Genomic DNA, 54988 nt, shown 5'->3' with positions numbered 1-54988 from the left:
GGACCGACTCGCCCTCGCGCCGCTCCGGCTCCTGCGGCAGGTGGCCGATGTTCGCGCCCGCCGGGCTGAGCCGCAGCGAGCCGCCCTCGGGGGGGCCGCCGCGGTCGTACGCCGGTCCCGCGGTGTTCAGTTGGCGCCGGCGGGGATGGTGCCGAGGCGGCCGGCCTGGAAGTCCTCCATGGCCTGCTGGAGCTCGCGGTGGCTGTTCATCACGAACGGGCCGTAGTGGGCGACCGGCTCCCGGATCGGCTGCCCGCCGAGCAGGACGACCTCGAAGCCCTCGCTCCGGGAGTCCTGGGTGTCGTCGGCCCGGATGGTGAGGGAGTCGCCCTCGCCGAAGACGACGGCCTGGCCCACGTGGAACGGGCGCCGCTCGGTGCCCGCCGAACCGCTGCCGGCGAGGCCGTAGGCCAGGCCGTTGAAGTCGGCCCGCCAGGGCAGGGTGACCTGGGCGCCGGGGTTCACGGTCAGGTGGATCATCGTGATGGGCGTGTGGGTGGCGCCGGGGCCCTGGTGGCCCGCGATGTCACCGGCGATGAGGCGGACCAGCGCGCCGCCGTCCTCCGAGGCGAGCAGCTTCACGCTGCCGCCGCGGATGTCCTGGTACTTCGGCGCGATCATCTTGTCCGCGGCGGGCAGGTTCACCCAGAGCTGCAGCCCGTGGAAGAGTCCGCCGGACATCACCAGCGACTCCGGCGGGGTCTCGATGTGCAGCAGGCCGGAGCCGGCCGTCATCCACTGGGTGTCGCCGTCGGTGATGACGCCGCCGCCGCCGTGCGAGTCCTGGTGGATGAAGGTCCCGTCGATGATGTACGTGACCGTCTCGAAACCGCGGTGCGGGTGCCAGGGGGTTCCCTTGGGCTCGCCGGCGGCGTAGTCCACCTCACCCATCTGGTCCATCATGATGAACGGGTCCAGGTACTTCTGGTTGATCTTCGCGAAGGCGCGGCGGACCGGGAAGCCCTCGCCCTCGAAGCCGCTGGGGGCGGTCGACACGGCCAGCACGGGACGCGGCCGGGAGTCGGCGGCGGGCGCCGCGATACGCGGCAGAACGAGCGGGTTTTCGACGGTCACGGCTGGCATGTCGGCCTCCTTCGGGGGGTTCCTCTTGCCTACGTCCACGAGATTAGTTCAATTCTCAACAAGAAGCAAGTTGAAGATTGAACTATGTCGCGACGGGAGGGCCGGGGCCCGTTGCGCGGGGCCCGTCGGCCGCGGCGGTGGACCGGCGGCCGGGCGGGCCGTCAGCCGTACATGCGGCGCATGGTGAAGTCGACCATCTGCTCGACCGCCTTGGCGTCGAACACCATCCGGTGCTCGCCCTCCATGTCCAGCGCGAAGCCGTAGCCGGTCGGCAGCAGGTCGAGCACCTCGGCACCGGTGACGGTGAAGTGCTTCGAGTCCTTGCCGGCGTAGCGGCGCAGCTCCTTCAGCGAGCTGAACATCGGGATCACCGGGGTCGGCGTGTTGTGCAGCGCCAGGAATCCGGGGCGTTCGCCGCGCGGGCAGTGCACCTTGGAGGTGATGAAGATGGCCTGGAAGTCCTCCACCGCCATCGAGCCGGTGGTGAAGGCCCGGACCGCGTCCGCCAGTGACGGCGGGGACGGCTCGGGGTAGAGGGACTGCTGCTGCGCCGCCTGCGGCTGCTCGCCGTACGGGCCGGGGCCGGCGCCGGGCATGCCGTTCATGCCCGGCTGCGGTCCCGCCTGCTGCTGGTAGGGATCACCCGGGTATGCGTTCTGGTCATAGCCGTACACACGGACAGGCTAGCGGGAGCGCACCCGCCCGTGCGGGCGTCGATCCTGACAAGGAGTGGCCGTCCCGCCTTGTGGGACGTGACCACGTTCATAGCGGATTCACGGTCAGGGGCTTGAAACATGTTACCGCTGGGTAGCATCATGATGCCTACTGGTGGGTACGGGGCGCCCGAACGCGGCGGTCTCCCGGAAGCGACGAACCGGAGAAAACGGCGATGGGTCACTACAAGTCCAACCTGCGGGACGTGGAGTTCAACCTCTTCGAGGTGTTCGGCCGCGAGCAGGTCTACGGCACCGGACCGTTCGCGGACATGGACGTCGAGACCGCGAAGAACATCCTGAGCGAGATCACGCGCCTTGCCGAGAACGACCTCGCCGCCTCCTACACCGACACCGACCGCAACCCGCCGGTCTTCGACCCGGAGACGAACACCGCGCCGATCCCGGACACGTTCAAGAAGAGCTACCAGGCCTTCATGGACGCCGAGTGGTGGCGCCTGGGCATCCCGGAGTCCATCGGCGGCCAGGTCACCCCGTCCTCGCTGATCTGGGGCTTCGCCGAGCAGATCCTCGGCTCGAACCCGGCCATCTGGATGTACTCCTCCGGCCCGGCCTTCGCCGGCGTCATCGCCGACGAGGGCACCGAGGAGCAGCTGGAGGTCGCCAAGCGGATGACCGACCGCCTCTGGGGCTCCACCATGGTGCTGACCGAGCCGGACGCCGGTTCGGACGTCGGCGCCGGCCGCACCAAGGCGGTCAAGCAGGAGGACGGCTCCTGGCACATCGAGGGTGTGAAGCGCTTCATCACCTCGGGCGAGCACGACATGTCCGAGAACATCATCCACATGGTGCTGGCCCGCCCCGAGGGCGGCAAGCCGGGCACCAAGGGCCTCGGCCTCTTCATCGTGCCGAAGTACGACTTCGACTGGGAGACCGGCGAGCTCGGCGAGCGCAACGGCGTCTACGCGACCAACGTCGAGCACAAGATGGGCCTCAAGGCCTCGAACACCTGCGAGATGACCTTCGGCGCCAAGCACCCGGCCAAGGGCTGGCTGCTGGGCGAGAAGGTCGACGGCATCCGCCAGATGTTCAAGATCATCGAGTTCGCCCGGATGATGGTCGGCACGAAGGCCATCGCCACCCTCTCCACCGGCTACCTGAACGCGCTGGAGTACGCCAAGGAGCGCGTGCAGGGCGCCGACATCTCGCAGTTCCTGGACAAGACCGCCCCGCGCGTCACCATCACGCACCACCCGGACGTGCGCCGCTCGCTGATGACCCAGAAGGCGTACGCCGAGGGCATGCGCGCGCTGGTCCTGCTCACCGCCTCCACCCAGGACGACGTGCTCGCCGCCCGCCTGCGCGGCGAGAGCGACGAGGCCGCCGAGCGCCTGAACGACCTGCTGCTGCCGATCGTCAAGGGCTACGGCTCGGAGAAGTCCTACGAGCAGCTCGCCCAGTCCCTGCAGACCTTCGGTGGCTCCGGCTACCTGCAGGAGTACCCGATCGAGCAGTACATCCGGGACGCCAAGATCGACACCCTCTACGAGGGCACCACCGCGATCCAGGGCCAGGACTTCTTCTTCCGCAAGATCGTCAAGGACGGCGGCCAGGCGCTCACCGCGCTCTCCGAGCAGATCCAGAAGTTCCTCGGCTCGGCCGCGGGCGGCGACGCCCTGGCCGCCGAGCGCGAGCTGCTCGCCAAGGCCGCCGGCGACCTGGAGGCGATCGTCGGCAAGCTGCTGGCGGACCTCTCCTCGGTCGAGCAGGACGTCAAGAACATGTACAAGGTGGGCCTCAACACCACCCGCCTGCTGATGGTCTCCGGCGACGTCGTGGTCGGCTGGCTGCTGCTGCGCCAGGCCGCGGTGGCCCTGGCCAAGCTGGAGGCCGGCGCCTCGGAGAAGGACGTCGCCTTCTACCAGGGCAAGGTCGCGGCGGCCCGCTTCTTCGCCAAGAACATCCTGCCGACCGTCGGCTCGCAGCGTCTGATCGCCGAGGGCGTCGACAACGAGATCATGGACCTGGCGGAGGAGGCGTTCTGACGCCCGCACCCCCGATGACCGCCTGACCCCACCCTCACGCCGAAGGGCCCGGTTCCTCGACCGGGCCCTTCGGTGTGCCCGGGCCCGGCCGCCCCGGCGGGCCGCGGTCCCGGTCACGGGCCCCGGATGACGGTCCGCTACCGGGCGCGGCCGCAGGGTGCGCGGGGCCCGGCGCGGCGTCAGTTCACGTTTCTGTCCGCGTTCTGCATCCGTTGGGGGGATCCGAGTGTCCTGTCCGTGTACGGGCATATGCTCAAGGGGCGAAGCCGACCCCCCATCCGGCTTCAGCCCTCCCTCGACTCAGGAGCAGCATGTCGACCGCCGCCCGTCAGGCTTTCTTCGACCGGACGCACACCGATGATCTGATTGCCTTCCTCGGTACCTCACCGTCGCCCTACCACGCGGTCGCCAGCGCCGCCGAGCGGCTGGAGAAGGCGGGATTCCGGCAGGTGGCCGAGACGGACGCCTGGGACGCGACGGCCGGGGGCCGCTACGTGATCCGGGGCGGCGCGCTGATCGCCTGGTACGTGCCGCAGGGCGCCGGTCCGCAGACGCCGTTCCGCGTCGTGGGCACCCACACCGACTCCCCGAACCTGCGGGTGAAGCCGGTGCCGGACACCGGGTCGGCGGGCTGGCGACAGGTCGCGGTGGAGATCTACGGCGGCGTGCCGCTGAACACCTGGCTCGACCGGGACCTCGGCCTCTCCGGGCGCCTGGCGCTGCGGGACGGCAGCTCGCGGCTGGTGCAGCTGGACGAGCCGCTGCTGCGCGTGCCGCAGCTGGCGATCCACCTGGACCGCCAGGTCAACGAGGGGATGAAGCTCGACAAGCAGCGCCACCTGACCCCGATCTGGGGCCTCGGCCCGGTCGACGAGGGTTCGCTGATCGACTACGTCGCCCAGCGCGCCGGGGTGGACGCCGCCGAGGTGGCCGGCTGGGACCTCATGACGCACGACGTGCAGCCCGCCAGCTACCTGGGCCGGGACCGCGAGCTGCTGGCCGGCCCGCGCCTGGACAACCTGCTCTCGGTGCACGCGGCCACCGCCGCGCTGGCCGCCGTGGCCGGCGACGACCTGCCGTACATCCCGGTGCTGGCCGCCTTCGACCACGAGGAGACCGGCAGCGAGTCGGACACCGGCGCGCAGAGCCCGCTGCTCGGCAACGTGCTGGAGCGCAGCGTCTACGCGCGCGGCGGCAGCCCGGAGGACCGCGCCCGGGCGCTGGCCGGAACCGTCTGCCTCTCCTCCGACATGGGCCACGCCGTCCACCCGAACTACAGCGAGCGGCACGAGCCGGGGCACCACCCGATGCCCAACGGCGGACCGATCCTGAAGGTCAACGTCAACAACCGGTACGCGACCGACGGTATCGGCCGGGCGGTCTTCGCGGCGGCCTGCGAGAAGGCCGGCGTGCCGTGGCAGACCTTCGTCTCCAACAACGCCATGCCCTGCGGTACGACGATCGGACCGATCACCGCGGCGCGGCTCGGGATCAGCACGGTGGACTGCGGCATCGCGGCCCTGTCCATGCACTCGGCGCGCGAGCTGTGCGGGGCGGACGACCCGTTCCTGCTGGCGTCCGCGATCAAGGCCTTCCTGGAGGGCTGAGCACGCCCCGGGGGTCCACGAGCCCCCGACGCCGAAGGGCCCGGCCACCCGGCCGGGCCCTTCGGCCTTCCCGGCGTCGCCCGGAACGCGGCTACTCCATCCCGGCGAGCACCAGGGGCAGCCGGCGCGTGCCGTCCGCCGTCAGCTTCACCGGCACGCCCCAGTCCTGCTGGTGGACGTGGCAGGACGGGAACTCGATCTCCGGGTCGTCGTCGCAGGAGGCGGCCATCGCCGAGACGTGCAGCACGCCCTCGGCCACCTGGTCGGAGAGCACCAGCTCGCGGGAGAGCGCGGAGTCCGCGCCCGCGCCGGAGACCAGCAGCTCGGGCGGGGTGGAGCTGACCAGCAGCCGGGTGGACGGGCCGTAGCGCTCGTCCAGCTTCTGGCCGGTGGGCGCCGAGAAGACCACGTCCAGCTGGAACGCGCCAGCGGCGACCTCGGTGGCGGCCCGCTGGGTGCGGTGCGCCACCGACTCGACCCGGACGGCCTCCTCGGGCAGCCGCAGCCGGGTGAGCCGGTGCCGGGCGGACTCGATCACCACGATGTCGTCGTCGACCAGCACCGCGCCGGAGGGCTCGCGCAGGTCGGTGGCGAGCGTGGTCACCTCGCCACTGGCCGGGTCGAAGCGGCGCAGCGCGTGGTTGTAGGTGTCGCTGACGGCCACCGAGCCGTCGGGCAGCACGGTGACGCCCAGCGGGTGCTGGAGCAGCGCCTGCCCCGCCTCGCCGTCGCGGTGCCCGAAGTCGAAGAGGCCGGTGCCGACGGCGGTCTCGACCGCCTTCGTTTCACGTGAAACCGAACGCAGCGCCGAGGTCTCCGAGTCGGCCACCCAGAGCCGCTCGCCGTCCGCCGAGACCGCCAGGCCGGACGGCTGGGCGAACCAGGCCTCGGCGGCGGGGCCGTCGACCAGGCCCTCGTTGGTGGTGCCGGCCGCGACCCGGACGGTGCCGGCCGCCGGGTCGTACGCCCAGAGCTGGTGGACGCCGGCCATGGCGATCCAGACCTCGCCGTCGAACCAGGCGACGTCCCACGGCGAGGAGAGGTCGACCTCGCGGGCCGGGCCCTCGGTGGCCGAGCCCTGCCACCACTGCCGGCCGGTGCCGGCCAGGGTGTCGACGCTGCCGTCGGCCAGCCGGACGCCGCGCAGCGCGTGGTTCACGGTGTCGGCCACGATCACGTCGTAGGCCGAGCCCTCGGGGAGCAGGGCGAGGCCCTGCGGCTCGCTGAACCGGGGGGAGGTGCCGTCGACCAGGCCGCGCACGCCGTCCCCGATCCGGCGGACGACGCTCTCGCCGTCCTCGGCCAGCTCGACCAGCGAGTGGTGCCCGGAGTCGGCGACCAGGAAGTGCCCGTTCGGCAGCCGGACGGCCTTGCCGGGGAACTTGAGGTCCCCCGCGGTGGGCTCCGGCGCCACGTACGGGCCGTCGCCGCGGCGCAGCGTGCCCTTGGCGGCGTGCTCCGCCTCCAGCTCCTCCACCAGCCGGGCGATGGCGTGCGCGTGCCCCTCACCGGCGTGCTGGGCGACCACGTACCCCTCGGGGTCGATCACCACCAGCGTCGGCCAGGCGCGCACCGCGTACTGCTTCCAGGTGGCGAGCGCCGGGTCGTCCAGCACCGGGTGGTGCACCTCGTACCGGGCGACGGCGTCGACCACGGCCTGGTGGTCGGCCTCGTGCACGAACTTGGGCGAGTGCACGCCGACGATCACCACGGTGTCGCGGTGCTTCTCCTCCAACTCACGGAGCTCGTCCAGGACGTGCAGACAGTTGATGCAGCAGAAGGTCCAGAAGTCCAGGACGGTGATCTTGCCCCGGAAGTCGGCGAGGGTGAGGTCCTTGCCGCCGGTGTTCAGCCAACCGCCTGCCCCGACCAGCTCGGGGGCGCGTACACGTGCACGAGATGCCATACCCCCATCAAACCGCACGTGGGGTGCTCCTCATTCCTGCGGTCGGCGGGGGAGCGCGCCCGGGGGCCGGGGGCTTCCGGCGGGTGGTCACTCCGGGCGGGGGCTGCCGGCGAGGGCGGGGGTGGCCGGGGGGTCGACGGTGGTGTCGGGGGCGACGGCCGGGGCGGGCACGGTGGGGCGGGCCCGTCGGGAGACGGTGTCGCACCAGGTGATCAGACGGCGGCCGGCCTCGATCATCGGTGTCTCCAGGCGGCGGTGCAGCAGGTCGGCGGCGGCCAGCGCGACCAGGCAGACGGCGGCGGCGAACGCCGGGGTGCCGCCGGGCAGCCACGGGGCCAGGGCGGCGGTGAGGCTGACGGCCGAGGCCTGGAGCAGGTAGAGGCCGTAGGAGCGCTCGCCGACGAAGACCAGCGGGCGCAGCGAGAGCAGCAGGCGGCCCGGGCCGGGGCCGAGCAGGGTGGGCAGCAGGAGGGCGACGCCGAGGCCGAAGAGGAAGATGGTGGGCTGCTCGCTGCCGAAGTGGTCGGTCAGGTCCGGCAGGTGGGCGTGCAGGACGAGGAAGCCGGCCCCGGCCACCGCGCCGACCACCGGGTGGGTCAGCGGGCTGAGCAGGGCGAAGCCGCGGCGGCTGTGCAGCACGACGGCGAGCAGCGCGCCGATCAGCAGCACCGAGTAGTGCAGGCCCATGCCCTTCCAGGTCTCGTTGTACGGCACCAGGACGAGGGCGATCGCGGCCACGGCGAGCGGGATGCGGAGCCGGTCGGAGATCAGGCCGACCAGGATCAGCGCGAGCGGCCAGACCAGGTAGAACTTCTGCTCGATGCCGATGGTCCAGGTGTGCAGGTACGGGGTGTCGCCGGCGAGGTGGTACTCGTTCATGAAGCCGAGGTAGTTCGGCAGGTGGTCCATCAGCACCGCCCAGCCGTGGCCGGAGCGGTAGACGGCGACCATGGTGATCAGCAGGCCCAGGTAGTACAGCGGCACGATCCGGAACACCCGCCGGATGTAGAAGTTCCGCAGCGATATGCGCCCGGTCCGGTCCCGTTCCCGGAGCATCAGGGTGGTGATGAGGAAGCCGGAGAGGACGAAGAAGGCGTGCACCCCGATCCAGCCGGAGAGGAACCGGGACTGCGGGCCGCCGTAGTGGAAGAAGACCACGATCACGGCGGCGACGGCGCGCAGCCCGTCCAGCGCGTCGAACCGCCGCATCGCGAGGAATTCGGCATGGGTCAGTCGGCGCATGGGGAGTCTCCGGGCGGGCGGGGCGTCGTCGCCGGGGCACCCGTGCGGGCACCCGCGGTCAGGGCAGCGACATCATGGCCGACCGTGGCCGTTCTTGACCATCCGGTGGTGGAGTGTGACGGTTCCGTGTGCCCGGAGTCGGCTCGGGACGGGACCGCGCTCGGGAGTGGATCCGCTCAGGACCGGGCCGCGCTCAGGACCGGGCCGCGCTCAGGACCGCGGCGCCGAGCGCCAGCGGACCTCGCCGTCCTGCCGCTCGTCAGTGGGGCGCAGGCCGAGCGCCCGGGCGACGGCGGCGGAGGCCCGGTGGTCGGGGTGGACGTGGGCGAGGACGGTGGTGACGCCGGACGCGCGGAGGTGGTCGAGCAGGGCGCGCGCCGCCTCGGTGGCGAGGCCGCGCCCCTGCCAGGGGGTGCCCAGGACCCAGGCGATCTCGGCGGCGTCCGGGCCGATGGTGGCCTGGACGTAGCCGGTCAGCCGGCCGTCGGCGCGCAGCCGGAGCACCCAGTTGCCCCAGGCCTCGGCGGGATCGGGAGAGCCTGCCGCGAGCCGGGCGTAGCGGGCCCGCAGGGCGTCGGCGGTGGCCGGTCCGCCGCCGGTGAAGGTGTAGAGGTCCGGGTCGGCGAGGGCGGCGGCCATCTCCTCGGCGTGCTCGGGGTTGATCGGCAGCAGGTCCAGGCGCTCGGTACGCAGGACGGCGGCGGTGACGTCGGCGGTGTCGTCGGCGGCGGCGGTGTCGTCGGTAACGACGGTTTCGTCGTCGACGGCTGCGGCAGCGGTGGCGTCGGACGGATCGGATTGGTCCACGGGCCCATTCAACTCCGTCGTGTGGCGGTGCTTCGTACGGGGAGGCCGATCGGGTCGAATGGATCGCACGTCCACGCGAAGGAGGCGGTATGCGGTACCTGGTCAGGGAGAAGCTGTTCGCGATCGGTGACGACTACTGGATCGAGGACGATCAGGGGCACAAGGCGTTCCTGGTGGACGGCAAGGTGCTGCGGTTGCGCGACACCTTCGAGCTGAAGGACGCCGACGGCCGGGTGGTCGCGGTGGTGAAGGAGAAGGCGTTCACCGTCCGGGACGCGATGAGGATCGAGGACGCCGACGGCGAGGTGGTGGCGACCGTCCGGGAGAAGCTGTTCACGCCGTTCCGCGACAAGTACCTGGTGGAGCTGGCCGGTGGCGGCGAGCTGAAGGTCCACGGGGACCTGATCGACAAGGACTACCGGATCGAGGACGAGCACGGCGGCGAGCTCGCCCGGATCTCCCGCAAGTGGTTCCGGATCCGTGACACCTACGGCGTGGAGGTGGCCGACGGCGCGGACGTCGGGCTGCTGCTGGCCGTCGCCGCCTGCGTGGACCACCTGACGGCGCAGGACTGACCCGGGTGGTCCGCGGCGGGTGCGGGACCGGCCGTCCCGCACCCGCACCCCTCACGGGCCGGTCAGACGATGACGTGCGGCAGGAAGCGGGCGCCCTGGTGGGTGATCGGGCTGTCGTCCGTCTCGCGGATGCCGAGGCCCGCCGCCTCGCCGTCGATCACCCAGGTGCCGAGCACCGGGCGGTTGCCGTCGAAGTCGGGCAGCGGGTGGTACTGCTGGTAGCAGTGGCCCTCGGCGCCGTAGCGGTCCGGGTCGCCGGCCCAGTCGGCGAGCCGGGTCTCGGCGCCGTCCGGCCCGACGATCCGGATGCCGGCGCCCTCCCGGCCGAGCAGCGGCTTGGCCGCGTACCCGGGGCCGCCCGGGTCGGCGAGTTCACGCGGGCCGTCCAGGTAGGCGGGCAGCAGGTTGGGGTGGCCCGGGTAGAGCTCCCAGAGCACCGCCAGCAGCGCCTTGTTGGAGAGCAGCATCTTCCAGGCCGGCTCGATCCAGAGGGTGGAGCCGGTGCCGCCGCCGTGGTCGATGACGTCCAGCAGCTGCTCGCCGAACTCGTCCTCGGCCAGCCACTCCCACGGGTAGAGCTTGAACGCCGAGCGGATGAAGCGGTGTTCGAGGTCGACGAACCGGCCGGAGAGGCCGTCCCAGCCGATGTCCTCCATCGCGATGCCGACCGTCTCGATGCCGGCCTGTTCGGCGCACTCCTGGAGGTAGAGGGTGGTCATCCAGTCCTCGCCCTCGGTGTCGCCGCGCGAGTGGGCGAAGTGGACCGGGCCGGACGGCAGCAGGTGCTTCTGCCGGGCCCAGGACGCGACCAGCCGCTCGTGCAGCGAGTTCCACTGGTCGGCGGCGGGGAAGCGCTCCTCCATCCAGAACCACTGCGGGCCGGCCGCCTCGATCAGCGAGGTCGGGGTGTCGGCGTTGTACTCGAACAGCTTGGCCGGTCCGGTGCCGTCGTACGCGAGGTCGAAGCGCCCGTAGAGGGCCGGCTGTTCGGCGCGCCGCCGCCAGGACTCGGCGACGGTCGCGGCGAGGCGGGGGTCGGTGATCCCGTAGTCCGCGAACCGGCCGGTGCGGACCACGTGGTCGGCGGCCGCCAGGCACATCAGGTGCAGTTCCTCGACCACCTCCTCCAGCGCCTCCACCTCGGGCAGCGAGAACTCGTAGTACCCGCTCTCGTCCCAGTAGGCGTGCGGGCCGCCCTGGTTGCAGGGGTCGGAGCACATGGCGTAGATCAGGCCCTGGCCCTCGACGGTGGCCAGCCAGTCGGGGCGCGGGGCGATGGTTCTGCGGCGCACCGCGGTCAGCCCCCGCCCGAGCCGCTGGAGCCGGCGGGGCAGCCGAACCCGCCGCGCTTGGTGGCGGCCTTGTCGAAGGTGCCGCCGAGCGCGGTGGTGCCGCCGGAGCCGCAGTAGTACCAGCGGCCGGCGGCGGCGGTGGTGCCGCCCGCGCACGCGTGGCTGTCGAGCACCTTGAGCGTCGTCGGGTCGACGCAGCGGCTCGGCGGGGTGCCGCCGCCGGAGGAGCAGCCGGAGAGCGCCAGGGCGAGGGTGCCGACCATGCCGAGGGTGACGAAGCCCGAGCGGCGCCGGGCGTCCGGCCCCGGGCTGCCGGTGCCGGTGGCTGTGGTGGGGGACTGGGACGGCGTCATGGCGCCCGATGGTACGCGTGGGCCGGCATGGTACGGGAGGGGCCCCGGATTCCTGTTCCGGCCACGCCCGATGGGATATGTTTTGCCGATCCTTGACGGTCGGACCGGGCCGAGCCGGACCGGGCGGCCTCCAGTGAGCGGACACGGGGGACGAACACCCATGAACGACATCCTGCACGGCCTCGGTGCGGCGGCCGCCTTCGGCGCCGTCGGCGTGGTGCTGCTGCTCCTCGGCGTCGGCCTGGTCGACGTCCTGACGCCCGGCAAGCTGGGCCACCAGATCTGGGTGGAGCGCAACCGCAACGCCGCCGCGGTGCTCAGCTCCGCGCTGCTCGGCATCGGCGGCATCGTCTTCACGGCGATCATGTACACCTACGAGGACTTCGGCAAGGGCCTCGTCTCCACGGCCTGCTTCGGCCTGCTGGGCCTGGTGCTGATGGCCGTCGCGTTCTGGGCGGTGGACGTCCTGACGCCCGGCAAGCTCGGCGCGATCCTGGTCGACCCCGAGCCGCACCCGGCGGTCTGGGTCACCGCCAGCTGCAACATCGCGGTGGCGGCGATCGTGGCGGCCGCGATCGCCTGAGCCGCCGTCGGAGGCCCGGGCGCCCGCCCCCGGGGCGCCCGCTCCCGGCGGGTACGGCCCGCGTCGTACGGGCCCGCGCCGTCCGGGCCCTACGCGGCTCCCCCGCCGGGGTGCGGGGCCCCGCCGAGGACGTGCTCGCGGCCCCAGGCCCCCAGCGGTGCCAGCGCGGCGTTGAGCCGCGCCCCGACCGGCGTCAGCGAGTACTCGACGCGCGGCGGCACCTCGTCGTACGCCTCGCGGCGCACGATGCCGTCGGCCTCCAGCTCGCGCAGATGGGCGGCGAGCACCTTCTCGGTGATCCCCGGCACCAGGCGGCGCAGCTCGCCGAAGCGGCGGTTCGGCCGCTCGTCCAGCGCCCAGAGGATCAGTACCTTCCACTTGCCGCCGATCACGTCCATCGCCGCGTCGATCCCGCAGACGTACCCGCCCGGCCTCGGCACCGTCGCCATGCCCACCCCTTCCGACCTGCTCGCTCACCCCAGGGTAACCACCCACTTCGAGGTGCGTACTTGTCCGCCGGCGGGCCGGGCGACGAGCCTGATCGGCATGGCAGAGAACAGCGTTGACCCCGTTTCGAAGTCCACCCCCGCTCCCTCCCTCACCCTGCTCGGCCTCGGCGCGATGGGCACCGCGCTGGCCCGGACCTGGCTCGCCGCCGGGCATCCGCTGACCGTCTGGAACCGCACCGCCGCGCGGGCCGAACCGCTCGCCGCCCTGGGCGCCACTGTCGCCGCCACCCCCGCCGAGGCGGTCGCGGCCAACCGCCTGGTGGTCGTCTGCCTGCTCGACGACGCCTCCGTGGAGGCTGCGCTGGACGGCGTCGACCTGGCCGGCCGGGACGTGGTCGACCTCGTCACCGGCACCCCCGGCCTGGCCCGCGCCCGCGCCGCGTGGGTCGAGCAGCGCGGCGGCCGCTACCTGGACGGCGGGATCATGGCCGTCCCGCCGATGATCGGCGTTCCGGAGGCCGGTCCGTACGTCTTCTACAGCGGCTCGCAGGCGCTGTTCGAGGAGCACCGCGAGACCCTGTCCGTCCCGGCCGGCACCCGCTTCGTCGGGGCGGACGCCGGGTTCGCCGCCCTGTACGACGTGGCGCTGCTGAGTGCCATGTACGGCATGTTCGCCGGGGTGGCGCACGCCTTCGCGCTGATCGGCGGGGAGGCGGTGGCCCCGAGCGACCTCGCGCCGCTGCTGACCTCTTGGCTCCGGGCGATGGCCGGCTCGGTGGCGCGGACCGCCCTGCAACTGGAGGGCGGTGACTACACCGTGGGCGTGGTCTCCAACCTCGCGATGCAGGTCGCCGGCACGCCCACCTTCCTGCGCACCGCCGAGGAGCAGGGAGTCAGCGCCGAGCTGCTCGCCCCGTACTTCGCGCTGATGGCCCGCCGGCTCGCGGAGGGCTCCGGGGCGGAGGACCTGACCGGCGTGGTCGACCTGCTGCGACGGTAGGCGGAGCGGGCGGGCCGGCGCTCGCCGCCCTCAGCCCGCCGCGCGGTCGGTCGCGGGGCGGCGGCGCAGCGCCGCGTCGGTGAGGGCGGGCGGCTGCCAGACGCCGTCCGGGTGGTAGACGTTCGTGCCGGGCGCCACGATGGCGTCGATCCGGTCGAGGGCGGCGTCGTCCAGGGTGAGGTCGGCGCCCTTCAGGGCCGCCGCCAGCTGCTCCCCGGTGCGCGGGCCGATGATCACCGAGGTGACGGCCGGGTGCGCCAGCGGGAAGGCGAGGGCCAGTTCGGGCAGGGTGCGGCCGAGGTCCTCGGCGAGCGCGGTCAGCTCCTCGACGGCGTCCAGCTTGGCCACGTTGACCGGCAGCGCGGGGTCGAAGCGGCCGGGGTGGAGGGCGGCCCGGCCGGTGCCGAGGTCGATCGGGCGGCCCTTGCGGTAGCGGCCGGTGAGGAAGCCGGAGGCGAGCGGGCTCCAGGTCAGCGCGCCCATGCCGAGCCGCTGGACGGTCGGCAGCACGTCCCGCTCGATGCCCCGGGCGAGCAGCGAGTACGGCGGCTGCTCGGTGCGGAAGCGGGGCAGGCCGCGCCGCTCGGCGGCGAGGTACGCCTCGACGATCTCCGCGGCGGGGAAGGTCGAGCAGCCGAAGGCGCGGATCTTGCCGGCCGTGACGAGGTCGCCGAGCGCGGAGAGGGTCTCCTCGATGTCGGTGGTGTGGTCGGGCCGGTGGACCTGGTAGAGGTCGATCCGGTCGGTGCGCAGCCGGCGCAGGCTCTCCTCCACCTCGTGGATGATCCAGCGCCGTGAGTTGCCGCCCCGGTTGCGGCCCTCGCCCATCGGGAAGTGCACCTTGGTGGCGAGGACGACGTCGTCGCGGTTGCCGCGGCTCTGCAGCGCCTTGCCGACGATCTCCTCGGACTCGCCCGCCGAGTACATGTCGGCGGTGTCGACGAAGTTGATGCCCTGGTCGAGGGCGGTGTGGATGATGCGGACGCAGTCGTCGTGGTCGGGGTTGCCGACCGCTCCGAACATCATGGTGCCGAGGCAGTAGGCGCTGACCTCGATGCCGGTGCCGCCGAGGATGCGGTAGCGCATGGTGCTGGTCCCCCTGCTGTGGTGGGTGGCCGTCCCCGGCCGGGAGCCGGGTCGCTCGCCCCCGACGGTAGATCTTGGAGTGCACTCCAGGGCAAGGGGCGGCGGCGTCCCGTCGGTGACCGGTTCCGGCGTGACCCCGGTGGTCGCCGCGCGGTCGTCCGGTGTCGCACCGGGGGGGCCGGCGGGGCGCGGTTTGCGGAACCGGCAACAAAGCTTGCCGATGATGCGGGGCTCGTCGCAGGCTGGCGGTGCCGGCGACCGCACCGATCCGGGCCGCCGCCGGGGTCCGCCGCCGGGGTCCGCCGCCGGGGTCCGCCGCCGGGCTCGCCGGGCCCGCCGCCGCGCGGTGAAGCCGCCGGTCCGGATGCCGATGCCGATGCCGACGCCGAAGCCGCCACCGACCTGAACGGAGCACCCCATGCACCGCCCGCACCACCACGACGCTCCCGCTACCGCCCCCGCTCCCGCTACCGCCCCCGCTCCCGAGTCGGCGAACGCCGACGCGCACGGCCACGGCCACAGCCACGATCACGGCCACCACGGTTCCGGCTCCGACCCGGACTGGGCGGCGCTCGTCACCTACCTGGAGCGCGAGGGCGAGCTGAACACCCCCGCGTTCGTCGGGGCCGCCGGGTGGCTGGGCGAGCTGATGGACGGCGTCCCCGTGGGGCGGGTGCTCGACATCGGCAGCGGTCCGGGGGTCGTCGCGACCGTGCTCGCCGATGCCTTCCCGGCCGCCGAGGTGGTCGCCGTCGACCAGTCCGCCGCCCTGCTGGAGCGCGCGGTGGCCCGTTCGTCCGGCCGTGTCACCGCCCGGCAGGCCGAGCTGCCCGCCGAGTTCGGCGGGCTGGGCACGGCCGATCTGATCTGGTCCTCCCAGGCGATCCACCATCTCGGCGACCAGCAGGCGGCGTTGACCGAGCTGGCCGGCTCGCTGCGTCCGGGCGGTCTGCTCGCCGTCGCCGAGCGCGGCTTGCCGCTGCGCTTCCTGCCGCGTGACCTCGGCCTCGGCCGCCCCGGCCTGCAGGCCCGGCTGGACGCTACCCATGAGGACGTCTTCGCCGCGATGCGCGCCCGACTCCCGGGCTCCGTCGCGGAGGTGGAGGACTGGCCGGGCATGCTGTCCCGCGCGGGCCTCACCCCGGCCGGCTCGCGCACCTTCCTGGTGGAGTGGCCGGCCCCGCTCGCCGCCCCGGGGCGCGAGCACCTGTACACCCATCTGGAGCGCCGCCGCGCCCAGTTGGACGCGGGCCTGGACGCGGAGGACCTGGCCACTCTGGACGCCCTGCTCGACCGCGAGGCGCCGACCGGCATCCTGAACCGCCCCGACGCCTTCTACCTCACCGCCACCACCGTCCACACCGCCCGGGCGACCGGCACGGCCTGACGGGGACCGCCCGGCGGGCGCGCGGACGGCGCGCCCGTCGGCGGTCAGAGGCCGGAGGCCAGCTTCAGGGTGACGGCACCGGCGATGATCGCGGCGAAGGACAGCAGCTTGGGGAGCGTGATCCGCTCCTTGTAGAGCACGGCACCGAGGACGACCGTGCCGACCGAGCCGAGCCCGGTCCAGATGGTGTAGCCGACGCTGACGTCCAGCGTCCTGAGCGCCAGGCTGAGCGTGAAGATGCCGCCCGCGGCGGCGACCAGGGTGAGGACGGACGGCCAGAGCTTGGTGAAGCCGTGGGTGGCGTTGGTGCCGAGGGCGAAGACGATCTCGAAGACGACGGCGATCGCGAGGAAGATCCAGGCCATGACGGTGGGCTCCTTGGGTGGTGGGGCGGCGGGGGAGGGCGGGGTGGGCCGGCTGCGCGGGATCAGGCGGTGGCCGGCTGCTCCGCCTTCCCGGCCGGCCGGTCGCTGCCCCCGGCCGGCCGCTCGGCGCTCCCCGCCGGCTGCTCCGCGCCGCCGGGGCGGTCGGAGAGCTTGAGGCCGAGCACCCCGCCGATGATCAGGACGAAGGCCGCCGCCTTTCCGGGGTTCATCGACTCGCGGAAGATCACCGAGCCGAGGACGACGGTGCCGACCGAGCCGATCCCGGTCCACACCGTGTAGCCGACCCCGACGTCCAGGGTCTTCAGGGCGAGGCTGAGGAAGAAGATCCCGCCCGCCGCCGCCCCGGCGGTCAGCAGGGACGGGCCCAGCACGGTGAAGCCGTGGGTGGCGTTGGTCGCGAGGGCGAAGACGACCTCGAAGAGCGAGGCGATCAGCAGGTAGATCCAGGCCATGGGAGAACCTCCCGGGTTCGTCGCGGGTAAGTGATTGCATGTATGTGCAAATTGATGTCGACTGGGCAAGAGCATGCATGTACAAGTAACCTGTGTCAATCCGCCCCGCCTGTGCCAGGAGCAGCCCATGGACCCGGAACCCAGCCCCACCAGCGGCGACCCGGACGCCGGGCCGTCGGATTCCCGGATGTGGAGCCGGCTCACCGCCCTCCACGCCCATGTCGAGGGCCGGCTCGCCACCGCGCTCCAGCGCCGGCACGGGCTCGGCCTGTCCGAGTACCGCGCCCTCGGCTTCCTCTCCGAGGCCCCCAAGGGCGAGCTGCGCATGCAGGACCTCGCCGCCGTCCTCGGCCTCAACCAGAGTTCGGTCACCCGACTGGTCGCCCGCCTGCACACCGCGGACTTCACCTACCGGGACCTCTGTCCGGACGACAAGCGCGGCGTCTACACGGTGATCACCGCCGCCGGCCGCGCCCGTCACCAGGAGGCCCGCGCCACCTACGAGGAGACCCTCGGCGCCGCTCTGGACGAGGAGGCCGCCGCCGCCCCCGACCTCGCCCCGCTCCTCGGCACGGCGCGCCGCTCCCTCGGCTGAGCGCACCACCCGGCCGCTCCCGCACCTTCACCCCACCCGCCCCCGCGCGCAGGAAGTCGACCCGGCCGACTTCCTGCGCGGCACGGTGCCGAATGCCGGCGGCCCGGTGCCGAACGCCGCGTACAACGGTGCCGAACGCCGGGTACGACGGTGCCGAACGCCGGGCGGTACGGTCGCCGCATGGCAGCTTCGAACCCCGATGTCGTCGTGGTCACCACCACCCACGACGACGAGTCCAAGGCCCGCGCCCTGGCCACCGCCGCGGTGCGCGAACGGCTGGCCGCGTGCGCGCAGCTCTACCCGGTCCGGTCGGTCTACCGCTGGGACGGCGAGGTGCGGGAGAGCGCCGAGTGGCGCGTCGACCTCAAGACCCGCGCCGGGCTCACCGCCCGGCTCACCGCGTTCATCACCGAGCACCACGACTACGACACCCCCGAGGTCGTCGCCGTCCCGGTGGTCTCCGGCAGCGGCGACTACCTCGCCTGGGTGGCCGCCGAAACGGGCCCCTGACCGGCCGTCCTCACAGGAGCGGCCCCCGTCGCCGACCGGCGACGGGGGCCACCACTCCTACGGTGTGCCGCTACTCACCGCCGCCGAAGCGGGCGGTCCAGGCGGCCAGGTCCTCGTCGGTGATCTTGGCGAACAGCACCGGCGGCACGGTGAACGCGGTGCCCGCCGGCACGAAGTCCAGCGCGCGCGCCTCCTCGGCGCTCACCCACGCCCGGGTGCGGGCCGGGGCGTCGTCCGCGAGCGCGAACGCCTCGCGCATGGCCTGCGCCGCCGCCGGGATGAACGGCTCGGAGACGACGGCGTAGAGGTGGATCAGGTTCATCGCCGTCCGCAGGGTCAGCGCGGCGGCCTCCGGGTCGGTCTTCACCTGGAGCCAGGGCGCCTTCTCGTCCAGGTAGGCGTTGCCGGCGCTCCACAGCGTGCGCAGGCTCTGCGCGGCCTTGCGGAAGTTCAGCGCCTCCAGCTGGGTCTCGTACTCGGCCAGCAGGTCGGCGATCTGCGCGCCCAGCCGCTGCTCCGCCTCGCCCGCCGCGTGCCCGGCCGGGACGTCGTCGCCGAACCGCTTGCGGCTGAAGGAGAGCACGCGGTTCACGAAGTTGCCGAGGGTGTCGGCGAGGTCCTTGTTGACGACCGAGGAGAAGAGGTCCCAGGTGAAGCTGGAGTCGTCCGACTCGGGGGCGTGCGCCATCAGGAAGTAGCGCCAGTAGTCGGCCGGCAGCAGCTCCAGCGCGACGTCGGTGAAGATGCCCCGCTTCTGGCTGGTCGAGAACTTGCCGCCGTAGTACGTCAGCCAGTTGAAGGCCTTGACGTAGTCGACCTTCTTCCACGGCTTGCGCGAGCCGAGCAGGGTGGCCGGGAACATCACCGTGTGGAACGGGACGTTGTCCTTGGCCATGAACTCCGTGTACCGGACGGTGTCGTCGGCCTCGTACCACCAGGACTTCCAGTCCCGGGTCTCGCCGCCGGCCGCCGAGTCCGCCCACTCCTTGGTCGCGCCGATGTACTCGATCGGGGCGTCGAACCAGACGTAGAAGACCTTGCCCGCGGCCGCCAGCTCCGGCCACACGTCGGCCGGCACCGGGACGCCCCACTCCAGGTCACGGGTGATGGCGCGGTCCTGCAGCCCCTCGGTCAGCCACTTGCGGGCGATCGAGGACGCCAGGACGGGCCACTGGTCGCCGTGCGCGTCGACCCACTCCTCGACCTGGTCGGTCAGCTTCGACTGGAGCAGGAAGAGGTGCTTCGTCTCGCGCACCTCCAGGTCCGCGCTGCCGCTGATCGCCGAGCGCGGCTCCAGCAGGTCCGTCGGGTCGAGCACCCGGGTGCAGTTCTCGCACTGGTCGCCGCGCGCCTTGTCGTAGCCGCAGTGCGGGCAGGTGCCGACGATGTACCGGTCCGGCAGGAACCGCCCGTCGGTGACCGAGTACACCTGGCGGATCGCCCGCTCCTCGATGAACCCGTTGGCGTGCAGCTCACGGGCGATCTCCTGGGTGATCTCCCGGTTCTGCCGCGAGGAGCTGCGCCCGAAGTGGTCGAACGACAGCCGGAACCCGTCGTAGACGGCCTTCTGCTGGTCGTGCGCCTGCGCGCAGAACTCGGCGACCGGCAGCTCGGCCTCCTGCGCGGCCAGCTCGGCCGGCGTCCCGTGCTCGTCGGTGGCGCAGATGTACAGCACCTCGTGCCCGCGCTGGCGCAGGTACCGGGAGTAGACGTCCGCCGGGAGCATGGACCCGACCATGTTGCCCAGGTGCTTGATCCCGTTGATGTACGGAAGGGCGCTGGTGATCAGGTGCCGAGCCATCCTCGGATGCTCCAATTTCTCCCGCACGCACCCCAGCCCGGAGTGCCGTGACAGGCGCAGGGTCTGGGGGCCGCAACGGAGGCCGCGCCGCAGTCGGCCGGGCTCCGGGCTGCCACACAGAGCGAAGGTCCACTGTGGGCGTGCGCAGTGTATCGAAGCCCGGGCGGCCTCCTCCCGCCCTTTTCACCGCTCGGACGGCGCGCGGCCGCCGTCAGCCCGCGGCCGCCCGGCGGTGCACCTGGACGACCGCGTGCCGGCCGGTGGTGCGCCACGGAGCGCCGGTGGCCTCCAGCCGGGCGAGGACGGCGGGTTCGACGCCGACGACCACGTCCGACTTGAGCGTCCGCAGCGCCGCGACGGAGGACGGGAAGTGCGCCACCGCCGCCGCGAACGGGGTGGTCGGCGGCCAGAGCCGGTCGCCCACCAGGCGGCGGTAGTTGAGGTCGCCCTTGAAGACCGTCAGGGCCGCCCCGGCGAACTCCGCCCGGAGCCCGGCGGGCAGGTCGTGGAAGGTCAGCGGCGCGCAGAAGAACGCGTCGGCGCGGACGGTGAGTTCACCCGTGCCGAGGGCCCGCCACAGCCGCCGGCCGATCGCCGCCGCCCGGGGCGTGGAGGCTGCCCGCAGGCGCTCGACGGTGGCGAGCAGATCGGCCGGGGTCGCGTCCGACACGAAGTACGGCCGGGGCTTCACGTACAGCGCCACCTCGGCGGCCAGGCCGTCGTCGAGCAGGTGGTCGATCAGCACCAGGTCCGGCAGCAGCTCCCGGCCGGCGTTGTCCGCGACGACACAGACCCGGCCGCCGCGGGTCCGCTCCAGCTCGGTCCGGAACAGTGCGCTGTCGTCGGCGACCAGCTCGGCGACGGGGCCGTCGTCGGCCGCCGTCAGCCCGAAGCTCAGGTCCGCGCGGTTGCCCCACAGGGCCGACGTCACCAGGGCGCGCGCCCGCTGCCGGGGCGGCAGTTCGCCCAGCGGCTCCAGTGCGGCCAGCTCGTCGTCCACCGCCGGGCCCGCCAGTTCGGCGGCCTTGAACGGGCCGAACGGGTCGATGCCCTGCCAGGCCCCGGGGCGGAGGTAGCCGGTGGCGTCGAGCAGGCGGTGGTAGAACCAGTTCTCCGCCCACAGGAACGGCGCCTCGCCCCACGGCCGGCCCCAGAGCCCCACGCCCCACGCCAGCCACCGCTCCCGGTCGTGGACGTCCGCGCCCGGCGGCGTCAGGACGCCCGTGGTGCTCTCCACCAGCAGCCGCTCCACCGCCGCCCGCTCGGGCGGCCCGTACGGCAGCGCGTCGAGGACCTGTCCCAGGAGCTTCGGATGCCGCTCGTGGAACACGCCCCAGGGGAACGAGCCGGGGACGTCACTGCGGATCACGGGCGCACTGGTCGGCACGGACGGCTCGTCTCTGTCGGTCGGTCACCACCCCCCGCTCCGGGGCAGCACTCCCAGTATCCGGCCCGACCCCGCCCACCGCCGTCCCGAAAGACCCGGCCTGTACGCAGGGTTCTGTCCCCCCCGGGCCCTCGCACCCTGCGAGGGCCCGGATGAACGATTCGTCTAAGCGTGGCCGAAGTGGTCGAACTCCCCGCGCTTGACGCCTTCGAGCCAGAGGGCGAACTTCTTCGGCGTGGTGACGACGATCGCGCCCGGGGCATCGGACTCGCGGATCTCGATCATTCCGTCCCCGGTGATCCGGACCTCGACGCACTGATTGCTGTTCCCGCTTGCCGATGACTTCTGCCAGTCGCTCATGGCTCGCTAACCTTCCAGGTCCGTCGCTATGCGATGGATGAAGTCGATGGAGTCATCGGGACTGAGCGCGATGGCCTCGGATTCGGCGATGATGGCACGATACGAGTCCAACTCTGCCTCGGCATGGATGAACTGTGGGCCTTGAGTGAGGTCGATCTGCACAGTGTCCAGCTCGGGAACCGGACCCTGGGCGAAGAACAGATCCTCGCCCGAGCCGGGATAGGTGTCGAGGCTGAAGGGGATCGCCCGGATCGTGATGCCGGGGCGGCTGGCATCATGGAGCAGGCTCGCGAGCTGATCGCGGAGGACAGCGGGGCCGCCGAACTGCATGCGGAGAGCAGCCTCGTGGATGAAGGCGGTGAACGGACTGGTACCGCCGGTGAGAACCTGCTGGCGTTGGATGCGGAAGGCTGTTCGTACCTCCGTGTCGTGGCGGGGAAGCGGGGGTCGGAGCCGCGAGAACATGGCGGCGGAGTACTGGCTGGTCTGAAGCAGTCCTGGGATCGAGACGGTGTTCAGCACGAGCAATGACTCGGCATGGTACTCAAGTTCGGCGATATCGAGCATCCCACTGGGCACTCGGCCGCGGAAGCTGTGCCACCAGCGCTTGCCGCGATCGTGCGTCATCAGCGTCAGCGCCTCGATGAGCGAGGTGTTGCCGCATTTGCTACTGACGGCCCAGGAGTTGAGGCGGTCGGTGCTGATTCCTGCTTTGCCGTTCTCCATCTGGGAGATTTTGGCCACGTCGGTGCCGAGGGCCGCTGCCATGGCTTTGGCGGTCATGTCCGCGTGCTCACGCATCTTGCGCAGCTCGATGCCGAGTCGCTGCTGCCGCACGGTCGGTGACAAGCGGGGTGGCATGCGTTCTCCCCTCGGTCGATGCTTCCGGTGCAGTCTGCCGCCCCGCTCCCGACCGGTCCACCCGAGGGTGTGACCCGCTGTAAGGCGTCCCTCGATGGAGTGAATAGAAGGGTCTTCAGTAGCAAATATTGCCCCCCGAACCTACCTTCGTTCACACAGGGCCTGACTGGTTGCCAGATCCCCGAAGTGCACCCCGGATGGGCGTGCAGGCTGCCGACGCCTGCACGCCCCGTCGTCGGCAGGGGCAAGCCACGAGGCGCGGCCCTCATCCGCACTATCACCTCAACTGGACTGGAGACAGTCGATGTTGCTCCCTCTCCTGTGCCCGCTCGACTTGGACCCGACGGCCGGCGAGTTCAGGCTGGACCTCTTCCCGCCGGCTCTCCCCGAATCCGTCGGGGCGCTCCGCCGCCTCCTCCGCGACACCCTCCGCAGTCTCGGTCTCGACTCGGACGCTCCCTGCCTCATCCTCTCCGAGCTGGTCACGAATGCCCTGGTCCACGGCGAGGGCCCGCCGACCGTGGTGCTCGAACTCCGGTGCGGGAGGCTGTGGATCGCCGTCTCGGACGCCGGTACCGCCCCCATCCTGCGCCCTCGCCCGGACGACTCGCGTACCAGTGGGCGGGGGCTTGATCTGGTGGGCGTGCTTGCCGATGAGTGGGGTGTGAAACTCATCGGGACGTACGGCAGAGCGGTGTGGGCCGCGGTGGCGGTCGGGGGCTGATGGGCGCGTTCCTGCTCGCCGGGCTGCTGGTTTCGGTGCTCTTCGTCGGCGTCGTCGCGCAGCTCATCGCGCACCGTCAGCCGCGTGAAAGGCGCTCCACCAGGCGGGACTTGGCCGCCGGCCACTCGTCCGCCAGCATCGAGAAGTAGGCGCTGTCGCGCCAGACCCCGGTGGCGCGGAGCTTTTCGCGCCGGTGGATGCCCTCGAACGACGCGCCGAGGCGCAGGATCGCGTTGCGGGAGCGGTCGTTGAGCGCGTCCGTCTTCCAGAACACCCGGCCCATGCCCAGGTCCTCGAAGGCGTGGACGAGCATCAGCAGCTTGGCCTCGGTGTTGACGGCCGTGCGCCAGACCGAGCGCGCGTACCAGGTGCCGCCGATCTCGACGAGCTCGTTGTCCGCGCTGAAGTCGTAGTACCCCGTGATGCCGACCGCGCGGCCGCTCGCGAGGTCGATCACGGCGAACTTCACGGCGTTCCCGGCCGCCACCTCCGCCAGGCGGACGTCGAGGATCGCGCCCAGCTCCTCCTCCGTCGCCGGGGCGCCGAACGGGATCCAGCGCCAGACGTCCGGGTCGGGGCCGACGGAGGCCCACAGCTCGGCCAGGTGTCCCCGGCTCAGCGGCTCCAGTCGGACGTGGCGGCCGGTCAGGGTGACGGGGGCAGGCAGCTTCGCAGTCATGATCCGAACGTAACGGTGCTCTGCACTAGATGCAAGAGGTTATTGCACTAGTGCAGATGCCCCGAGGCAAGGAGAAGGCCCTGCGGGACGCAGCGTCCCGCAGGGCCTCTCGCTCGTTCCCGGTGGTCCGGACTCAGATGAACGAGTTGATCTCGATCGTTTCGGTCCGGCCCGGGCCGACGCCGATGGCGGAGATCTGCGCGCCCGACATCTCCTCCAGCGCCTTCACGTAGGCCTGCGCGTTCTTCGGCAGGTCGGCGAAGGTCTGGGCCTTGCTGATGTCCTCGGTCCAGCCCGGCAGCGTCTCGTAGATCGGCTTGGCGTGGTGGAAGTCGGACTGGTTGTACGGGAGCTCCTCGACGCGCTTGCCGTCGATCTCGTACGCGACGCAGACCGGGATCTGCTCCCAGCCGGTCAGCACGTCCAGCTTGGTGAGGAAGAAGTCGGTCAGGCCGTTGACCCGGGTCGCGTAGCGCGCGATCACGGCGTCGAACCAGCCGCAGCGCCGGTCGCGGCCGGTGGTCACGCCGCGCTCGCCGCCGATCCGGCGCAGCGCCTCGCCGTCGGCGTCCAGCAGCTCGGTCGGGAACGGGCCCGACCCGACGCGGGTGGTGTACGCCTTCAGGATGCCGATGACCCGGTCGATCTTGGTCGGGCCGATGCCGGCGCCGGTGCAGGCACCGCCGGCGGTCGGGTTCGACGAGGTCACGAAGGGGTACGTGCCGTGGTCGACGTCGAGCAGGGTGCCCTGGCCGCCCTCCAGCAGGACGACCTTGTTGGCCTTCAGCGCCTCGTCGAGCACCAGGGTGGTGTCGGCCAGGAACGGCTTGATCTTGTCCGCGTAGCCGAGGTACTCCTCCAGGACCAGCTCGGCCGGGATGGCGCGGCGGTTGTAGAGCTTCACCAGCAGCTGGTTCTTGTCGTGCAGCGCGGCTTCGATCTTCTGCTGCAGGATCGACTCGTCGAAGAGGTCCTGGACCCGGATCCCGACGCGGTTGATCTTGTCCGCGTAGGTCGGGCCGATGCCGCGGCCGGTGGTGCCGATCCGGCGCTTGCCCAGGAAGCGCTCGGTGACCTTGTCCAGGGTGCGGTGGTACGGCGTGATCAGGTGGGCGTTGCCCGAGATCAGCAGCTTGGAGGTGTCGATGCCGCGCTCGTTCAGCCCGCTGAGCTCGGAGAGCAGCACGCCCGGGTCGATGACGACGCCGTTGCCGATCACCGGCGTCACATTCGGGCTGAGGATGCCGGAAGGCAGCAGGTGCAGGGCATACTTCTGGTCGCCGATGACCACCGTGTGACCGGCGTTGTTGCCGCCCTGGTAGCGAACGACGTAGTCGACGGAGCCGCCGAGGAGGTCGGTCGCCTTCCCCTTGCCCTCGTCCCCCCACTGAGCGCCAACGAGCACGAGTGCCGGCACAGGCGTACACCCCTTCCGGTTGGGGCATCCTGCGAAGGCCGCAGTCTGCCCCGAGATAGACGAAGCCCCTGGCGCAATAGCGCAAGGGGCTCTTGCACCGAGAGATTACCTGAGGAAGGACCGGTCGTGTCGTCCCTGTCCACGCCCGCAACCGGCGGCCCCGAACCGCTCCTCCTGCTCCTCGACCCGGCGGCCCGGCAGACCGACGGCGAGTCGGTGCGGATCGCGAGGGACGTCCTGTGCGGAGGGACGGACGCCAAGGTGGCCTACCCGGAGAGCCCTTCCGAACTCGACCGGGTGCTTTCGCACCGGGGCCGCCGCCGACCGGTGGTGATCGGCTCCGACCTGGCGATGCAACGGGTGCTCCAGGCCCTCTACCGCCAGCGTGAGCTGGGTGCGGACCCGGTCGGCATGGTCCCGGTGGGCCGGTCCGACGAGCTGGTGGCGGCCCGCGCGCTCGGTGTGCCGGGCGAGCCGGTGCCGGCCGCGCGGGCGGTGCTCGGCGGCGTGCCGCGCAAGCTGGACCTGCTGGTGGACGACGGCGGCGGAGTGGCGCTCGGCAAGGTGCGGATCTCCGGCAGCGGAGCGCGCCGGATAGCGGGCCGTACGGGTGGCTGGCGTTCGCTATGGGCGAAACTGGCTGCGGCCGAGCAGGGGACCTCACTCACGGTCGAGGCCGGCCGGGGCGAGCACAGCGCGCTGCTCCGGGTCGAGGCGGACGGCCGGCTGCTGGCCGACCTCGACCAGCCGGTCCGGGTGGTCGAGGTGACCCTGCCGGGCGGGGAGGCGATCGGCGGCGTGATGGAGATCGTGGTCCGCACGCCCGGCGCACTGGTGCGCGCCCGGGCGGCGACCCTCGCGGTGACGGGGCGCGGGTTCGGCTACGAGGCGGACGGCCAGCCGGTGGGCCCGGTCCGGGACCGGACCTGGACGGTGCACCCGGGCGCCTGGGGGCTCCTGCTCCCGAGCGGCTGAGGCCGGGGGAGCCCGGGGGAGGCCAGGGGAGGGCCGGATCGAGGACTGAACCGAGGACTGAACCGAGGACTGAACCGAGGACTGAACCGAGGACTGAACCGAGGACTGAACCGAGGCCCGAAGGGGTCGAAGCGGAGGGCCGAAGACGGCCCCGCGAAGCCCGGCGGCCCCGCCCGGCCCCCGTCGGCCCCCTGGGTGAGCAGGCTCACGTTGCCCGCCGTTAACCTCCGGGCCGTCCGCAGGCGGAAAGGCGCCAACGGGCGCGACCCACAAGGCCAAGCGCCCCTCGACCGAATTCCACGCCCTGGAAATCCGCCGCCGGTAAGGGGTTTTGTCTACGCGCGTTGCCGAGCGATCGCCCAAGAATCCGCGCCGCCCTGGTTCCGGAAGCCTGTGCCAACTGCCCTAGACTCGAAGGCGTGCCACGTGGTGACGGAAGACTCAACCACGATCTTCTTCCCGGCGAGAAAGGCCCCCAGGACGCTTGCGGCGTCTTCGGTGTCTGGGCTCCCGGCGAGGAGGTCGCCAAGCTCACGTTCTTCGGCCTTTACGCCCTGCAGCACCGCGGTCAGGAATCCGCGGGCATCGCAGTGAGCAACGGCTCCCAGATTCTCGTCTTCAAGGACATGGGACTCGTCTCCCAGGTCTTCGACGAGGCCTCCCTGGGGTCGTTGCACGGGCATATCGCCGTCGGACACGCCCGCTACTCGACCACCGGTTCCTCGGTCTGGGAGAACGCCCAGCCGACCTTCCGCGCGACCGTTCACGGTTCGCTGGCCCTCGGGCACAACGGAAACCTGGTGAACACCGCCGAACTGGCGGCCATGGTCGCCGAACTGCCCGGTGAGGAGCACGTCTCCCGCTCGGGCCGGTCCGCCGCGACCAACGACACCGACCTGGTGACCGCCCTCCTCGCGGGCCACCCGGACCTCTCCATCGAGGAGACGGCCAAGCTCGTCCTGCCCAAGGTCAAGGGCGCGTTCTCGCTCGTCTTCATGGACGAGCACACGCTCTACGCCGCCCGCGACCCGCAGGGCATCCGCCCGCTGGTGCTCGGCCGGCTGGAGCGCGGCTGGGTGGTCGCCTCCGAGACGGCGGCGCTGGACATCTGCGGCGCCTCCTTCATCCGCGAGGTCGAGCCCGGCGAACTCATCGCCATCGACGAGAACGGCATGCGGACCTCCCGCTTCGCCGAGGCCAAGCCCAAGGGCTGCGTCTTCGAGTACGTCTACCTGGCCCGCCCCGACACCTCCATCGCCGGCCGCAACGTGCACCTCTCCCGCGTGGAGATGGGTCGCAGGCTGGCCGCCGAGGCGCCCGTCGAGGCCGACCTGGTGATAGCGACCCCGGAGTCCGGCACCCCGGCCGCCATCGGCTACGCCGAGGCCAGCGGGATCCCGTACGGCTCGGGCCTGGTGAAGAACGCCTACGTGGGCCGCACCTTCATCCAGCCCAGCCAGACCATCCGCCAGCTCGGCATCCGGCTGAAGCTCAACCCGCTGCGCGAGGTCATCCAGGGCAAGCGCTTGGTGGTCGTGGACGACTCGATCGTCCGCGGCAACACCCAGCGCGCGCTGGTGAAGATGCTCCGCGAGGCCGGCGCGGCCGAGGTCCACATCCGGATCTCCTCGCCGCCGGTCAAGTGGCCCTGCTTCTTCGGCATCGACTTCGCCACCCGCGCGGAGCTGATCGCCAACGGCATGACCATCGAGGAGATCGGCCGCACGCTCGGTGCGGACTCGCTCTCCTACATCTCGATCGACGGCATGATCGAGGCCACCAAGCAGCCGAAGGACCGGCTCTGCCGGGCCTGCTTCGACGGCGAGTACCCGATGGAGCTGCCCGACCCGGCGCTGCTCGGGAAGCTCCTGCTGGAGGCCGAGATCAAGGGCGGCCAGCAGCCGCCCGCGGTCCGCGGCAAGCCGACCAGCGGCAGCGACCTGGACGGCGTCCAGTCCCTGCTCGGCGGAGCGGGCGCGGCCGACGCCCTGCGCCGCCCGTAACGACCTGACGGTGGGGTCCCGGAACCCGGGGCCCCACCGCTGTTCCAACCCCCACTGACCCGAAAGGGCCGCACCGCAGTGACCACGAACCAGAACGGCGCCACCTACGCCGCCGCCGGCGTCGACATCGAGGCGGGCGACCGCGCCGTCGAGCTCATGAAGCAGTGGGTGAAGAAGGCCAGCCGCCCCGAGGTGGTCGGCGGCATCGGCGGTTTCGCCGGGCTCTTCGACGCGTCCGCCTTCAAGCGCTACGAGCGGCCGCTGCTGGCCTCGGCCACCGACGGCGTGGGGACGAAGGTCGCCATCGCCGCCGCCATGGACAAGCACGACACCATCGGCCACGACCTGGTCGGCATGGTCGTGGACGACCTGGTGGTCTGCGGCGCCGAGCCGCTGTTCATGACCGACTACATCTGCGTCGGCAAGGTCGTGCCGGAGCGGGTCGCCGCGATCGTCAAGGGCATCGCGGAGGGCTGCGCGCTGGCCGGCTGCGCCCTGGTCGGCGGCGAGACCGCCGAGCACCCGGGCCTGCTCGGCCCGGACGAGTACGACGTGGCGGGCGCCGGCACCGGTGTGGTCGAGGCGGACGCCCTGCTGGGCGCCGACCGCGTCCGCGCGGGCGACGTGGTGATCGCGATGGCCGCCTCCGGCCTGCACTCCAACGGCTACTCGCTGGTGCGCCACGTGCTGCTGAACGAGGCCGGCTGGAAGCTGGACCGCAAGGTGGAGGAGTTCGGCCGCACGCTCGGCGAGGAGCTGCTGGAGCCGACCCGGATCTACTCGCTGGACTGCCTGGCGCTCACCCGGGCCACCGAGGTGCACGCCTTCTCGCACGTGACCGGCGGCGGCCTGGCGGCCAACCTGGCACGGGTGATCCCGGACGGCCTGCACGCCCGCCTGGACCGCGGTACCTGGACGCCGCTGCCGGTGTTCCAGACCGTCGCCGAGGTCGGCAAGGTGGCCACCCTGGAGATCGAGAAGACCCTGAACATGGGCGTCGGCATGGTCGCGGTCGTCCCGCCGCACTCGGTGGACGTCGTGCTGTCGATCCTGGAGGACCGCGGCGTGGAGTCCTGGCTGCTCGGCGACATCGTCGAGCGCTCCGGCGAGCACGAGGGCGGCGCGGCGCTCTACAACGCCTACGAGGCCTTCACCGCGGGCTGAGCGGCATGACGAAGGGCCCCTCCGGCGGGAGACCGCGGGAGGGGCCCTCCGCGTGTCCGGGGAGCCGTGACGGGACCGGCGGGGCCGGAGCGGAGCGCCCGCACTCAGGGAACGCCGAAAACCGGCCCGGCGCTCTGGGCGCTCGGGCCGGTCAGGCCAGACTGTGACTACGCGCGGCGGCGGGCCTGCGAAGGCCCGGTCCCCGACGTGCTGTCATCGTCCTCGTCGTCGTCGGCGTACCGAGCCGCGTATTCCGCGTAGGGGTCGTCGTCCTCTTCTTCCTCGATCGGCTCAGGCTCGATCGAGGCGGTAGAGGGCGATACGCCCAGCTCGTTGGACAGACGATTGGCGTCGAACCCGCCGCTGTTGTACTTCAGCTCGCGGGCGACCTTCGTCTGCTTGGCCTTGGCCCGGCCGCGCCCCATGGGTCGACCCCCTCAACGATGGGGCTCACGGCCCCGAGTCTGACACGTGTTCATGATCAAGAGCGGCCTGCCCGAATGGGGAGAACCGTCCCTTGGAGCATTAACGGTACCTGTTTCTGCCGCTGGACGGTACGTCGTCGGTGTGACGTGGCGCGCACCGGCCGCACCCGAGACCAGGTCTTCCCAGGTCACGGGAGGTTTTGCGGCAGTTTGCGCGCGGTCCGGAGGTAGCTGAGGTCCGTCGTTCCGGGATCGATTATCCCCCCAAGGGGGGTGGTGGATCACCCGATCGGGCGCAGAAGTGAGAATCCGGTTCCACATCGTGATGCGCGCGGGACGAGTCGGCCCGGGCCCCCGCGGCGGGGCCGGGAGGGCCCTCGGGGCCCCGCGGCGGGCCGGAGACGGGGGAGCCGCCCCCGGGCGCGTCACGGAGTCCGCGACGCGCCGGGGAGCGGCTCCGGCCGCTCGGGGGTCAGCCCCGGCGGGCACCCGGCAGCAGCACCGAGCGGAGCGCGCTGATCTCGCGCATCCGCTTCTCGGCGAGCCGGTCGGCGGCGACGGCCGGCGGCACGCCGTCGGCGGCGGCCCGGGTGAAGATCTCCAGAGTGGTGTCGAAGATCCGGGTGGCCTTGTTCTTGGCCCGGTCGAAGTTGAAGCCCTCGATCTCGTCGGCGACCTGGATCACGCCACCGGAGTTCACCAGGTAGTCCGGGGCGTAGAGGATGCCGCGGTCGGCCAGGTCCTTCTCGACGCCGGGGTGGGCGAGCTGGTTGTTGGCCGCGCCGCACACGACGGAGGTGCCGAACTCGCCGAGGGTGCCCACGGCGTCGTCGGTGAGGGCGCCGCCGAGGGCGCAGGGGGCGTAGACGTCCAGCTTGCTCTGGAGCAGGGCGGCGCTGTCGGCCACCACCTCGACCTCCGGGTGGGCGGCGCGCACGCGGTTCACGGCGGCCTCGGAGACGTCGGTGATGACGACGGTGGCGCCGTCCGCGACCAGGTGGCCGACCAGGTAGTGGCCGACCTTGCCGACGCCGGCCACACCGACCCGCTTGCCGCGCAGGGTGGGCTGGCCCCAGCGGGCCTGGGCGCTGGCGCGCATGCCCTGGAAGACGCCGAAGGCGGTCAGGATGGAGGAGTCGCCGGCGCCGCCGTTCTCGGGCGAGCGGCCGGTGACGAACCCGGTCTCGCGGGCGATGACGTCCATGTCCTGCACGTAGGTGCCGACGTCGCAGGCGGTGATGTAGCGCCCGCGCAGGGACTCGACGAAGCGGCCGTAGGCCCGCAGCATCGCCTCGTTCTTGTCCTTGTTCGGGTCGCCGATGATGACGGCCTTGCCGCCGCCGAGGTCGAGCCCGGCCAGCGCGTTCTTGTACGACATGCCGCGCGAGAGGTTCAGCGCGTCCTCCAGGGCCGCTTCCTCCGAGGCGTACGGGAAGAAGCGGGTGCCGCCGAGGGCCGGGCCCAGGGCGGTGGAGTGGATGGCGATGATGGCCTTGAGGCCGGAGCTGCGGTCGTGGCAGAGGACGACCTGCTCGTGGCCGTCGCCGGGAGCGGCGCCGTCCTGTTCGGTACGGAAGATCCTGCTGAGCACTCCGGGTGCGGGGTACGCGGCGGATGCGGTCTGTACGTCGGTCACTGTGGTGACTCCAGTATCCGAGGCCCGCTGCTGTGGTGCGGGCGCCTAAGGCGAAGCGTAGTCGCGCGGTCGTCCTCGATCTGCCCTCTTGTACGAGCTTGCGCGGGTTGTCCGCGTACTGAGACGGGGGCGTGCGGAGTGCGTTCCCGAACGGCTCCCGGCCGAAGGCCTCCCGGGCGGGGGCCGGTGCGTGCGACGATGCAGAACGTGACCGTCGTGCGCACCTCCGTACTGCCGCCCTACGCCGCCCACCTGCGGGTCTACGAGCCGCTGGCCGCCTACCCGGAGCCCGAGCGCGCGCGCTGGCAGGCCTATGCCGCGGCGCACGGGCCGGATGCCGCGGAGGCCGGCCGTCCGGTCGCGGTGGCGGCGCTGGAGGAGCAGCGGGCGGCACTGGCGGAGCTGGTCGGCCGCACCCCCCGCGCCCTGCCGGAGCGGGAGAGCGAGCGGGCCTTCGTGCGGTCGGTGGACGGGGTGCTGTACGTCTGCCCCTGGGCGACCCGGCTGCGCACCTGGCAGGCGCTGGACGAACTGCGGGCGGCGGCGCCGGTGGCGCTGCTGGACACCGCGCTGCCGCCGGCCACCCGGGCGGCCGCCGAGGCGGACCGGGAGCGCTGGCGGGCCGAGCACCCGGACGCCCGGCCGTGGATCGTGACCAGCCGGTGGGAGGTGCCGGTGCGCTGGTTCCTGCCGTTCGGGGAGGAGGACCGCTGCTTCGTGCCGGCGGGCGGCCCGGGCGAGGCGGGCGGGACGGGCGATCAGGGGCCGGCCGGGGGCGCGGCGGAGCCCGGTGGGTCGGCGGGCGGCGCCGGGTTCGACCGCGGGGAGAAGGGGGAGCAGGCGGCGCTGTTCTACCTGACGCCGATGGCGCAGGCGCGCCGCCGGGTGGCCCGGGCCTACCGGGCGCTGCGCGAGGCCGTGCCGGAGGGGGACCTGGTGCGCGGGGCGGAGCTGGTGGGGCGGTGGCTGGAGGAGTTCCACCCGCGTTCCCTGGTGGAACTGGACTACGGGGGGCTGGTGCACCTGCTGGGGCCGGAGCAGTTGCTGGCGGACCGTTCGGCGGGGGAGCTGGAGGACGGGCTGCGGGCGCTGCGGGCCGGCGAGGCGGCGGAGGCGCTGCGGGTGTACGAGGAACTGACGGTGCGCTGGCGGCGGGTCCTGGCACTGCGGTACGCGAACTGAGTCAGCGGGTAGGGGAGGGGGGTCGGTCCGGCCCGGGGGAGGCGTCGGAGGGCCGCGGGGAGGGGTGCGAGGTGCCGCGGGGGCCCGGTCGACGGGGCGTCAGTGCTGGCGGGGCGGGGTGTCGGTGGTACTTGTAAGACTGGAAGAGTCCTACGGCCCGAGCCGTATGACCAAGGTCCTGGTTCGGGTCAATAGCTATCGAACGTGACACTACTCACCGTTGACGCGAACTTACCCCTATGTGCAAAAATGGGACAACCAGCCCAACTTCACATGAGCGTGCCCACTTTTGGGTGGTTCTGGAACCGATGCGTACCTTGCGAGGAAACAGCGGGTCTGGTCTCCTCGTAACCGGATGTCACTATAAGGTGACTGCCCGTTATGGGGTGGTCCATCGCCATCCGTCAGCCTTGAACCCGTGAGGGGTCAATTTTGGCGGTTTGGTCGATAGGGCTGGACGGATGGTGTAGTTGTAGACACCAGGACAAGCCGTTCGTCCTATAACCGACTCGGCCCGTCTATGCCATTTCGGGCATCGCGGGCCAAGGTGCAGAATTTGAAGGATAGAACCGCCCTGGTTCGGTTCTCCCGAGGAGGCCGCTCATGACCGCTCGTACCCCTGATGCTGAACCCCTGCTGACGCCGGCAGAGGTCGCCACCATGTTCCGCGTGGACCCGAAGACGGTTACCCGCTGGGCCAAGGCAGGCAAGCTCACGTCCATTCGCACGCTTGGCGGGCACCGTCGTTACCGCGAGGCGGAGGTGCGCGCCCTGCTGGCCGGTATTCCCGCCCAGCGAACCGAGGCCTGATAGGCCGAAGGCTCTTTCAAAGGGGCTGCTTACCGGACTCCGCCGGGTCCGGTAAGCAGCCCCTTTGCATGCCCGCGGGCGCTCCCGGAGATCGTGCCGGGCGGCCGGAATGTTGAACTCCGGATAACGATTTGAGGCCCCTGGGGCGGGGGGGATATACAGTTCATAGCTGTGCAATTTTACATATTAAATTGGCACCCCTGGGGAAGGGGTGCCATGTGTCCGGTCTCGGGAAAAGATAAGTGACGACGATCACGCGGGTCGTTGCTTGTGGTCTAGACCTAGTCCGGGGTAGGGATCCCTCCCGGGGCAAACGCGAGAGGCCCGGAACCAAACGGTTCCGGGCCTCTCGGCTACGGCGATCCTGACGGGACTTGAACCCGCGACCTCCACCTTGACAGGGTGGCGAGCTAACCAACTGCTCCACAGGACCAGAGTGTTCTGATCTTGTTCACTCGCTTTGCTGCGCTGCGAACAAGACAGACTGTAGCCCATGGTGGGCCCCCAGGTCGAACTGGCTCCTGAGGGCCCCTCCCAGCTCAGAGCGTGGCCCTGGCCGCCTCCATCGCCTTGGAGATCCGCTTCTCCGAGACCGGGGTCGGCGTACCCAGTGACTGGGCGAAGAAGCTGACCCGCAGCTCCTCGATCATCCAGCGGATCGCCAGCACCGCCGGGGACGGCTGCTGCCCGGCCGGCACGGCCGCCAGCAGCTCCCCGTACTCCTGCTGCACCTGCTGCACCTTCAGCAGCTGCTGGGCGTCCCGCTGGGGGTGGTTGGGCAGCGCCTCCAGCCGGCGGTCCACCGCCAGCAGGTAGCGCTTGAGGTCCGGCAGCCGCTGCCAGCCGGCCTCGGTGACGAACCCGGGGTGCACCAGCGAGGCCAGGTGCAGCCGGATGTCGTTGACCGCCGTCAGCAGCACCGGGCTGCTCACCGCCTTCAGCCGGGTCGAGGCCCGGTGGAAGGCGATCAGCGCGGTGGCGGTCTTCAGCGTGGTGTCCGCCGACAGTTCGTAGAGGTCGGTGCGGACCTTCTCGTGCAGCTTGCCGAAGGCGGCCTCGTCCCAGGCCGGTCCGCCGGCCGAGGTCATCAGCCGGTCGGTGGCGCAGGCCACCACGTCCTCGAACAGGGCCGGGATCGACCCGTGCGGGTTGTACGACAGGGCGAGCTTCGCCTGGTTGCCCAGCCGGCCCTGGATCGACCTGGCGGGCGAGTTGGTGGTCAGCATCAGCAGCCGCCGGGTGCCCTCCCACATCGCCTGGGCCTGCGCCTGCGGGGTGTCGAAGAGCTTGATCCCGACCGTGTCCCGCTCGTCCACCAGGGCCGGGTAGGCGCGCAGCGAATGGCCGCGCGAGCGCTGCTCGAAGGTGCGCTGGAGCACCGGCAGCGACGCCGGCCAGGCGGTCAGCCCGGACTGCTCGATGCCCTGGCCCGAGGCGGCCGAGGAGAGGGTCTCCTTGAGCTTGGGCTTCAGCTGCAGCCGGAGGTCCTCCAGGTCCTTGGACTCGGCGAGCTTCTTGCGGCCGTCGACCACCCGGAAGGTGACCTTGAGGTGGTCCGGCACCCGCTCGTCGTCCCAGGCCTCCGGCGGGACGGTGATCGCCGTCATCCGCTTCAGGACGTGCTCCAGGGTGGGCAGCAGGGGCTCCTGGCGGTCCTTCACCTGGCGCAGGGCCGCCTTGGCGTAGTCCGGGGCCGGGACGAAGTTGCGGCGGATCGCCTTCGGCAGCGCCCGGATGTAGGCGGTGACCAGCTCCTCGCGCAGGCCGGGGATCTGCCAGTCGAAGCCCTCGGCGGTGACCTGGTTGAGCACCGGGAGCGGGATGTGGACGGTCACGCCGTCCGCGTCGCTGCCCGGCTCGAACTGGTAGGTCAGCTTGAAGCGGAGCTTGCCCTGCTGCCAGTAGTCCGGGTAGTCCGCCTCGGTGACGCCGTCCGCCGAGTCGTTGATCAGCATCGACTTCTCGAAGCTGAGCAGGTCCGGCTGGTCGTGCCGGGTCTTCTTCCACCAGGAGTCGAAGTGCCGGGTGGAGACGATGTCCTCGGGCAGCCGGCTGTCGTAGAAGTCGAACAGGGTCTGGTCGTCGACCATGATGTCCCGGCGGCGGGCCCGGTTCTCCAGCTCCTCGACCTCGCTGAGCAGCTTGCGGTTCTCGGCGAAGAAGCGGTGGTGGGTCTCCCAGTCGCCCTCGACCAGCGCGTTGCGGATGAACAGCTCGCGGCAGAGCTCCGCGTCGATCCGGCCGTAGTTGACCTTGCGCTGGGCGACGATCGGCATCCCGTAGAGGGTCACCTTCTCGTAGGCCAGCACCGCGCCGGCCTTCTTCTCCCAGTGCGGCTCGCTGTAGCTGCGCTTGATCAGGTGGCCGGCCAGCGGCTCCACCCACTCGGGCTCGATCTTCGCGTTGATCCGCGCCCAGAGCCGGGACGTCTCGACCAGCTCGGCGGACATCACCCAGCGCGGCGGCTTCTTGAACAGGCCGGAGCCGGGGAAGACCGCGAACCGGGCGCCGCGGGCGCCGCCGTACTCGCGCTTCTCGACGTCGTAGAGGCCGAGGTGCGAGAGCAGGCCGGCCAGCAGCGACTGGTGGATCCGGTCGGCGTCCGGTTCGGCGTCGGGATGGGGCTCCTCGATGGTGACGCCGAGCTGTTTGGCGACCGTGCGGAGCTGCGAGTAGATGTCCTGCCACTCCCGTATCCGCAGGTAGTTGAGGAACTCGGCCTTGCACATCCGGCGGAAGGCCGAGGAGGAGAGCTCCTTCTGCTGCTCCCGCACGTAGCGCCACATGGCGAGGTAGGAGAGGAAGTCGGAGGTCTCGGACTGGAAGCGGCGGTGCCGGTCGTCGGCGGCCTGGCGCTTCTCGGTGGGGCGTTCGCGCGGGTCCTGGATGGAGAGCGCGGCGGCGATCACCATGACGTCGCGGACACAGCCGTTCTTGTCGGCCTCCAGGACCATCCGGGCCATCCGCGGGTCCACCGGGAGCTGGGCCAGCTGGCGGCCGAGCGGGGTGAGGCGCTTGCGGACGTCCTTCTCGTCGGGGTCCAGGGCGCCGAGTTCGTGGAGGAGGTTGACGCCGTCCTTGATGTTGCGGGAGTCCGGCGGGTCCAGGAACGGGAAGGCGGCGATGTCGCCGAGGCCGGCGGCGGTCATCTGGAGGATGACCGAGGCCAGGTTGGTGCGCAGGATCTCGGCGTCGGTGAACTCGGGGCGGGAGAGGAAGTCCTCCTCCGAGTACAGCCGGATGCAGATGCCGTCCGAGGTACGGCCGCAGCGGCCCTTGCGCTGGTTGGCGCTGGCCTGGCTGATCGCCTCGATCGGGAGCCGCTGCACCTTGGTGCGGTGGCTGTAGCGGGAGATGCGCGCGGTGCCCGGGTCGATCACGTACTTGATGCCCGGGACGGTGAGGCTGGTCTCGGCGACGTTGGTCGCCAGGACGATCCGGCGGGAGCTGGAGCGCTGGAAGACCTTGTGCTGCTCCGCCGAACTCAGCCGGGCGTAGAGCGGGAGGACCTCGGTGAACTTCAGCTTCAGCTTGTTGAGGGCGTCGGCGGTGTCGCGGATCTCGCGCTCGCCGGAGAGGAAGACCAGGATGTCGCCGGGGCCCTCGGCCTGGAGCTCCTCGGCGGCCTCGCAGATCGCCTGGATCTGGTCGCGGTCCCGGTCGGCGTCGCTGGGGCCGTGGTCGCCGTCCGCGTCGTCGGCGTCCTCGACGATCGGCCGGTAGCGGACCTCGACCGGGTAGGTGCGGCCGGAGACCTCGACGATCGGGGCGTCGCCGAAGTGGTGGGCGAAGCGCTCGGGGTCGATGGTCGCCGAGGTGATGACGACCTTGAGGTCGGGCCGGCGGGGCAGCAGCTGCTTGATGTAGCCGAGGATGAAGTCGATGTTGAGGCTGCGCTCGTGCGCCTCGTCGATGATCAGGGTGTCGTACTGGCGCAGCTCACGGTCGGTCTGGATCTCGGCGAGCAGGATGCCGTCGGTCATCAGCTTGACCAGGGTGTCCGGGCCGACCTGGTCGGTGAACCGGACCTTCCAGCCGACCGCCTCGCCGAGCGGCGTGCGCATCTCCTCCGCGACGCGCTCGGCCACCGTCCGGGCGGCGATCCGGCGGGGCTGGGTGTGCCCGACCAGGCCGCGGACCCCGCGGCCCAGCTCCAGACAGATCTTCGGGATCTGGGTGGTCTTGCCGGAGCCGGTCTCACCCGCCACGATCACCACCTGGTGGTCGCGGATGGCGGCGAGGATCTCGTCCTTCTTCTGGCTGACCGGCAGCTCGGCGGGATAGGTGATCTCGGGGACGGCGGCCCGGCGCTGCGCGACCAGCAGCTCGGCGCGCTCGACGTCGCGGGCGATCTCGGCGGCGACCTTCTGCCGGGCCTCGGGCTTGCGGACCCGCCGGGCGCCCTCCAGCCGCCGCCCGATCCGCACCTGGTCGCGCAGGGTCAGTTCGGGCAGACGGGCGGCCAGCTCGCCGATACCGGGGCCGCCGCCCTCCGTGGACGCGTCGGCGGACTGGACTGCGGGAGAACTCACTGCGGGCATCCCTCTAGGTTCGCAAGGAGATGCGGCGGCGCGCACCTCGGTTTTCGAGCCCCTCCAGTGTCACAGCCGCCACGGCCTCCGGGCGAACCCCGCCCGGGGCGGCGCCCGGGGAACCGCGGCGGACCGGGGCGACGGTCGGCGCTCCGGGCGCCGGGGGCGCCGAGGACGGGCCGCCCGGAGGCCGTCAGCCGTCCAGGGCCGCCTCGTCCGGGCCGGGCAGCCAGTCACGGGCCGGGTCGTACTCCAGCCAGCGGCTGCGCCGGGCCGCCTCGGTGAACGCCCCGAGCAGCGGATCCAGCCGGGCCGCCGGCTCGTCGCCGTCGCGCCAGAGCAGCGACCAGGCGTAGAGCGGGGTGGGGTCGACCAGCGGGACGGTCCGGATGCCGGGGCGGCCGGGGCCGCCCGCGGGGCCGGGCAGCGGGCAGTCGGCGGGGAGCAGCGAGAAGCAGGACGGGTCGGTGCGGATCCGGTCGGCGAAGCTCTCCAGGCCCAGATTGGTCGAGCCGGCCCGCTCCGCGATGCCGAAGCGGTCCGCGAACCGGGTCAGGAAGTCCAGCCGGTCCACCGCCGCCGGGTAGCGCAGCACGTCGGAGCGCAGGTCCTCCGGGCGCAGCACGTCGCGGTCGGCCAGCGGGTGGTCGGTGCTCAGCAGCGCGTCCACCGGCTCCAGCCGGACCAGCCGGTGCGCCAGCCCCCCGTCCCGGCCGTCGGGCAGCGGGTGCACCCGGCCGAAGCCCGCGTCCGACTCGCCGCGCAGCAGGGCCGCCGCCACCGAGGGGAGGTCCCGCCCCGGAACGGGCTCCACCTCCAGCCCGGGCACCCCGTCGACGGCCCGGGCGACCGTCCGCATCGGCGCGTACAGGTGCCCCCAGACGTCGACGCGCAGCGGGCGCCGGGTACGGGCCACCGCCGCCACGGCGCGGTCGCCCTGGGCGAGCAGCCGCCGGGCGGGCTCCAGGAACCGGTGCCCGGCCCCGGTGAGCCCGACGCCGCGCGGGTCGCGGTCGAGCAGCCGGGCGCCGAGCGCCGCCTCCAGCCGGGCGATCCGCTTGGACAGGGCCTGCTGGCTGATCGCCAGCCGGGCGGCGGCGCGGCCGAAGTGCAGTTCCTCGGCCGCCGTGGTGAAGGCGCGGACCTGGGAGAGATCGAGATCCATGGCCGCCCACCCTAGGGCCTCCCGGCCCGCCCACGGCCTGCCGCCGCCCGGAGGGCCCCGACAACGGTCGGTTGTCGGGACCGCCGAGCGGTTGTTGGACCGGCTCCGGGCGGTCGCGGTCTGCTGGGACCACGAGCTCGGCCGGACCGGCCGGCGAGGGGGAGACGGAGGGCCGAGGGCCATGAGGGCGCTGACACCGACCGGACGGGCGGACGCGACGGTGGCGTTCGCGGAGGTGACGCAGCCGCGACCGGGACCGGGCGAGGCCCTGGTGAAGGTCGAGGCGTTCGCGGTGAACCGCGGCGAGACGTTCCAGCTGGAGGCGCCCCGGCCGGGCTGGCGCCCCGGCAAGGACATCGCGGGCCTGGTCGTGCAGGCCGCCGCCGACGGCTCCGGGCCGGCCGTCTGCCGCCGCGTCGTCGGCCACCCGCCGGCCGGCGGCTGGGCCGAGTACGTGTGCGTGCCGGTCGGCTCGCTCGCCGAGATCCCGGACGGGCTGGACGCCGTCCGCGCCGCCGCCCTGCCGCTGGCCGGTCTCACCGCGCTGCGGCTGCTGCGCACCGCTGGTGCGCTGGCCGGCCGCCGGGTGCTGCTCACCGGCGCCTCCGGGGGCGTCGGCCACTACGTCACCGAGCTGGCCTCGGCGGCGGGCGCGGAGCTGACCGCGGTCACCGCCTCGGCGGAGCGCGGGCGGCGGCTGGTCGAGCTGGGCGCGGCGGAGGTGGTCCACTCGGTGGGCGCGGCCCGCGGCCCGTACGACCTGGTGCTGGAGTCGACGGGCGGCGCCGACCTGCCGCTCGCGCTCGCCCGGCTGGCCCGCCGGGGCACGCTGATCTGGTTCGGCCAGGCCTCCCGGACCCCGGTGACGCTCGACTTCTTCGACTTCTTCGCCGGGCCGGAGTCCGCCACGCTCCGGCACTTCCACTACGCGGACTCCGACGTGCCCGACGGCGAGGACCTCGCCACCCTGGTCCGCCTGGTGGGGGAGGGGCGGCTGACCCCGGAGGTCGGCCGGGTCGCGCCCTGGGCGCGGACCGCCGCCGTGCTGACCGATCTGCGGGAGCGGCGGATCCGGGGCAAGGCCGTCCTCACGCTGCCCTGAGCGCCCTGAGCGCCCTGAGAGCCCCGAGAGCCCTGACCGCCGGTCCTGACTTCGCCCGACCGTGCACCACCGACCATGAGATGAGCGTGCTCCCCGATGACCGGCTCCCCCGACCTGTCCTTCCTCGACCACCCCGACCTGCCGGCCGCCCTCGTCGAGGAGAACCGCCCGCGGGCCACCGGCGCCGGCCTGGACCCGCACGAGTACACCCGGGTCACCTCGGCGCTGCGCTCCGCACAGGAGTGGCCCGAGGCGTTCCGGGCGGCCGGCCGGCGGCACCGCGCCGCCGCCGACCGCGCCGCCGCCGAGGGCCGGTCGGTGTCGGCCGGCGAGGCCTACCGGAGGGCCGCCCGCTGGTTCCACTTCGCCGGCCTGCTCCCGCACCCAGACCGCGCGGCGGCCGGCGCGACCGCCACCGAGGCGGACGAGGCGATGCGGGCCGCGCTGGCCCACCTCGAACCGACGGCCGAGCGGATCGAGGGCGAGTCCTTCGTGGGCTGGCTCCGCCGCCCGGCCGGGCCCGGCCCCGCACCGCTGGTGATCGTCGTCCCGGGGATGGACTCCGGCAAGGAGGAGTTCCACGCCGTCGCCGAGGCGCTGCTGGCGCGCGGTACGGCCGTCCTCGCCCTGGACGGCCCGGGGCAGGGCGTGCTGGCCGGGGCCGCCGCGCCGGAGCCGGACTACCACCGGGTGGTCGGCCGGGCGATCGACGCGGTCACCGGGCGGGAGGGCGTGGACACCGGGCGGATCGGCGTGACCGGGCTCAGCCTGGGCGGCTACTACGCGGCGGTGACGGCCGCCCGCGAACCGCGGATCCGGGCGGCCGCCGTGGTCAGCGGCCCCTACCGGCTGGACTGGGACGCCCTGGTCCCGTTCGTCACCGCGACCCTGACCCAGCGCTGCGGGAGCGCGGACGCCGCCCGCGCCTTCGCCCGCCGGGTCGACCTGACCGCCCTGGCCCCGGAGATCACCGTCCCGCTGCTGGTCGTCGAGGGCGGCGAGGACCGGATCCCCGGTGTCACCAACGCCGGGGCACTGGCCCACCGGGCACCCCGGGGCGAACTCCTGCACGTCCCGCACGGCAACCACCTGCTCGGCAACGCCCTCGCCGACTGGCTCCCCGCCACCGCGGACTGGCTCACCACGGAGCTGACCCGTCCGACGGAGACCCGAACAGCCTGACGGGCGGCGCGGGCCCCGGCGCCGGGGCCCGCTCAGTACGGCAGCAGGTCACCCGTGACCAGGTCGAAGCCGAACGGCTCGGGGATGTACAGCGCCTCGCCGCAGTCGACGTCCTCGCGGCGGTGGTACTTCGTGCCGTCGGGCCGGCTGAACAGGGTGACGGTCCGTTGCCCGGCGTCGATCAGCAGATAGAGCGGGATGCCCATCTGGGGGTAGTCGCGGACCTTGCCGACCCAGTCGTTCTCGGGGTTCGGCGGGTGTCGGGTGGGCAGTGGTCCGGTGGGGTGGGGCCGGGCGCTCGGTGCGTCGCGTGGTCCGGACGCCGATCGGCCGGGACCGTCGAAGGGCCGTTGACCTGCGGTGGAGCCGGTGGAGCGAGATCGCCCGAAGATTCTTCGAATCCACCTGCAACCCGGGCGGGGGTCACACGTCTAGTTCAGTGAGAGGCACGGAAGGTGGGCCACCTTCCGAAGGCGGGGGGATCCCTCGCCCGTGACCCGGTGGTTCACCGGCCCCGTCCCGGCCACTCACTCACACATCCAGTCTTCGCCGGCGTCGCCGGGCCTGTCCTCGGCATGCCCGCAACCGGCACGTTCCAGGGGGAACCATGTCCAGCACCGCCCGCGTCAGCCGTTCGCGCCGCACCGCCGCCGTCGCCGCCACGCTCGGAGTCGTCGCACTCGGCGGCTCGCTGGCCCTGCCGACGCAGGCGTTCGCCGACGAGGTGAAGGGCGCGAAGCTGTCGGTCCAGGCCCCGGCGTCGGTCGGCTTCGCCGGGCAGCCGGTCGCGTTCACCGAGACCATCACCAACACCGGCGAGAAGACCACCGACTTCCTGCTCGAACTGGGCACCACCAGCGACCTCGGCACCCCGTCGGACGCCATCACCATCGACTACCGGAACCCCACGACCGGCAGCTGGGAGTCCGTCCCGCTGTCGTTCCAGTCCGGCCCCGGGTCGGCCAGCTACGAGGGCAGCGTGCCGGGCATCACCGTCGCGGCCGGCCGGACGGTCACCGTGGACCTGCGCATCGGCGCGCCCATGGGTCTGCCGCACGACGGGGCGACCAACGGCGGCTTCGACTCCATCGGCCTGCGCTCCGTCGTGACCGCGCCCGGCGGCTGGGTCAAGCTCGCCGAGCAGACCAGGACCATCGGGGTCGACTCCATCCGCACCTCCCTCGCCTCCGTCCCCGACACCGCGGTCGCCGGCGGTGCGCCGATCGAGTTCGACGCCGTCCTCACCAATGCCACCGCGTCCGGCTACGTCAACCTCGGCAACGTGCTCTTCAGCGACCCCCACGCCACCGTTCAGATCCGCAAGGCCGACGGCACCTGGGACACCCTCGCCAAGGTCACCGGTGACGAACTGTCCGGCGTCTACCTCCAGGGCCGCAACTCCGGCATCGCCGCCGGCCGGACCGAGACCACCCGGGTCCGGGTCGCCTACGACGTGAACACCCCGCTCGGGGCCACCCGGCTCAGTCCCTGCCTCTTCGTCAACGAGGGGGACACCCCGTTCAAGGGCACCACCATGTGCGAGACGGACAGCACCGTCACCGTCCTCGCACCGGCCCCGACGCCGACCGCGACGCCCACCGCGACGCCCACCGCAGCGCCCACTACGGCGAAGCCCGCCGCAGCGAAGCCGGCCACGAGGAAGCCCACCGCCCCGGCCGCGGTCAAGCCCGCCGCCGAGGTCAAGCCGGCCGCCGCCCCGGCCGCTGCCGCCGCGGTCGCCGCCCCGGCCCCGCAGGCCCCCGCCCCCGCCGCGGCCGCCCCGGCCGCCCAGACCACCGGTGAACTCGCCGCCACCGGCTCCGGGTCCGGCACCGCCCCCGCGATCGCCGCCGCCGTCCTCGCCACCCTCGGCGCCGGCGCCGTCCTCCTCGGCCGCCGCCTGCGCCGCCGCTCCTGAGGCGTCGACGCACCGGTGCCTCCCCGACCCACGGCCGGGGAGGCACCCGCGCGTGCTACCCGGGCTGGTCCCCGGCCGTCGCCCGCGCGGTGACCAGTCCGGACTCGTAGGCCGCGATGACCGCCTGGGCGCGGTCCCGGACGGCGAGCTTGTCGAAGATGCTGGTGATGTAGTTCTTGACCGTGGAGACGCTGATGTCCAGCGCGCGGGAGATCCCGCCGTTGTCGAGGCCGGTGGCCATCAGGCGCCACACCTCGACCTCGCGCGGGGTCAGGTCGCCCAGACCGGTGGGTGCCGGCCGCGGACCGCCGGGGGCCCGGACGTAGGTGGAGATCAGCCGGGTGAGCAGGCGCGGCGCGACGGCGGCCTCGCCCGCGTGGACGGTGTGGATCGCCGCGGCGAGGTCCTCCGGCGAGCTGTCCTTGGGCAGGAACCCGTAGGCGCCGGCGCGCAGGGCGCCCACCACGTACTCGTCGAGGTCGAAGGTGCTGAGGGCCAGGACGCGGCAGCCGGGCACGGTGGCGGCGAGTTCGCCGGTCGCGCCGACCCCGTCGAGGACGGGCATCCGGATGTCCATCACCACCACGTCCGGGCGCAGCCGTTGGGCGAGGGTGACGGCCTCGGCGCCGTTCTCGGCCTCCCCGACCACCTCGAAGGACGGGTCGGGGGAGAGGATCAGTGACAGGCCGCGCCGGACCAGCGGCTGGTCGTCCACGATCAGCACCCTGATCCTCGGCGGTGTCGTCGGCCCCGTCGGCGCCGTCCCGGTCATCGGTACGCCCCTTCCTGTCGGACGGCCGCTCCGGCCGTCCGGTCCGTGTCAGCCGTGTCACCCGCGTCGGCCGCTTCAGCCGCGTCGGCCGTGTCGTTGCCGGTCAGCGGCAGGTCGGCCAGCACCGCGAAGCCGCCGCCGGCCTGCGGACCGACGCTGAGGGTGCCGCCGTGCAGGGCGACCCGCTCGCGCATGCCGATCAGGCCGTAACCGCCCGGACCCGTCGCCGGCGTCCGCTCCGCCGGTGCAGCGCCCCCGCCGTCGTCCCGCACCTCGACGGTGACCCCGTCCCGGCGGTACGTCAGGTGCACGGAGGCACGGGCCGGCCCGGCGTACTTGCGGGTGTTGGTGAGGGCCTCCTGGACGATCCGGAACACGGTGAGGCCGACGGTCGGCGGCAGCGGACGCTGTGGCCCGCGGACGACGAACTCGGTCGGCAGCCCGCCGAGCCGGGCCTCGCCCACCAGGCGGTCGAGGTCGTCGGCGCCGGGCTGGGGCGGCGACGGCGCGGCCTCCGGTTCGTCGCCGGCCCGCAGCACGTCGAGCAGCTGGCGCATCTCGCGCAGCGCGAGCCGCCCGGAGGACTCCAGGGTGACCAGGGCCTCCCGAACCACCTCCGGACGGCCGAGGTTGGCCCGGGCGCCCCCGGCCATCAGCTGCATGGTGGTGATGTGGTGGGCCACGATGTCGTGCAGCTCCCGGGCGATGCGCCGCCGTTCGTCCGCCACCGCGCGGTCGGCGAGGAGCTGCCGGTTGGCCGCCACCTGCCGCTGCCACTGGTTCACCGCCAGCGCGGTGCCGACCACGATCAGGGTGGAGAGGACCGCGCTGACGGTGGCCTCCCAGGTCGGCGTCCGGCCGTGGCTCTGGCTCAGCAGCGTCAGCGTCACCGTCGCGACGGCCGCGACCGCCGTCACCCGGCCGGTGCAGGCCCGGGCCGCCGAGAACAGGGCGACCACCAGCACGGACCCGAAGTGGACGGGCAGTGAGGCCGTCAGGGAGGAGGCCGCGTCGAGCACCAGGACGGCGGACAGCACCGCCCCCGGGTGGCTGCGCCGGGCGAGCAGCGGCAGTGCCGCCAGCGCGACGAGGAGGAACCCGAGCACGCTCACGGCGTGCCGGCCGTCGGGGTAGGCGAAGAACACGTAGCTGAGCAGGTTCATCGCGCAGGCCCCGCCGGTCACCAGCGCGTCGTTGCGGGTCCACGGCGGCTCGAAGCCGTCGGCGTCCAGCGGCTCCCGGGCATCGCCGGGCCCGCTCCGTCGGTTCCTGGGCATCTGGGTACTCCCCCTGCGTCCGGCCTCCTGTCCCCCCGACAGCCTCGCACAGCCGCCGCCGTGCGCGGACCCGCCCGACGGCCGGGGACGGGGCCCTGACCAGGACCAGGGTCCTGGGTGCGGGCCCGGGCGGGAGCGCGGGCCCCGGTGCGGATCATCCGCCGCCACGACGCCCGGAGGGCCTGCGCGGTGATGGTCTTGAGACCGGTCGGGGAGTCCGTCCCCGGCAGGCATCCGCACTCAAGTCCGTCCGTCGGAGGACATCGTGATCCGCGCCCTGACCGGGTACTCCACCAGACATCCCTGGAAGGTCGTCGCCCTCTGGGGCGTGCTGGCCGTCGTCCTGACCGCGCTGGCCCCGATGCTGATGTCCCGCGTCACGCAGAGCCAGACCGCCGACTTCCTGCCCCGCAGCTACGACTCGGCCGCCGCGATGCGGATCGCCGAGGAGCAGTTCGGGCTGAACCCCGACGCCACCGTCGTGACGGTGCTGGTCGCCCGGTCCGACGGCAAGGCCCTCAGCGCGGCGGACCAGACGCGGGTCGAGGCCGAGGCGGAGAAGCTGGGCAAGCGCCGGGTCGCCATGCCCAGGGCGGACGACGAGCCGACGTTCCTGCTCCCCGACCGTTCCCAGACGCCCCGGATCGCCCCGGCGATGGTGGCGCCCGACCGGAGCTTCGAGCTGCTCTCGGTCGAGCTGGTCGGGAACGCCGCCGACCAGGGCGTCCAGGGCGTCTACCGGGCCTTCCGGGACGGCACCCGGACGCAGTTCGCCGAGGCGGGGATGCGCACCGGCTTCACCGGCGGCCTCGCCGACGCCGTCGACTCCGCCGACTCCCACAAGACCGCGTCCACGGTCGGGGGCGCCGTGGTGATGGGGCTCATCGTCCTGCTCAACGTGCTGGTGTTCCGCAGCGCGCTGGCCGCGGTGCTGCCGCTGCTCGCGGTCGCCCTGATCGGCGGCGTGGCGGGCGGGGCCGTCGCGGGGGCCGCCCTGCTCACCGGGCTCAAGCTGGACGCGGGCACCCCGGGGCTGATCAGCGTCGTCCTGCTGGGCATCGGCATCGACTACATGCTGTTCCTGCTGTTCCGCTTCCGCGAGCACCTGCGCGCCCGGCCCGAGCAGCCGGCCCGGGAGGCCGCCGCGCAGGTCTCCGCACGGGTGGGTACCGCGATCACCTCGGCGGCGCTGACCATCGTGGCCGCGTTCGCCACGCTGGGCCTGGCCACCTTCGGGCAGTTCCGCTCGATGGGCCCCGCGATAGCCGTCGCGGTCCTGGTGATGCTGCTGGGCAGCCTCACCCTGCTGCCGGCGCTGCTCGCCGTCGCCGGGCGCAAGATGTTCTGGCCCTCCAAGGCGCTGCTCCGCGAGCCGCGCGACCGCCGCGCCGCCCGCTTCGGCGAACTGGTCGCCCGGCGGCCGCTGCTGATGCTGGCCGCCTCCGTCACGCTGCTCGCCGCACTGGCGGCCGGGACGATCGGCCTGCGGATGGACTACGGCCGGGGCGACTCCGGCCCGCAGACCCCGGCGGCGGCCACCGCGGTCGAGATCTCCCACGCGTTGCCGGCCGGCGTGTCGGACCCGACGAGCGTCTACGTCACCGTCACGGACGGGGGCACCCTCAGCACGGACCGGCTGACCGGCCTCTCCGGGGCCCTCGCCCGGGTCGACGGCGTGGGCCAGGTCGCGGCCACCGTGCTGAACCAGGACCACCGCGCCGCCCGGATCGACCTCTACCCGACCGTCGACCCGCAGAGCCCGGAGGCCCGTGACCTGGCCTCCGGCCCGATCCGGGCCGCGGTCGCCCAGCACACGCCCGCCGGGACGACGGCCCACGTCGGCGGCACACCGGCGATCTTCGCCGACGTCTCGGCCGCCGTCGACCACGACCTCAGGATCGTCTTCCCGGTCGCGGCCGCGCTGATCGCGCTGATCCTGCTGCTGCTCCTGCGCAGCCTGCTCGCCCCGGTGGTCCTGATGCTCTCGGTCGGCCTCGGTTTCGTCGCCACCCTCGGCGCGGCGACGCTGCTCTTCCAGCACGCCCTCGGCGAGCCGGGCATCAGCTTCACCCTCCCCCTGGTGCTGTTCCTGTTCGTGGTGGCACTGGGCACCGACTACAACATCCTGATCACCGACCGGATCCGCGAGGAGATGCAGCGCCCGGGCCCGGCCCGGGGCGCCGTGGCCCGAGCGGTCCGGCACACCACACCCGCCATCGCGATGGCCGGGCTGGTGCTCGCCGGCTCCTTCGCCACCCTCGCCACCACCCCGGGCAGCGAACAGGTCGCCTTCGCGATGGCGCTCGGCATCATGCTCTCGGCGCTCGTGCTGTCCCTGGTCCTGGTCCCCGCCCTGGCCGCCCTCCTGGGCCGCTCCCTCTGGTGGCCGGTCCGGCCCCGCCCCGCGGCGGTCGCCCACCCCCGGCACGCGGCGGCCGGCGCCGCGCGGGAACCCGAGCGGATCTCGGCCTACTGAGGCCCCTCCCGGCCGGGAGCCGGAGGGCCGGCGCGCACACCGCACAGCACACCGCCGACGGGGCGGGTACTCGGATCGAGTACCCGCCCCGTCGGCGTGCCCCGGCGCCGCCGGGCAGGGCCGCGGCAGGCACGCAAAAGGCCCCGGAGAGTGAACTCTCCGGGGCCTTCCTGCTGTTCGCAGCTGTGGCCAGGGCCGGGGTCGAACCGGCGACCTTCCGCTTTTCAGGCGGACGCTCGTACCAACTGAGCTACCTGGCCGTACTGCACCGTCTCTTGCGAGACGAGCGATCCCGACGGGACTTGAACCCGCGACCTCCACCTTGACAGGGTGGCGAGCTAACCAACTGCTCCACGGGACCTGGTGTGGATTGCTCCACATAGGTCTTGCGCACTGCACTTTACTACGGTACTGCTGTGCCCCCAACGGGATTCGAACCCGTGCTACCGCCTTGAAAGGGCGGCGTCCTGGGCCACTAGACGATGAGGGCTTGCGGCCTGTCCGGCTGTTTCCAGCGTTCGGGGACGTCGAGAAGCATATGGGATGTCGGGCGGATCGCCAAAACGACTTCGGCCCGGCCGGGTGGCGGGCCCGGCGGGCCGGTCAGGACCAGCCGAGCTCGTCGAGCTCGTGGTCGTCGAAGCCGAAGTGGTGGGCGACCTCGTGGATGACCGTGGTGCGGACCTCCTCGACCGCCTGCTCGTGGGTCTCGCAGTGCCGCAGGGTCGGGCCCCGGTAGATGATGATCCGGTCGGGGAGCACGCCGGCGTACCACTCGCCGCGCTCGGTGAGCGGGGTGCCCTCGTAGAGGCCGAGGAGCTCCGGGTCGGCGGGGTCGGGCTCCTCCTCGACGAACACCGCGACGTTGTCCATCATGGCCGCGAGTTTCGGGGGGATCCGGTCGAGGGCGTCGCTGACGAGCGTCTCGAAGTCTTCCCGGGTCATCTCCACCGGATCATTGTCGGGTCTGCGGTGACGGTGTGCCAGGCGGTGGAGGCCGGTGTTTCATGGGCCCATGACGACATCGGAGGGCGGGCCGGGCGCGGCGGCCGACGCGGTGCCCCCGCGCCGGGAGCCGGTGCTGCGCGGGCAGGGGCCCGCGGTGGCGGCGGTCGCGCTGGGCGGCGCGATCGGGGCGTCGGCGCGGTACGGGGCCGGCCTGCTCTGGCCGACCGGGCCGGCCGGCTTCCCGTGGACCACGCTGGTCGTGAACGGGACCGGCTGTGCGGTGATCGGGGTCTTCCTGGTGGTGGTCACCGAGGGGCGGCCCGCGCACCCGTTGCTGCGGCCGTTCTTCGGCACGGGGGTGCTGGGCGGGTTCACCACCTTCTCCACGTACGCGCTGGACATCCGGCAGCTGCTGGCGCACGGGCGGCCCGGGGCCGGGGCGGCCTACCTGGGGCTGACGCTGCTGGTGGCGCTGGCCGCGGTCGGGGTGGCGGCGGGGATGACGCGCCGTCTGCTCCCGGGCGGGGTCCGGAGGCCGGGGTGAGGCGGCCGGCGGGGTCGGCCGGGGCGCCCGCCGTTCAGGCGGCGGAGGGGGCGGGGCGGTGAACTGGTTGCTGGTGGTGGCCGGGGCGGTGGTCGGCGCGCCGCTGCGGTACCTGACCGACCGGGCGGTGCGGGCCCGGCACGACTCGGCGTTCCCGTGGGGCACCTTCACCGTGAACGTGGCCGGCTGTCTGGTGCTCGGGCTGGTGACCGGGGCGGTGGCGGCCGGCGCGGCCTCCTCGCACGTCCAACTCCTGCTCGGGACGGGGTTCTGCGGGGCGCTGACGACCTACTCGACCTTCTCCTGGGAGACCCTGCGGCTGGCCGAGGGCGGGGCCGGGCGGTACGCGCTGGCCAACGTGGCGGGCAGCGTGGCGGCGGGGCTCGCCGCGGTGTACGCGGGGGCGGAGGCGGCCTCGGCGCTCTGGGGCTGAGCGGGCCGGGCGGGGCCGGGCGGGTCCGGGTGGGTTCGGGCGGGTCCGGCACGGTCGTCGGGGATTCCGTCGACGCTCGTACCGGTGTTCGGCGTCGTGGCGAGCGCCGGGCGAGCGTCTTGGCGAGCGCCGGGGTGAGCGCCGGGGTTCGCGCCGGTCGTGTTGCGCCGGGTGGATGGCGCCGGGCGCTTCCTGTCGGGCGGCCCGTGTCCCGGTGCCCGGGGCGCGCGTTGGGCACCGAAAGTGCCGCGCGCGACGGCGGCGGCCCGGGCCCGGGTGGGGCAGTGGAAGAGGGAGCTCGGTGGCGGCGATGCGTTCGGTGCGCGAGGTGGGTGCTCAGGAGGAACGTTCTGCCGGTCGGGCGCCGGTGGTCCGTCCGGCGGTCGACCGGCCGGTCGTGGTGCGGGCCGTGGTGGTCCGGCAGGCGCCGGAGCGCAAGCCCAGGGCGGTGGCGGTGCGCGACGGCGTGGTGCGCGCGGCGGCGGTGCTGGCGGTGGCCGGACTGGGCCTGACCGGGTGCATGTCGGTCGGACCGGGCGCGGACGAGAAGCACGGCACCGTCCCGGTCGGGCAGGCCGGGACGGTGGGCAAGCCGGCGGGCGGCGCGTCGGCCACGCCGGCCGGCGTCCGCCAGGGTGGCGCGTCCGGGCGGCCGGAGCGTTCCGGGAGCGCGCAGCCCGGGAGCACGCCGGGAGCGGGCCAGACCGCGGCGGCGGGCGGGGCGTCCTCGGGCGCGAACGGTGCGGCCGCCGGTGCGGAGGAGGCCCCGGGAGCCGTCCCCGGGCAGGACGCGCCGGGCGCGAACGGTGATGCCGGGGGCGTGAACGCCAGTAGCGCACCCCAACCGGGTACCGGTACCTCGGTCGGCGGGGCGGCGGCCGGTACGGGTGGCACAGGCGGTGCGGGGGCGGCCGGAGGCACCGGCAGCGGCGGTTCCACCGGCGGCACCGGGGACGGACGCTCCGGCGGCGGCGCCGCGACCCCGCCGGCGGCGACCCCGACCGTCCGGCCGTCGGCCTCCCCCGATCCGAGCCCGGTCACCCCCGCCCCGCCCGCCACGCCGACGCCCGAGCCCACGCCCGGCAACTCCGGATCTTCGGCCCCGAGCGCCGCTTCGGGCGGCCACTAGCGCGCTGGCCAGTGCATTTGCCTTTGATCCCGAGGTTCCCCTATGGTGGTAGATCGTTCGTTTGATTCATTTGACTGGCGCCCTAATTCCCATCTGGCGCCCTTGGCGCGTACCGGCGATCCGTGGCTGACCGCATAGAGGCGGTTGTGAAACAGAACCCGGACTTTGGCGCGTGCCACTTCCGGAAGGTTTTGCATGTCTCTCGTTGACGACGCCCGCTTCGCCATGCCCGCGAGCGAGTCCGCCGCCGATGTCACCCTCGTCGATGCCCCCGAGGTCGAGCTGATCGACGCCGACCAGGACCTCGACCCCACCGCCGACCAGGACGCCGCCGACGAGGCCGCGGCCGAGGAGAGCGCCGAGGCCGCCGAGCCCACCATCACCTTCGGCGACCTGGGCCTGCACGACGACGTCGTGCGCGCCCTCGCCAAGCGCGGCGTCACCACCCCGTTCCCGATCCAGGCCGCGACCATCCCGGACGCGCTGGCCGGCAAGGACGTGCTGGGCCGCGGCCGTACCGGCTCCGGCAAGACCCTCAGCTTCGGCCTGCCGCTGCTGACCCGCCTCGCCGGCGGCGAGCGCACCAAGCCCAAGCACCCGCGCGGCCTGATCCTCGTCCCGACCCGCGAGCTGGCCATGCAGGTCGCCGACGCGCTGGAGCCGTTCGGCTCGGTGCTCGGCCTCAAGCTCAAGGTCGTCTGCGGCGGCACCTCGATGTCGAACCAGATCTACGCGCTGGAGCGCGGCGTCGACGTCCTCGTCGCCACCCCGGGCCGCCTGCGCGACCTGCTGAACCGCGGCAGCGCCAAGCTGGGCGAGGTCAAGACCGTCGTGCTCGACGAGGCCGACCAGATGGCCGACATGGGCTTCCTGCCCGAGGTCACCGAGATCCTCGACCAGGTGCCGGCCGGCGGCCAGCGCCTGCTGTTCTCCGCCACCCTGGAGAACGAGATCGACACCCTGGTCAAGCGCTACCTGAAGAACCCGGTCACCCACGAGGTCGACCCGTCGGCCGGCGCGGTCACCACCATGACCCACCACATCCTCGTGGTGAAGCCCAAGGACAAGGCGCCGATCACCAACGCGATCGCCGCCCGCAAGGGCCGCACGATCATCTTCGTCCGCACCCAGATGGGCGCCGACCGCGTCGCCGAGCAGCTCATCGAGGCCGGCGTGAAGGCCGACGCGCTGCACGGCGGCATGACCCAGGGCGCCCGTACCCGCGTCCTCGGCGACTTCAAGGACGGCTACGTCAACGTCGTCGTCGCGACCGACGTCGCCGCCCGCGGCATCCACGTCGACGGCATCGACCTGGTCCTGAACGTGGACCCGGCCGGTGACCACAAGGACTACCTGCACCGCTCCGGCCGCACCGCCCGCGCCGGCCGCTCCGGCGCCGTCGTCACCCTGGTGCTGCCGCACCAGCGCCGTGGCGTGTTCCGCCTGATGGAGGACGCGGGCGTCGACGCCTCGCGCCACATCCTCGACCACGCCTTCGACGCCGAGGTCGCCAAGATCACCGGCGCCCGTTCGCTGATCGAGGTCCAGGCCGAGAGCGCCGCCGGCATCGCCGGTGCCGCCGAGCGCGAGCTCGCCGACATGACCCGCCAGCTGGAGCGCGCGCAGCGCCGCGCCACCGAGCTGCGCGAGGAGGCCGACCGCCTGGCCGCCCGCGCCGCGCGCGAGCGGGCCGACCTGGGCATCGAGGACGAGGCGCCCGCCGCCGAGGCCGAGATCGTCGAGACCGCCGAGGCCGCCGAGGTTCCCGCGGAGACGGCCGCCCCGGCCGCCGCCGTGACCGAGGAGCGGGCCCCGTCCTACCGCGAGGCGCGCACCGAGCGCCCGGCGTACAACCGTGACCGTGACGACCGCGGTGGCCGTTCCTTCGGCGACCGTGACAACCGTGGCGGTGGCTTCAACCGTGACCGTGACGACCGTGGTGGCCGCTCCGGTGGCTTCAACCGTGACGACCGCGGCGGCCGCTCCTTCGGTGACCGTGACAACCGCGGCGGTGGCTCCGGTGGCTTCAACCGTGACGACCGCGGTGGCCGTTCCTTCGGCGACCGTGACAACCGTGGCGGTGGCTTCAACCGTGACCGTGACGACCGCGGCGGCCGCTCCGGTGGCTTCAACCGTGACGACCGTGGCGGCCGCTCCTTCGGTGACCGTGACAACCGCGGCGGTGGCTCCGGTGGCTTCAACCGTGACGACCGCGGTGGCCGCTCCTTCGGCGACCGTGACAACCGCGGCGGTGGCTTCAACCGTGACCGCGACGACCGCGGTGGCCGCTCCTTCGGCGACCGTCCGGCCCGCACCTTCGGTGACCGCCCGGCCTTCGGCCGTGACCGCGACGAGCGTGGCGCCGCCGGCAGCAGCAGCCGTCCGTTCTCCCGCCGTGACGACCACCGCTCCGGTGGCCGCCCGCAGGCCTCCGGCGGCTTCAACCGTGACCGCGGCGACGACCGCGGTGGCCGCTCCGGCGGCTTCAACTCCGGTGGCTTCAACCGCGACGACCGCAAGCCGCGCTGGAAGAACTGACCCCGCGTAGCGCGACCGCGCCGACGCCCGACGGGCCCGCTCCACTTCGGTGGGGCGGGCCCGTCCGCGTTCCCCCGCCCGCCGGTCGCCGCGTTGTTCTGCTGGTGAGAATAACCGGTGGCACGCGGGCGGCCCCGTCCCTTACGGTCACCGACATGAGCAGCAGACTGCATGGCGTGGCGGTGGTGAACGAGGAGATCGCCGAGCGGGGGAGCTACCGGGCAGCCGGGGGCGAGCTCGTCCAGGTGACGGAGCGACTGGCGGCGGCCAGGGCGGGGACGGTGTCGTACCGGCCGCAGACGCTGGACGAGCTGCTGCGGGCGGCGGCGCCCGGGCCCGGTCCGGCCCCGGCGGCGTCGGGGGCGGCGGCCGTCGAGGTGACGGCCGAGGGCAGCATCGCGGCCGCCCGGCGCCTGGTGGCGGCCGGTGCGGGCCGGGTCGGGGTGCTCAACTTCGCCTCGGCGCGCAACCCGGGCGGCGGCTATCTGCGCGGCGCCCGGGCCCAGGAGGAGGACCTCTGCCGCAGCGCCCTGCTGTACACCTGCCTGCGCGAGGCCCCGGACTACTACGCGGCGCACCGCGCCAGTGACGACCTGCGGTACAGCCACCGGGTGATCGTCTCGCCCGACGTGCCGGTGATCCGGGGCGGGGACGGCGAGCTGCTGGCAGAGCCCTACCCGGTGACGTTCCTGACCTCGCCGGCGCCCAACGCCGGCCAGTTGGCACGGCGTTCGGCGGAGGTGGACGTCCGGGGCGTGCTCGCCGAGCGGGCGGTCCGGGTGCTCGCGGCGGCGGCCCGGCACGAGGTGCGCGCGCTGGTGCTGGGGGCCTGGGGCTGCGGGGTGTTCGGCAACGACCCGGCACAGGTGGCGGAGGCCTTCGAGGGGGCGCTGGCGCAGTACGGCGCGGCCTTCGAGCGGGTCGTGTTCGCGGTCTGGGACCGCACGCCCGTCTCGCCGAACCGGGCCGCTTTCGAGGCCAGGTTCGGCGCGGTGGCCGGCTGACGGGCGGCCGCCACCGGGGTCCGGGCGGGCCGGCTCAGCTCCGGCGGGAGCCCAGCACGCTCGCGGCGGTCGAGGCGGCGGCGACCACGCCGGTGACGGCGAGGACGGACGGCCAGGCGCCGATCCTCTTCGCCAGCGGATGCGAGCCGCCGAAGGCCGCCACGTAGAGGCCGGTCAGGGCGGCGGCGGTGGCCGCGCCCGAGCTGCGGTGCCACTGCGCGGCGGCGCCCGCCCCGGCCACGGCCAGGACGGCACCGCCCAGTTCGCGCCGGCCGGTCCACCGGGCGACGCCGTAGCCGCCGACCAGGCCGCTCGCCGCGGTCAGCGCGGCGGGCGCGGCGGTCGAGAGCACGTTCGGGATCCTCGCCATCGTCGACTCCACTCCTCGGCATCCTCGGATCGTCCGACCCTAACCCGCCGGACTCCCGGCCCCGGCTCGAAACCGGCCCGGCTCCAGCCCGGCCCGGCTCCCACCCGGCCCGGCTCCGGGCCGACGGGCGCTCCTACCGGGT

General features: G+C 72.9%; 49 protein-coding genes and 4 tRNA genes. 23 read left to right on the top strand and 30 right to left on the bottom strand.

Annotation, left to right across the window (positions count from 1 at the left end):
- Positions 1-126 precede the first annotated feature (126 nt).
- Together ABT263_RS17225 and ABT263_RS17220 are read right to left on the bottom strand one after the other, a co-directional pair.
- Positions 127-1083, bottom strand: a complete 957-nt coding sequence (locus ABT263_RS17225; protein WP_352291226.1) for a pirin family protein — start codon at positions 1081-1083, stop codon at positions 127-129.
- A 161-nt stretch (positions 1084-1244) separates the two neighbouring features.
- Positions 1245-1757, bottom strand: a complete 513-nt coding sequence (locus tag ABT263_RS17220; protein ID WP_329488978.1) for an SseB family protein — start codon at positions 1755-1757, stop codon at positions 1245-1247.
- A gap of 215 nt (positions 1758-1972) precedes the next feature.
- Here ABT263_RS17220 and ABT263_RS17215 point away from each other — a divergent pair, with 215 nt between their 5' ends.
- Positions 1973-3802: an acyl-CoA dehydrogenase gene (locus tag ABT263_RS17215; RefSeq protein ID WP_352291225.1), complete on the top strand. Its 1830-nt coding sequence runs from the start codon at positions 1973-1975 to the stop codon at positions 3800-3802.
- 311 nt (positions 3803-4113) lie between these two features.
- Positions 4114-5409, top strand: coding sequence for a M18 family aminopeptidase (locus ABT263_RS17210; protein ID WP_352291224.1), 1296 nt, complete (start codon positions 4114-4116; stop codon positions 5407-5409).
- Positions 5410-5500: 91 nt separating this feature from the next.
- Here the strand turns inward: ABT263_RS17210 and ABT263_RS17205 are convergent, their stop codons facing one another.
- The 3 genes from ABT263_RS17205 to ABT263_RS17195 all read right to left on the bottom strand — a co-directional run bounded on the left by ABT263_RS17205 (position 5501) and on the right by ABT263_RS17195 (position 9250).
- On the bottom strand, positions 5501-7315 hold the full coding sequence (locus ABT263_RS17205; RefSeq protein ID WP_352291223.1) for an NHL domain-containing thioredoxin family protein: 1815 nt from the start codon (positions 7313-7315) through the stop codon (positions 5501-5503).
- An 87-nt stretch (positions 7316-7402) separates the two neighbouring features.
- Positions 7403-8557 (bottom strand): acyltransferase family protein, encoded by a 1155-nt coding sequence (locus tag ABT263_RS17200; RefSeq protein ID WP_352291222.1) that lies wholly within the window; start codon positions 8555-8557, stop codon positions 7403-7405.
- 210 nt (positions 8558-8767) lie between these two features.
- Positions 8768-9250, bottom strand: a complete 483-nt coding sequence (locus tag ABT263_RS17195) for a GNAT family N-acetyltransferase (protein WP_352291232.1) — start codon at positions 9248-9250, stop codon at positions 8768-8770.
- 203 nt (positions 9251-9453) lie between these two features.
- Here ABT263_RS17195 and ABT263_RS17190 point away from each other — a divergent pair, with 203 nt between their 5' ends.
- Positions 9454-9939: an LURP-one-related/scramblase family protein gene (locus ABT263_RS17190; RefSeq protein ID WP_352291221.1), complete on the top strand. Its 486-nt coding sequence runs from the start codon at positions 9454-9456 to the stop codon at positions 9937-9939.
- Between the two features lie 62 nt (positions 9940-10001).
- Here ABT263_RS17190 and ABT263_RS17185 read toward each other — a convergent pair whose 3' ends face one another.
- Positions 10002-11231, bottom strand: coding sequence for a glutathionylspermidine synthase family protein (locus tag ABT263_RS17185; RefSeq protein WP_352291220.1), 1230 nt, complete (start codon positions 11229-11231; stop codon positions 10002-10004).
- A 5-nt stretch (positions 11232-11236) separates the two neighbouring features.
- Positions 11237-11584, bottom strand: a complete 348-nt coding sequence (locus ABT263_RS17180; protein ID WP_352291219.1) for a hypothetical protein — start codon at positions 11582-11584, stop codon at positions 11237-11239.
- 160 nt (positions 11585-11744) lie between these two features.
- Here ABT263_RS17180 and ABT263_RS17175 point away from each other — a divergent pair, with 160 nt between their 5' ends.
- On the top strand, positions 11745-12167 hold the full coding sequence (locus tag ABT263_RS17175; protein WP_329488993.1) for a DUF350 domain-containing protein: 423 nt from the start codon (positions 11745-11747) through the stop codon (positions 12165-12167).
- 89 nt (positions 12168-12256) lie between these two features.
- Here the strand turns inward: ABT263_RS17175 and ABT263_RS17170 are convergent, their stop codons facing one another.
- Positions 12257-12616, bottom strand: coding sequence for a winged helix-turn-helix transcriptional regulator (locus tag ABT263_RS17170; protein ID WP_329488994.1), 360 nt, complete (start codon positions 12614-12616; stop codon positions 12257-12259).
- 97 nt (positions 12617-12713) lie between these two features.
- On the opposite strand from ABT263_RS17170, the gene ABT263_RS17165 reads away from it, so the two are divergent.
- Positions 12714-13616, top strand: a complete 903-nt coding sequence (locus ABT263_RS17165; protein ID WP_352291218.1) for an NAD(P)-dependent oxidoreductase — start codon at positions 12714-12716, stop codon at positions 13614-13616.
- Between the two features lie 30 nt (positions 13617-13646).
- Here the strand turns inward: ABT263_RS17165 and ABT263_RS17160 are convergent, their stop codons facing one another.
- A complete protein-coding gene (locus tag ABT263_RS17160) occupies positions 13647-14702 on the bottom strand; it encodes an aldo/keto reductase (protein WP_352291217.1) in 1056 nt (351 codons plus the stop codon).
- A gap of 418 nt (positions 14703-15120) precedes the next feature.
- On the opposite strand from ABT263_RS17160, the gene ABT263_RS17155 reads away from it, so the two are divergent.
- Complete coding sequence (locus ABT263_RS17155) at positions 15121-16089, top strand: class I SAM-dependent methyltransferase (RefSeq protein ID WP_352291216.1); 969 nt, start codon at positions 15121-15123, stop codon at positions 16087-16089.
- A 44-nt stretch (positions 16090-16133) separates the two neighbouring features.
- On the opposite strand, the gene ABT263_RS17150 is transcribed toward ABT263_RS17155, so the two are convergent.
- Both ABT263_RS17150 and ABT263_RS17145 read right to left on the bottom strand, forming a co-directional pair.
- Entirely contained in the window at positions 16134-16454 is a 321-nt protein-coding gene (locus ABT263_RS17150; RefSeq protein WP_352291215.1) for a DMT family transporter, read from the bottom strand.
- 62 nt (positions 16455-16516) lie between these two features.
- Positions 16517-16927 carry a DMT family transporter gene (locus ABT263_RS17145; protein WP_352291214.1) on the bottom strand — a complete coding sequence of 137 codons (411 nt, stop codon included), beginning with the start codon at positions 16925-16927 and terminating at the stop codon, positions 16517-16519.
- A 127-nt stretch (positions 16928-17054) separates the two neighbouring features.
- Between ABT263_RS17145 and ABT263_RS17140 the strand changes: the two genes are divergently transcribed.
- Together ABT263_RS17140 and cutA are read left to right on the top strand one after the other, a co-directional pair.
- A complete protein-coding gene (locus tag ABT263_RS17140) occupies positions 17055-17522 on the top strand; it encodes a MarR family winged helix-turn-helix transcriptional regulator (RefSeq protein ID WP_442906833.1) in 468 nt (155 codons plus the stop codon).
- Between the two features lie 180 nt (positions 17523-17702).
- Entirely contained in the window at positions 17703-18032 is a 330-nt protein-coding gene (gene cutA / locus ABT263_RS17135) for a divalent-cation tolerance protein CutA (protein WP_352291213.1), read from the top strand.
- A gap of 70 nt (positions 18033-18102) precedes the next feature.
- On the opposite strand, the gene metG is transcribed toward cutA, so the two are convergent.
- The 4 genes from metG to ABT263_RS17115 form a co-directional block, all read right to left on the bottom strand.
- Positions 18103-19833, bottom strand: coding sequence for a methionine--tRNA ligase (gene metG / locus ABT263_RS17130; protein WP_352291212.1), 1731 nt, complete (start codon positions 19831-19833; stop codon positions 18103-18105).
- Between the two features lie 211 nt (positions 19834-20044).
- Entirely contained in the window at positions 20045-21202 is a 1158-nt protein-coding gene (locus ABT263_RS17125; RefSeq protein ID WP_352291211.1) for a damage-control phosphatase ARMT1 family protein, read from the bottom strand.
- A gap of 183 nt (positions 21203-21385) precedes the next feature.
- On the bottom strand, positions 21386-21580 hold the full coding sequence (locus ABT263_RS17120) for a DUF397 domain-containing protein (RefSeq protein ID WP_352291210.1): 195 nt from the start codon (positions 21578-21580) through the stop codon (positions 21386-21388).
- Positions 21581-21586: 6 nt separating this feature from the next.
- Positions 21587-22441, bottom strand: a complete 855-nt coding sequence (locus tag ABT263_RS17115) for a helix-turn-helix domain-containing protein (protein WP_352291209.1) — start codon at positions 22439-22441, stop codon at positions 21587-21589.
- 304 nt (positions 22442-22745) lie between these two features.
- Here ABT263_RS17115 and ABT263_RS17110 point away from each other — a divergent pair, with 304 nt between their 5' ends.
- The gene (locus ABT263_RS17110) at positions 22746-23165 is read left to right on the top strand and encodes an ATP-binding protein (protein ID WP_352291208.1); all 420 of its coding nucleotides are present in this window, start codon (positions 22746-22748) and stop codon (positions 23163-23165) included.
- Positions 23166-23241: 76 nt separating this feature from the next.
- Here ABT263_RS17110 and ABT263_RS17105 read toward each other — a convergent pair whose 3' ends face one another.
- Positions 23242-23844, bottom strand: a complete 603-nt coding sequence (locus ABT263_RS17105) for a GNAT family N-acetyltransferase (RefSeq protein WP_352291207.1) — start codon at positions 23842-23844, stop codon at positions 23242-23244.
- A 133-nt stretch (positions 23845-23977) separates the two neighbouring features.
- Positions 23978-25261 carry an adenylosuccinate synthase gene (locus ABT263_RS17100; protein ID WP_352291206.1) on the bottom strand — a complete coding sequence of 428 codons (1284 nt, stop codon included), beginning with the start codon at positions 25259-25261 and terminating at the stop codon, positions 23978-23980.
- A gap of 126 nt (positions 25262-25387) precedes the next feature.
- On the opposite strand from ABT263_RS17100, the gene ABT263_RS17095 reads away from it, so the two are divergent.
- From ABT263_RS17095 to purM, 3 genes are all read left to right on the top strand, one after another.
- Positions 25388-26236 (top strand): diacylglycerol kinase family protein, encoded by an 849-nt coding sequence (locus tag ABT263_RS17095; protein ID WP_352291205.1) that lies wholly within the window; start codon positions 25388-25390, stop codon positions 26234-26236.
- A 419-nt stretch (positions 26237-26655) separates the two neighbouring features.
- Positions 26656-28239: an amidophosphoribosyltransferase gene (purF, locus tag ABT263_RS17090; protein WP_329489013.1), complete on the top strand. Its 1584-nt coding sequence runs from the start codon at positions 26656-26658 to the stop codon at positions 28237-28239.
- 78 nt (positions 28240-28317) lie between these two features.
- Positions 28318-29403 carry a phosphoribosylformylglycinamidine cyclo-ligase gene (purM, locus tag ABT263_RS17085; RefSeq protein ID WP_329489014.1) on the top strand — a complete coding sequence of 362 codons (1086 nt, stop codon included), beginning with the start codon at positions 28318-28320 and terminating at the stop codon, positions 29401-29403.
- 167 nt (positions 29404-29570) lie between these two features.
- Here the strand turns inward: purM and ABT263_RS17080 are convergent, their stop codons facing one another.
- Positions 29571-29828 (bottom strand): DUF3073 domain-containing protein, encoded by a 258-nt coding sequence (locus ABT263_RS17080; protein ID WP_329489015.1) that lies wholly within the window; start codon positions 29826-29828, stop codon positions 29571-29573.
- A 472-nt stretch (positions 29829-30300) separates the two neighbouring features.
- Positions 30301-31464, bottom strand: a complete 1164-nt coding sequence (locus tag ABT263_RS17075) for a Glu/Leu/Phe/Val dehydrogenase dimerization domain-containing protein (RefSeq protein ID WP_502885814.1) — start codon at positions 31462-31464, stop codon at positions 30301-30303.
- Positions 31465-31671: 207 nt separating this feature from the next.
- On the opposite strand from ABT263_RS17075, the gene ABT263_RS17070 reads away from it, so the two are divergent.
- On the top strand, positions 31672-32646 hold the full coding sequence (locus ABT263_RS17070) for a DUF8083 family protein (RefSeq protein WP_352291204.1): 975 nt from the start codon (positions 31672-31674) through the stop codon (positions 32644-32646).
- A 603-nt stretch (positions 32647-33249) separates the two neighbouring features.
- Complete coding sequence (bldC, locus tag ABT263_RS17065; protein ID WP_014137253.1) at positions 33250-33456, top strand: developmental transcriptional regulator BldC; 207 nt, start codon at positions 33250-33252, stop codon at positions 33454-33456.
- A 359-nt stretch (positions 33457-33815) separates the two neighbouring features.
- On the opposite strand, the gene ABT263_RS17060 is transcribed toward bldC, so the two are convergent.
- The 3 genes from ABT263_RS17060 to ABT263_RS17050 form a co-directional block, all read right to left on the bottom strand.
- Positions 33816-33889: transfer RNA gene (locus ABT263_RS17060), tRNA-Asp, on the bottom strand.
- Positions 33890-33995: 106 nt separating this feature from the next.
- Positions 33996-37997 (bottom strand): ATP-dependent RNA helicase HrpA, encoded by a 4002-nt coding sequence (gene hrpA, locus ABT263_RS17055; RefSeq protein WP_502885813.1) that lies wholly within the window; start codon positions 37995-37997, stop codon positions 33996-33998.
- 184 nt (positions 37998-38181) lie between these two features.
- Positions 38182-39153 (bottom strand): LysR family transcriptional regulator, encoded by a 972-nt coding sequence (locus ABT263_RS17050; RefSeq protein WP_352291203.1) that lies wholly within the window; start codon positions 39151-39153, stop codon positions 38182-38184.
- 181 nt (positions 39154-39334) lie between these two features.
- Here ABT263_RS17050 and ABT263_RS17045 point away from each other — a divergent pair, with 181 nt between their 5' ends.
- Together ABT263_RS17045 and ABT263_RS17040 are read left to right on the top strand one after the other, a co-directional pair.
- Positions 39335-40255 carry a zinc-binding dehydrogenase gene (locus tag ABT263_RS17045; protein WP_352291202.1) on the top strand — a complete coding sequence of 307 codons (921 nt, stop codon included), beginning with the start codon at positions 39335-39337 and terminating at the stop codon, positions 40253-40255.
- Positions 40256-40351: 96 nt separating this feature from the next.
- Complete coding sequence (locus tag ABT263_RS17040; protein WP_352291201.1) at positions 40352-41437, top strand: alpha/beta hydrolase family protein; 1086 nt, start codon at positions 40352-40354, stop codon at positions 41435-41437.
- A gap of 32 nt (positions 41438-41469) precedes the next feature.
- Here the strand turns inward: ABT263_RS17040 and ABT263_RS17035 are convergent, their stop codons facing one another.
- Positions 41470-41709: a Uma2 family endonuclease gene (locus ABT263_RS17035; RefSeq protein WP_352291229.1), complete on the bottom strand. Its 240-nt coding sequence runs from the start codon at positions 41707-41709 to the stop codon at positions 41470-41472.
- Positions 41710-42044: 335 nt separating this feature from the next.
- On the opposite strand from ABT263_RS17035, the gene ABT263_RS17030 reads away from it, so the two are divergent.
- Positions 42045-43355: a hypothetical protein gene (locus tag ABT263_RS17030; protein WP_352291200.1), complete on the top strand. Its 1311-nt coding sequence runs from the start codon at positions 42045-42047 to the stop codon at positions 43353-43355.
- A gap of 55 nt (positions 43356-43410) precedes the next feature.
- Here the strand turns inward: ABT263_RS17030 and ABT263_RS17025 are convergent, their stop codons facing one another.
- Positions 43411-44127 carry a response regulator gene (locus ABT263_RS17025; RefSeq protein WP_352291199.1) on the bottom strand — a complete coding sequence of 239 codons (717 nt, stop codon included), beginning with the start codon at positions 44125-44127 and terminating at the stop codon, positions 43411-43413.
- A complete protein-coding gene (locus ABT263_RS17020) occupies positions 44124-45404 on the bottom strand; it encodes a sensor histidine kinase (RefSeq protein WP_352291198.1) in 1281 nt (426 codons plus the stop codon). Before ABT263_RS17020 ends, ABT263_RS17025 begins: the two co-directional genes overlap by 4 nt.
- A 265-nt stretch (positions 45405-45669) precedes the next feature.
- Here ABT263_RS17020 and ABT263_RS17015 point away from each other — a divergent pair, with 265 nt between their 5' ends.
- Positions 45670-47880, top strand: coding sequence for an MMPL family transporter (locus ABT263_RS17015; protein ID WP_352291197.1), 2211 nt, complete (start codon positions 45670-45672; stop codon positions 47878-47880).
- A 186-nt stretch (positions 47881-48066) separates the two neighbouring features.
- Here the strand turns inward: ABT263_RS17015 and ABT263_RS17010 are convergent.
- The 4 genes from ABT263_RS17010 to ABT263_RS16995 form a co-directional block, all read right to left on the bottom strand.
- A tRNA-Phe gene (locus tag ABT263_RS17010) sits at positions 48067-48140 on the bottom strand.
- A 27-nt stretch (positions 48141-48167) separates the two neighbouring features.
- Positions 48168-48241: transfer RNA gene (locus tag ABT263_RS17005), tRNA-Asp, on the bottom strand.
- Positions 48242-48297: 56 nt separating this feature from the next.
- Positions 48298-48370: transfer RNA gene (locus tag ABT263_RS17000), tRNA-Glu, on the bottom strand.
- 113 nt (positions 48371-48483) lie between these two features.
- On the bottom strand, positions 48484-48825 hold the full coding sequence (locus ABT263_RS16995) for a metallopeptidase family protein (RefSeq protein WP_329489024.1): 342 nt from the start codon (positions 48823-48825) through the stop codon (positions 48484-48486).
- A 70-nt stretch (positions 48826-48895) separates the two neighbouring features.
- Between ABT263_RS16995 and ABT263_RS16990 the strand changes: the two genes are divergently transcribed.
- The 5 genes from ABT263_RS16990 to ABT263_RS16970 all read left to right on the top strand — a co-directional run bounded on the left by ABT263_RS16990 (position 48896) and on the right by ABT263_RS16970 (position 54476).
- Positions 48896-49372: a fluoride efflux transporter FluC gene (locus tag ABT263_RS16990; RefSeq protein WP_352291196.1), complete on the top strand. Its 477-nt coding sequence runs from the start codon at positions 48896-48898 to the stop codon at positions 49370-49372.
- Between the two features lie 58 nt (positions 49373-49430).
- On the top strand, positions 49431-49805 hold the full coding sequence (gene crcB, locus ABT263_RS16985) for a fluoride efflux transporter CrcB (protein WP_329489026.1): 375 nt from the start codon (positions 49431-49433) through the stop codon (positions 49803-49805).
- A gap of 301 nt (positions 49806-50106) precedes the next feature.
- On the top strand, positions 50107-50934 hold the full coding sequence (locus ABT263_RS16980) for a hypothetical protein (RefSeq protein ID WP_352291195.1): 828 nt from the start codon (positions 50107-50109) through the stop codon (positions 50932-50934).
- Positions 50935-51129: 195 nt separating this feature from the next.
- Positions 51130-53472, top strand: a complete 2343-nt coding sequence (locus ABT263_RS16975; RefSeq protein ID WP_352291194.1) for a DEAD/DEAH box helicase — start codon at positions 51130-51132, stop codon at positions 53470-53472.
- A gap of 155 nt (positions 53473-53627) precedes the next feature.
- Positions 53628-54476 (top strand): TIGR02452 family protein, encoded by an 849-nt coding sequence (locus ABT263_RS16970; RefSeq protein WP_352291193.1) that lies wholly within the window; start codon positions 53628-53630, stop codon positions 54474-54476.
- 34 nt (positions 54477-54510) lie between these two features.
- Here ABT263_RS16970 and ABT263_RS16965 read toward each other — a convergent pair whose 3' ends face one another.
- On the bottom strand, positions 54511-54846 hold the full coding sequence (locus tag ABT263_RS16965) for a hypothetical protein (protein ID WP_352291192.1): 336 nt from the start codon (positions 54844-54846) through the stop codon (positions 54511-54513).
- Positions 54847-54988 lie beyond the last annotated feature (142 nt).

This window comes from Kitasatospora sp. NPDC001603, assembly GCF_040298365.1.
GTDB lineage: Bacteria > Actinomycetota > Actinomycetes > Streptomycetales > Streptomycetaceae > Kitasatospora.
Note: the sequence above shows the minus strand (reverse complement) of the source record. Positions and strands in the feature narration are given on the sequence as shown.

Coding starts and splice junctions, on each gene's coding strand:
- ABT263_RS17155 (WP_352291216.1), top strand. CDS start 15,121: ATGCACCGCCCGCACCACCACGACGCTCCCGCTACCGCCCCCGCTCCC.
- ABT263_RS17110 (WP_352291208.1), top strand. CDS start 22,746: ATGTTGCTCCCTCTCCTGTGCCCGCTCGACTTGGACCCGACGGCCGGC.
- ABT263_RS17165 (WP_352291218.1), top strand. CDS start 12,714: ATGGCAGAGAACAGCGTTGACCCCGTTTCGAAGTCCACCCCCGCTCCC.
- ABT263_RS17115 (WP_352291209.1), bottom strand. CDS start 22,441: ATGCCACCCCGCTTGTCACCGACCGTGCGGCAGCAGCGACTCGGCATC.
- ABT263_RS17180 (WP_352291219.1), bottom strand. CDS start 11,584: ATGACGCCGTCCCAGTCCCCCACCACAGCCACCGGCACCGGCAGCCCG.
- ABT263_RS16970 (WP_352291193.1), top strand. CDS start 53,628: ATGAGCAGCAGACTGCATGGCGTGGCGGTGGTGAACGAGGAGATCGCC.
- ABT263_RS16995 (WP_329489024.1), bottom strand. CDS start 48,825: ATGACCCGGGAAGACTTCGAGACGCTCGTCAGCGACGCCCTCGACCGG.
- ABT263_RS17210 (WP_352291224.1), top strand. CDS start 4,114: ATGTCGACCGCCGCCCGTCAGGCTTTCTTCGACCGGACGCACACCGAT.
- bldC (WP_014137253.1), top strand. CDS start 33,250: ATGACCGCTCGTACCCCTGATGCTGAACCCCTGCTGACGCCGGCAGAG.
- ABT263_RS17160 (WP_352291217.1), bottom strand. CDS start 14,702: ATGCGCTACCGCATCCTCGGCGGCACCGGCATCGAGGTCAGCGCCTAC.
- ABT263_RS17225 (WP_352291226.1), bottom strand. CDS start 1,083: ATGCCAGCCGTGACCGTCGAAAACCCGCTCGTTCTGCCGCGTATCGCG.
- ABT263_RS17020 (WP_352291198.1), bottom strand. CDS start 45,404: ATGCCCAGGAACCGACGGAGCGGGCCCGGCGATGCCCGGGAGCCGCTG.
- ABT263_RS17105 (WP_352291207.1), bottom strand. CDS start 23,844: ATGACTGCGAAGCTGCCTGCCCCCGTCACCCTGACCGGCCGCCACGTC.
- ABT263_RS17050 (WP_352291203.1), bottom strand. CDS start 39,153: ATGGATCTCGATCTCTCCCAGGTCCGCGCCTTCACCACGGCGGCCGAG.
- ABT263_RS16965 (WP_352291192.1), bottom strand. CDS start 54,846: ATGGCGAGGATCCCGAACGTGCTCTCGACCGCCGCGCCCGCCGCGCTG.
- ABT263_RS17120 (WP_352291210.1), bottom strand. CDS start 21,580: ATGAGCGACTGGCAGAAGTCATCGGCAAGCGGGAACAGCAATCAGTGC.
- ABT263_RS17025 (WP_352291199.1), bottom strand. CDS start 44,127: ATGACCGGGACGGCGCCGACGGGGCCGACGACACCGCCGAGGATCAGG.
- ABT263_RS17140 (WP_442906833.1), top strand. CDS start 17,055: ATGGACCCGGAACCCAGCCCCACCAGCGGCGACCCGGACGCCGGGCCG.
- ABT263_RS17045 (WP_352291202.1), top strand. CDS start 39,335: ATGAGGGCGCTGACACCGACCGGACGGGCGGACGCGACGGTGGCGTTC.
- ABT263_RS17215 (WP_352291225.1), top strand. CDS start 1,973: ATGGGTCACTACAAGTCCAACCTGCGGGACGTGGAGTTCAACCTCTTC.
- metG (WP_352291212.1), bottom strand. CDS start 19,833: ATGGCTCGGCACCTGATCACCAGCGCCCTTCCGTACATCAACGGGATC.
- ABT263_RS16975 (WP_352291194.1), top strand. CDS start 51,130: ATGTCTCTCGTTGACGACGCCCGCTTCGCCATGCCCGCGAGCGAGTCC.
- ABT263_RS17170 (WP_329488994.1), bottom strand. CDS start 12,616: ATGGCGACGGTGCCGAGGCCGGGCGGGTACGTCTGCGGGATCGACGCG.
- hrpA (WP_502885813.1), bottom strand. CDS start 37,997: ATGCCCGCAGTGAGTTCTCCCGCAGTCCAGTCCGCCGACGCGTCCACG.
- ABT263_RS17145 (WP_352291214.1), bottom strand. CDS start 16,927: ATGGCCTGGATCTACCTGCTGATCGCCTCGCTCTTCGAGGTCGTCTTC.
- ABT263_RS17150 (WP_352291215.1), bottom strand. CDS start 16,454: ATGGCCTGGATCTTCCTCGCGATCGCCGTCGTCTTCGAGATCGTCTTC.
- ABT263_RS17080 (WP_329489015.1), bottom strand. CDS start 29,828: ATGGGGCGCGGCCGGGCCAAGGCCAAGCAGACGAAGGTCGCCCGCGAG.
- ABT263_RS17190 (WP_352291221.1), top strand. CDS start 9,454: ATGCGGTACCTGGTCAGGGAGAAGCTGTTCGCGATCGGTGACGACTAC.
- cutA (WP_352291213.1), top strand. CDS start 17,703: ATGGCAGCTTCGAACCCCGATGTCGTCGTGGTCACCACCACCCACGAC.
- ABT263_RS17200 (WP_352291222.1), bottom strand. CDS start 8,557: ATGCGCCGACTGACCCATGCCGAATTCCTCGCGATGCGGCGGTTCGAC.
- ABT263_RS17040 (WP_352291201.1), top strand. CDS start 40,352: ATGACCGGCTCCCCCGACCTGTCCTTCCTCGACCACCCCGACCTGCCG.
- ABT263_RS17205 (WP_352291223.1), bottom strand. CDS start 7,315: ATGGCATCTCGTGCACGTGTACGCGCCCCCGAGCTGGTCGGGGCAGGC.
- ABT263_RS16990 (WP_352291196.1), top strand. CDS start 48,896: ATGACGACATCGGAGGGCGGGCCGGGCGCGGCGGCCGACGCGGTGCCC.
- ABT263_RS17030 (WP_352291200.1), top strand. CDS start 42,045: ATGTCCAGCACCGCCCGCGTCAGCCGTTCGCGCCGCACCGCCGCCGTC.
- ABT263_RS17175 (WP_329488993.1), top strand. CDS start 11,745: ATGAACGACATCCTGCACGGCCTCGGTGCGGCGGCCGCCTTCGGCGCC.